At 74.1% G+C, this 55417-nt stretch carries 53 protein-coding genes and 1 pseudogene (1 of these 54 cut by a window edge); 24 read left to right on the forward strand and 30 right to left on the reverse strand.

Going from position 1 to position 55417, the window contains the following annotated elements:
- Positions 1 to 58: 58 nt before the first annotated feature.
- The 8 genes from ACYVPE_RS18310 to ACYVPE_RS18345 form a co-directional block, all read right to left on the reverse strand.
- The gene (locus ACYVPE_RS18310; RefSeq protein WP_461034695.1) at positions 59 to 883 is read right to left on the reverse strand and encodes a 2-keto-4-pentenoate hydratase; all 825 of its coding nucleotides are present in this window, start codon (positions 881 to 883) and stop codon (positions 59 to 61) included.
- Complete coding sequence (locus tag ACYVPE_RS18315) at positions 880 to 1215, reverse strand: indolepyruvate ferredoxin oxidoreductase subunit alpha (protein WP_461034696.1); 336 nt, start codon at positions 1213 to 1215, stop codon at positions 880 to 882. Before ACYVPE_RS18315 ends, ACYVPE_RS18310 begins: the two co-directional genes overlap by 4 nt.
- A gap of 1 nt (position 1216) precedes the next feature.
- Positions 1217 to 2239 carry an NAD(P)/FAD-dependent oxidoreductase gene (locus ACYVPE_RS18320; RefSeq protein WP_461034697.1) on the reverse strand — a complete coding sequence of 341 codons (1023 nt, stop codon included), beginning with the start codon at positions 2237 to 2239 and terminating at the stop codon, positions 1217 to 1219.
- An 82-nt stretch (positions 2240 to 2321) separates the two neighbouring features.
- The gene (locus tag ACYVPE_RS18325; protein ID WP_461034698.1) at positions 2322 to 3164 is read right to left on the reverse strand and encodes an IclR family transcriptional regulator; all 843 of its coding nucleotides are present in this window, start codon (positions 3162 to 3164) and stop codon (positions 2322 to 2324) included.
- Positions 3161 to 4111 (reverse strand): DODA-type extradiol aromatic ring-opening family dioxygenase, encoded by a 951-nt coding sequence (locus tag ACYVPE_RS18330; RefSeq protein ID WP_461034699.1) that lies wholly within the window; start codon positions 4109 to 4111, stop codon positions 3161 to 3163. The genes ACYVPE_RS18325 and ACYVPE_RS18330 overlap by 4 nt, the downstream gene beginning before the upstream one ends.
- Positions 4108 to 5484, reverse strand: coding sequence for a M20 family metallopeptidase (locus ACYVPE_RS18335; RefSeq protein WP_461034700.1), 1377 nt, complete (start codon positions 5482 to 5484; stop codon positions 4108 to 4110). The genes ACYVPE_RS18330 and ACYVPE_RS18335 overlap by 4 nt, the downstream gene beginning before the upstream one ends.
- Positions 5481 to 5603, reverse strand: coding sequence for a hypothetical protein (locus tag ACYVPE_RS18340; protein WP_461034701.1), 123 nt, complete (start codon positions 5601 to 5603; stop codon positions 5481 to 5483). The genes ACYVPE_RS18335 and ACYVPE_RS18340 overlap by 4 nt, the downstream gene beginning before the upstream one ends.
- A complete protein-coding gene (locus ACYVPE_RS18345) occupies positions 5600 to 6838 on the reverse strand; it encodes a Rieske 2Fe-2S domain-containing protein (RefSeq protein ID WP_461034702.1) in 1239 nt (412 codons plus the stop codon). The genes ACYVPE_RS18340 and ACYVPE_RS18345 overlap by 4 nt, the downstream gene beginning before the upstream one ends.
- A gap of 174 nt (positions 6839 to 7012) precedes the next feature.
- Here ACYVPE_RS18345 and ACYVPE_RS18350 point away from each other — a divergent pair, with 174 nt between their 5' ends.
- The gene (locus ACYVPE_RS18350) at positions 7013 to 8548 is read left to right on the forward strand and encodes an AMP-binding protein (RefSeq protein WP_461034703.1); all 1536 of its coding nucleotides are present in this window, start codon (positions 7013 to 7015) and stop codon (positions 8546 to 8548) included.
- Between the two features lie 4 nt (positions 8549 to 8552).
- Here ACYVPE_RS18350 and ACYVPE_RS18355 read toward each other — a convergent pair whose 3' ends face one another.
- The 6 genes from ACYVPE_RS18355 to ACYVPE_RS18380 all read right to left on the reverse strand — a co-directional run bounded on the left by ACYVPE_RS18355 (position 8553) and on the right by ACYVPE_RS18380 (position 15471).
- Positions 8553 to 9500, reverse strand: a complete 948-nt coding sequence (locus ACYVPE_RS18355) for a quinone oxidoreductase family protein (RefSeq protein ID WP_461034704.1) — start codon at positions 9498 to 9500, stop codon at positions 8553 to 8555.
- Entirely contained in the window at positions 9500 to 10357 is an 858-nt protein-coding gene (locus ACYVPE_RS18360) for an alpha/beta fold hydrolase (RefSeq protein ID WP_461034705.1), read from the reverse strand. The genes ACYVPE_RS18355 and ACYVPE_RS18360 overlap by 1 nt, the downstream gene beginning before the upstream one ends.
- The gene (locus ACYVPE_RS18365) at positions 10354 to 11229 is read right to left on the reverse strand and encodes an alpha/beta fold hydrolase (protein WP_461034706.1); all 876 of its coding nucleotides are present in this window, start codon (positions 11227 to 11229) and stop codon (positions 10354 to 10356) included. The genes ACYVPE_RS18360 and ACYVPE_RS18365 overlap by 4 nt, the downstream gene beginning before the upstream one ends.
- A gap of 107 nt (positions 11230 to 11336) precedes the next feature.
- Entirely contained in the window at positions 11337 to 12110 is a 774-nt protein-coding gene (locus tag ACYVPE_RS18370; protein WP_461034707.1) for an enoyl-CoA hydratase/isomerase family protein, read from the reverse strand.
- Positions 12111 to 12165: 55 nt separating this feature from the next.
- The gene (locus ACYVPE_RS18375; protein WP_461034708.1) at positions 12166 to 14457 is read right to left on the reverse strand and encodes a CaiB/BaiF CoA-transferase family protein; all 2292 of its coding nucleotides are present in this window, start codon (positions 14455 to 14457) and stop codon (positions 12166 to 12168) included.
- A gap of 147 nt (positions 14458 to 14604) precedes the next feature.
- A complete protein-coding gene (locus tag ACYVPE_RS18380) occupies positions 14605 to 15471 on the reverse strand; it encodes an IclR family transcriptional regulator (RefSeq protein WP_461034709.1) in 867 nt (288 codons plus the stop codon).
- A 278-nt stretch (positions 15472 to 15749) separates the two neighbouring features.
- Here ACYVPE_RS18380 and ACYVPE_RS18385 point away from each other — a divergent pair, with 278 nt between their 5' ends.
- Positions 15750 to 16724 carry an AraC-like ligand-binding domain-containing protein gene (locus tag ACYVPE_RS18385; protein WP_461034710.1) on the forward strand — a complete coding sequence of 325 codons (975 nt, stop codon included), beginning with the start codon at positions 15750 to 15752 and terminating at the stop codon, positions 16722 to 16724.
- A gap of 32 nt (positions 16725 to 16756) precedes the next feature.
- On the opposite strand, the gene ACYVPE_RS18390 is transcribed toward ACYVPE_RS18385, so the two are convergent.
- Positions 16757 to 17182, reverse strand: a complete 426-nt coding sequence (locus tag ACYVPE_RS18390) for a peptidase inhibitor family I36 protein (RefSeq protein WP_461034711.1) — start codon at positions 17180 to 17182, stop codon at positions 16757 to 16759.
- 347 nt (positions 17183 to 17529) lie between these two features.
- A complete protein-coding gene (locus tag ACYVPE_RS18395; RefSeq protein WP_461034712.1) occupies positions 17530 to 17862 on the reverse strand; it encodes a histone-like nucleoid-structuring protein Lsr2 in 333 nt (110 codons plus the stop codon).
- Between the two features lie 219 nt (positions 17863 to 18081).
- Between ACYVPE_RS18395 and ACYVPE_RS18400 the strand changes: the two genes are divergently transcribed.
- Entirely contained in the window at positions 18082 to 19257 is a 1176-nt protein-coding gene (locus ACYVPE_RS18400; RefSeq protein ID WP_461034713.1) for an acyl-CoA dehydrogenase family protein, read from the forward strand.
- Between the two features lie 83 nt (positions 19258 to 19340).
- Here ACYVPE_RS18400 and ACYVPE_RS18405 read toward each other — a convergent pair whose 3' ends face one another.
- Both ACYVPE_RS18405 and ACYVPE_RS18410 read right to left on the reverse strand, forming a co-directional pair.
- On the reverse strand, positions 19341 to 23948 hold the full coding sequence (locus ACYVPE_RS18405; RefSeq protein WP_461034714.1) for a thioester reductase domain-containing protein: 4608 nt from the start codon (positions 23946 to 23948) through the stop codon (positions 19341 to 19343).
- A 277-nt stretch (positions 23949 to 24225) separates the two neighbouring features.
- On the reverse strand, positions 24226 to 26826 hold the full coding sequence (locus tag ACYVPE_RS18410) for a LuxR C-terminal-related transcriptional regulator (protein WP_461034715.1): 2601 nt from the start codon (positions 26824 to 26826) through the stop codon (positions 24226 to 24228).
- A gap of 157 nt (positions 26827 to 26983) precedes the next feature.
- Between ACYVPE_RS18410 and ACYVPE_RS18415 the strand changes: the two are divergent.
- Positions 26984 to 27500: pseudogene (locus ACYVPE_RS18415) on the forward strand (MBL fold metallo-hydrolase); the annotation flags it as partial.
- A 30-nt stretch (positions 27501 to 27530) separates the two neighbouring features.
- Here ACYVPE_RS18415 and ACYVPE_RS18420 read toward each other — a convergent pair.
- Complete coding sequence (locus ACYVPE_RS18420; protein WP_461034716.1) at positions 27531 to 27818, reverse strand: metal-sensitive transcriptional regulator; 288 nt, start codon at positions 27816 to 27818, stop codon at positions 27531 to 27533.
- 82 nt (positions 27819 to 27900) lie between these two features.
- Here ACYVPE_RS18420 and ACYVPE_RS18425 point away from each other — a divergent pair, with 82 nt between their 5' ends.
- Positions 27901 to 28476, forward strand: coding sequence for a rhodanese-like domain-containing protein (locus ACYVPE_RS18425; RefSeq protein WP_461034717.1), 576 nt, complete (start codon positions 27901 to 27903; stop codon positions 28474 to 28476).
- 12 nt (positions 28477 to 28488) lie between these two features.
- On the opposite strand, the gene ACYVPE_RS18430 is transcribed toward ACYVPE_RS18425, so the two are convergent.
- Entirely contained in the window at positions 28489 to 29070 is a 582-nt protein-coding gene (locus ACYVPE_RS18430; RefSeq protein WP_461034718.1) for a TetR/AcrR family transcriptional regulator, read from the reverse strand.
- A gap of 109 nt (positions 29071 to 29179) precedes the next feature.
- On the opposite strand from ACYVPE_RS18430, the gene ACYVPE_RS18435 reads away from it, so the two are divergent.
- Both ACYVPE_RS18435 and ACYVPE_RS18440 read left to right on the forward strand, forming a co-directional pair.
- A complete protein-coding gene (locus ACYVPE_RS18435; RefSeq protein ID WP_461034719.1) occupies positions 29180 to 30439 on the forward strand; it encodes an MFS transporter in 1260 nt (419 codons plus the stop codon).
- Positions 30440 to 30688: 249 nt separating this feature from the next.
- The gene (locus tag ACYVPE_RS18440) at positions 30689 to 33553 is read left to right on the forward strand and encodes a family 78 glycoside hydrolase catalytic domain (RefSeq protein WP_461034720.1); all 2865 of its coding nucleotides are present in this window, start codon (positions 30689 to 30691) and stop codon (positions 33551 to 33553) included.
- Between the two features lie 58 nt (positions 33554 to 33611).
- Here ACYVPE_RS18440 and ACYVPE_RS18445 read toward each other — a convergent pair whose 3' ends face one another.
- Positions 33612 to 33893, reverse strand: coding sequence for a DUF6355 family natural product biosynthesis protein (locus ACYVPE_RS18445; RefSeq protein ID WP_461034721.1), 282 nt, complete (start codon positions 33891 to 33893; stop codon positions 33612 to 33614).
- Positions 33894 to 34164: 271 nt separating this feature from the next.
- On the opposite strand from ACYVPE_RS18445, the gene ACYVPE_RS18450 reads away from it, so the two are divergent.
- Positions 34165 to 34878 (forward strand): hypothetical protein, encoded by a 714-nt coding sequence (locus tag ACYVPE_RS18450; RefSeq protein WP_461034722.1) that lies wholly within the window; start codon positions 34165 to 34167, stop codon positions 34876 to 34878.
- Between the two features lie 148 nt (positions 34879 to 35026).
- Positions 35027 to 35161, forward strand: coding sequence for an NAD-dependent epimerase/dehydratase family protein (locus ACYVPE_RS18455; protein WP_461034723.1), 135 nt, complete (start codon positions 35027 to 35029; stop codon positions 35159 to 35161).
- Positions 35162 to 35336: 175 nt separating this feature from the next.
- On the opposite strand, the gene ACYVPE_RS18460 is transcribed toward ACYVPE_RS18455, so the two are convergent.
- Together ACYVPE_RS18460 and ACYVPE_RS18465 are read right to left on the reverse strand one after the other, a co-directional pair.
- Positions 35337 to 35693 carry a DUF427 domain-containing protein gene (locus ACYVPE_RS18460; RefSeq protein WP_461034724.1) on the reverse strand — a complete coding sequence of 119 codons (357 nt, stop codon included), beginning with the start codon at positions 35691 to 35693 and terminating at the stop codon, positions 35337 to 35339.
- A 78-nt stretch (positions 35694 to 35771) separates the two neighbouring features.
- Positions 35772 to 36242 carry an SRPBCC family protein gene (locus ACYVPE_RS18465; protein WP_461034725.1) on the reverse strand — a complete coding sequence of 157 codons (471 nt, stop codon included), beginning with the start codon at positions 36240 to 36242 and terminating at the stop codon, positions 35772 to 35774.
- 117 nt (positions 36243 to 36359) lie between these two features.
- Between ACYVPE_RS18465 and ACYVPE_RS18470 the strand changes: the two genes are divergently transcribed.
- On the forward strand, positions 36360 to 37373 hold the full coding sequence (locus ACYVPE_RS18470; RefSeq protein WP_461034726.1) for an alpha/beta fold hydrolase: 1014 nt from the start codon (positions 36360 to 36362) through the stop codon (positions 37371 to 37373).
- A 149-nt stretch (positions 37374 to 37522) separates the two neighbouring features.
- On the forward strand, positions 37523 to 38314 hold the full coding sequence (locus tag ACYVPE_RS18475; RefSeq protein WP_461034727.1) for an SDR family NAD(P)-dependent oxidoreductase: 792 nt from the start codon (positions 37523 to 37525) through the stop codon (positions 38312 to 38314).
- Positions 38315 to 38338: 24 nt separating this feature from the next.
- Here the strand turns inward: ACYVPE_RS18475 and ACYVPE_RS18480 are convergent, their stop codons facing one another.
- Both ACYVPE_RS18480 and ACYVPE_RS18485 read right to left on the reverse strand, forming a co-directional pair.
- Entirely contained in the window at positions 38339 to 38917 is a 579-nt protein-coding gene (locus ACYVPE_RS18480) for a hypothetical protein (RefSeq protein ID WP_461034728.1), read from the reverse strand.
- A 5-nt stretch (positions 38918 to 38922) separates the two neighbouring features.
- On the reverse strand, positions 38923 to 39684 hold the full coding sequence (locus tag ACYVPE_RS18485; RefSeq protein WP_461034729.1) for a sulfite exporter TauE/SafE family protein: 762 nt from the start codon (positions 39682 to 39684) through the stop codon (positions 38923 to 38925).
- A gap of 84 nt (positions 39685 to 39768) precedes the next feature.
- Here ACYVPE_RS18485 and ACYVPE_RS18490 point away from each other — a divergent pair, with 84 nt between their 5' ends.
- The 9 genes from ACYVPE_RS18490 to ACYVPE_RS18530 all read left to right on the forward strand — a co-directional run bounded on the left by ACYVPE_RS18490 (position 39769) and on the right by ACYVPE_RS18530 (position 47260).
- Complete coding sequence (locus tag ACYVPE_RS18490; RefSeq protein WP_461034730.1) at positions 39769 to 40683, forward strand: LysR family transcriptional regulator; 915 nt, start codon at positions 39769 to 39771, stop codon at positions 40681 to 40683.
- 94 nt (positions 40684 to 40777) lie between these two features.
- Complete coding sequence (locus tag ACYVPE_RS18495) at positions 40778 to 41971, forward strand: RtcB family protein (RefSeq protein ID WP_461034731.1); 1194 nt, start codon at positions 40778 to 40780, stop codon at positions 41969 to 41971.
- Positions 41972 to 42037: 66 nt separating this feature from the next.
- On the forward strand, positions 42038 to 42493 hold the full coding sequence (locus ACYVPE_RS18500; RefSeq protein ID WP_461034732.1) for a hypothetical protein: 456 nt from the start codon (positions 42038 to 42040) through the stop codon (positions 42491 to 42493).
- 175 nt (positions 42494 to 42668) lie between these two features.
- Positions 42669 to 43829: a S1 family peptidase gene (locus ACYVPE_RS18505; RefSeq protein WP_461034733.1), complete on the forward strand. Its 1161-nt coding sequence runs from the start codon at positions 42669 to 42671 to the stop codon at positions 43827 to 43829.
- A gap of 149 nt (positions 43830 to 43978) precedes the next feature.
- Positions 43979 to 44848 carry a UTP--glucose-1-phosphate uridylyltransferase gene (locus tag ACYVPE_RS18510; protein WP_461034734.1) on the forward strand — a complete coding sequence of 290 codons (870 nt, stop codon included), beginning with the start codon at positions 43979 to 43981 and terminating at the stop codon, positions 44846 to 44848.
- A 107-nt stretch (positions 44849 to 44955) separates the two neighbouring features.
- Entirely contained in the window at positions 44956 to 45123 is a 168-nt protein-coding gene (locus tag ACYVPE_RS18515) for a hypothetical protein (RefSeq protein WP_461034735.1), read from the forward strand.
- A 93-nt stretch (positions 45124 to 45216) separates the two neighbouring features.
- Positions 45217 to 45591 (forward strand): hypothetical protein, encoded by a 375-nt coding sequence (locus ACYVPE_RS18520; protein ID WP_461034736.1) that lies wholly within the window; start codon positions 45217 to 45219, stop codon positions 45589 to 45591.
- A gap of 19 nt (positions 45592 to 45610) precedes the next feature.
- Entirely contained in the window at positions 45611 to 46492 is an 882-nt protein-coding gene (locus tag ACYVPE_RS18525) for a hypothetical protein (RefSeq protein WP_461034737.1), read from the forward strand.
- A gap of 141 nt (positions 46493 to 46633) precedes the next feature.
- Positions 46634 to 47260: a histidine phosphatase family protein gene (locus tag ACYVPE_RS18530; protein ID WP_461034738.1), complete on the forward strand. Its 627-nt coding sequence runs from the start codon at positions 46634 to 46636 to the stop codon at positions 47258 to 47260.
- Positions 47261 to 47274: 14 nt separating this feature from the next.
- On the opposite strand, the gene ACYVPE_RS18535 is transcribed toward ACYVPE_RS18530, so the two are convergent.
- Genes ACYVPE_RS18535 through ACYVPE_RS18550 form a run of 4 tightly spaced genes read right to left on the reverse strand, consistent with a single transcriptional unit; the run spans position 47275 to position 50484 of the window.
- Positions 47275 to 47973, reverse strand: coding sequence for a lysophospholipid acyltransferase family protein (locus tag ACYVPE_RS18535; RefSeq protein ID WP_461034739.1), 699 nt, complete (start codon positions 47971 to 47973; stop codon positions 47275 to 47277).
- A 10-nt stretch (positions 47974 to 47983) separates the two neighbouring features.
- A complete protein-coding gene (locus ACYVPE_RS18540; RefSeq protein WP_461034740.1) occupies positions 47984 to 49207 on the reverse strand; it encodes a wax ester/triacylglycerol synthase domain-containing protein in 1224 nt (407 codons plus the stop codon).
- Between the two features lie 51 nt (positions 49208 to 49258).
- Entirely contained in the window at positions 49259 to 50251 is a 993-nt protein-coding gene (locus tag ACYVPE_RS18545; protein ID WP_461034741.1) for a beta-ketoacyl-ACP synthase 3, read from the reverse strand.
- Entirely contained in the window at positions 50248 to 50484 is a 237-nt protein-coding gene (locus ACYVPE_RS18550) for an acyl carrier protein (protein ID WP_132821897.1), read from the reverse strand. The genes ACYVPE_RS18545 and ACYVPE_RS18550 overlap by 4 nt, the downstream gene beginning before the upstream one ends.
- 248 nt (positions 50485 to 50732) lie before the next feature.
- On the opposite strand from ACYVPE_RS18550, the gene ACYVPE_RS18555 reads away from it, so the two are divergent.
- Complete coding sequence (locus tag ACYVPE_RS18555) at positions 50733 to 51443, forward strand: TetR/AcrR family transcriptional regulator (protein WP_461034754.1); 711 nt, start codon at positions 50733 to 50735, stop codon at positions 51441 to 51443.
- Positions 51444 to 51563: 120 nt separating this feature from the next.
- Complete coding sequence (locus tag ACYVPE_RS18560) at positions 51564 to 53123, forward strand: MDR family MFS transporter (RefSeq protein WP_461034742.1); 1560 nt, start codon at positions 51564 to 51566, stop codon at positions 53121 to 53123.
- Positions 53124 to 53156: 33 nt separating this feature from the next.
- Here the strand turns inward: ACYVPE_RS18560 and ACYVPE_RS18565 are convergent, their stop codons facing one another.
- Entirely contained in the window at positions 53157 to 54005 is an 849-nt protein-coding gene (locus ACYVPE_RS18565; RefSeq protein WP_461034743.1) for an MOSC domain-containing protein, read from the reverse strand.
- Positions 54006 to 54041: 36 nt separating this feature from the next.
- Between ACYVPE_RS18565 and ACYVPE_RS18570 the strand changes: the two genes are divergently transcribed.
- Together ACYVPE_RS18570 and purB are read left to right on the forward strand one after the other, a co-directional pair.
- Positions 54042 to 54842, forward strand: coding sequence for an SGNH/GDSL hydrolase family protein (locus ACYVPE_RS18570; protein WP_461034744.1), 801 nt, complete (start codon positions 54042 to 54044; stop codon positions 54840 to 54842).
- An 11-nt stretch (positions 54843 to 54853) separates the two neighbouring features.
- Positions 54854 to 55417: the start of an adenylosuccinate lyase gene (purB, locus tag ACYVPE_RS18575; protein WP_461034745.1), read on the forward strand. 867 nt of this gene lie beyond the right edge of the window; the window shows 564 of its 1431 coding nt (coding positions 1–564); the start codon lies at positions 54854 to 54856; its stop codon lies beyond the right edge, outside the window.

The following is a 55417-nucleotide window of genomic DNA, read 5'->3' on the forward strand; positions in this document are numbered from 1 at the left end:
CTTCGAGGCAACCATCCCCAGCGTCGGCTCCGCAACGACATGACGCCATCACGGGACGTCACCGACCCGGCTTGACAATGTCATTGGGAATCTCTCCCTTCGTGGCGAACTCCACAGAGACGCCGCCCAGTTGGCTGATGCGGGCCTCGAACCGGTCGCCGGGCGCGGCGGCCGCCATCGGCCCGAGCGCGCCGGTCAGCACGATGTCCCCGGCCCGCAGCGGGTCGCCCGCGGCGGCGAGCGTCGAGGCGAGCCAGGCGGCGGCGTTCAGCGGGCTGCCGAGGCAGTCGGCGCCCGACCCCTCGGAGACGGTCACGCCGCGCCTGGTCATCGTCATCCGGAGGCCCCGCGGGTCGAGCCGGGCCAGCGGGACGGGTGTGCCGCCGAGCACGAACAGTCCGCTCGACGCGTTGTCGGCGACGGTGTCGACGATGGTGATGTCCCAGTCGGCGTTGCGGCTGTCGACGATCTCCAGGGCGGGCAGCGCGAACTCCGTGGCCCGGATCACGTCGGCCACCGTGCAGTGCCGGTGCGGAAGTTCGGCGCCGAGGACGAGGGCAACCTCGGCCTCCACCTTGGGCTGGATCAGCCGCCCGGCCGCCACGACGCCTCCCTCGGGGACCGCCATGTCGGCGAAGAGCGCCCCGAAGTCCGGCTGGTCCACGCCCAGTTGGGCCTGGACGGCGGGCGAGGTGAGGCCGATCTTGCGTCCGGCGAGGCGCCGCCCGGTGGCCGTGCCGCGCTCGACGTTCAGCCGCTGCACCGCGTAGGCGGCGTCGACGTCACCCGGGGCGAGGAGCGTGCGGACCGGCGGGCACGGCGTGTTCGTGCGCGCGGCCTCCCACAGCGCGTCGGCCGCCTTCGTGACCTCGGCCGCGGTCATCGGACCCCGCTCGGCAGCGCGTCGGTGAACGGGGTGTCCACGCCCAGCGGCCCCAGCGGGCCGGCTCCGCCGGGAACGCCGAGCGGCGCCTCCCTGCCGGGCAGTGGCGCGTCGAAGAAGTCGCGGTTGTCGGCCCTGAACTCGGGGGCGGCCAGCCGGTCCACGGTGATGGCCTCCATGGGGCAGGCCACCTCGCAGGCGCCGCAGTCGATGCACTCCACCGGGTTGATGTAGAGCTTGCGCTCCCCCTCGTAGACGCAGTCGACGGGGCATTCCTCGACGCAGGACCGGTCCATGACGTCGACGCAGGCCGCGCCGATGACGTAGGCCATGTCAGTTCTCCTTCTCGGTGGAGTGCCCCGGGAACAGGGCGGCCTCCGGGTCGATGGCGGTGGCCGCGTTGTTGACGGCGGTGGCGACCTCGCCGAAGCCGACGGATATCAGGCGCACCTTGCCCGGGTAGTCGGTGATGTCGCCGGCGGCGAAGACGCGGGGGAGGCTGGTGGCCATCCGGGTGTCCACGGCGATCCGCCGGGCGTTGAGGGCGAGCCCCCAGTGCTGGATCGGGCCGAGGTCGGCGACGAAGCCGAGGGCCGCGACGACGGTGTGCGCCGGCAGCGCCCTACTGACTCCGGTGGCCCGGTGCGCGACCGTCACCCCGGCCAGCCGGGCGTCGCCGTGCAGGGCGCTCACCTCGGAGTCGGTGATGATCTCGACGCCGAGGCCGCGGACCTTCTCCACGGTGGCGCGATGGGCCCGGAAGCGCCCGGTGCGGTGGACCAGCGTGACGGAGCGGGCGATCGGGAACAGGGCGGCCGCCCAGTCGAAGGCGCTGTCGCCGCCGCCGACGACCACCACGTCCTCGTCGGCGTGGTCGGCGGGGTCCGGCACGAAGTAGACCTGGCCGCGGCCGAGGTACTCCTCGCCGGCGGGGAGCGGCCTCGGGGTGAACGTCCCGACGCCGCCGGTGATGACGACGGCCCCGGCCGTGACGGTGGCGCCCAGGTCGCCGCGGACCACCGGGCGGCCGTCGGCCGCGTGGGACAGCTCGACCGCCCGCTGGCCGAGGAGGTAGCGGGGTCGGTAGGGCTCGGCCTGGGCGACCAGGTTGTCGACGAGGTCACGGCCGCGCACCGCGGGGAACCCGGCGATGTCGAAGACGGGCTTCTCGGGGTACATCGCGCTGATCTGGCCGCCGAGTTGGGGCAGGGCGTCGATGACGGCCACGTCGAGGCCGCGGAAGCCCGCGCAGTAGGCGCCGTAGAGACCCGCGGGGCCGGCGCCCACGATCAGGATGTCCGTCTCGATCGCGCCCGACTCACCCGTGCTCGTCGGCACGTCGGAAGGAACACTCATGATTCCGGAGCGTAGGGACGGGCGGGCCAGGATCCCACCGGATCGGTCCGTTGAGCAGGACGTTCGTCCTCCCGGGGCCGGGTCACCGCAGTGCCCGGCCGATGCCCAGGGCCGCGGTGCGCAGGGCGGCGGCGTGCCCCGAGGTGTCCATCCGGTAGCTGGGCGCGGTGACCGACAGCGCGCCGACGAGGACGTTCTGGGCGCTGAAGACCGGGACGGCCATGCTGATGTAGCCGAGGCGGACCTCCTCGGCCTCGACGGCGAAGCCCTCGGCCCTGATCCGCTCCAACTGGGCGCGCAGCCGGCCAGGTGAGGTGACCGTGTGGCAGGTGACGCGTTTCAGGCCGTGGCCGACCACGGCGGCGAAGAGCGAGCCGGGCGAGTAGGCCAGGATCGCCTTGCCGGTGGCCGTGCAGTACAGCGGCAGGCGCCCGCCGTCCCGCGACTCCTCGTTGAGGCCGCGGTGCGGGTAGATCTTCTCCAGGTAGACGACGTCGAGGCCGTCGTGGATGGCGAAGTGGATGGTCTCGCGGGTGACGAGCAGCAGATCCTCCAGGTAGGTCTTGGCCGCCTCGCGCAGCACCCGCTGCCGGTGCACGCGCTGGCCGATCTCGAAGAGGCGCAGCCCGAGCCGGTAGCCGGAGCCGTCGCGTTCCAGCAGCCCCCAGAGGACCAGTTCCTGGGCGAGCCGGTACACGGTGGCCTTGGCCACGCCGGTGCGACGCACCAGTTCGGCGAGGGAGAGCGAGGGGTCGTCGGCGGTGAAGGCCTCCAGGATCGGCCGCACCTTGCCGAGGACCGAGTTCGTCGGGGCACCGGCCTCCGGCTCGGCGGGTGTCGGGGGCCCGGGGTGGGCGCGTTCGACCGCGGGGAGCCCGGTGACGGAGTTGACGGAGCTGACGGAGCCGACCGTGGTGACCGTCACGGTGTCCTCCCCTGGTCGGGGTCGACGACCGCGACGGCCATCCCGGTGAGCCACTCGGGCAGTTGCTCGTAGGCGAGCCGCCGGCCAGGGGCGTGGCCAAGCAGCGCGGCCATGAGCAGCCAGGACCGCACCTCCTGCGCGCCGTTGCCGGCCCTCGCGCCCAACTCCTCGGTGCCGAGCGCGGTGACGCGCCACAGCTCGCCGCGTTCGAGCCAGCTCAGGAACTCCTCGTCGAACTCGGGGGCGATCGCCGCCTCGGCGGCCCTGACGATCTCGCGGCGGCGGGCGTCGTACCGCGCCCAGTTCTCCCGGCCGTCGAGCCAGGCGCCGACCATGAACTCCTCGTCGTCGCCGTGCGGGTCGCGCCAGTCGGGCCAGGGCAGCCGGTGCGACAGGCCGCCGGAGCCGATCACCGCGACGCGGCGGTCGCCTGGGAAGACCAGCACGGCCTCCCTGATCGCCCGGCCGAGCCGGTCGCAGCGCTCCAGGGTCGGCAGCGGCGGGGCGAACATGTTCACCACCAACGGCACGATCTCCACGTCAAGGCCTTCGAGCAGGTACTGGATGGCGTGCGACTGACCGTGGTCGATCCGCAGCCTGGCCGAGAACGCGACGTCGAAGCGGCCGCCGCCGACCAGGGAGTCGGCGAGGTGCCTGGCCAGCGGCACGTCCACCGGCTGCGGGCCCTTGGGGGTGCCCGACTCGCCATTGGCGACGCACTCCCCGACCCCGAGCGTGAAGCTGGGGATCAGGTCGAGCCAGAAGCCTCTGAAGTGGTTGGAGCCGACCAGGATCACGGTGTCGGGGCGGGCCGCGGCCAGCGCGTCGCGCGCCGCCCCGAGGGCGTCGCGGAACCGCTCGGCGCGGTCCTTGTGGAAGGTCTCCTCCCAGTGGGTGTTCATCAGGGTGCTGTGGGAGGCGCCCACGCCCAGGACGATCTCGGTCATGCCGCTGCCCCTTCCAGTTCGGTGCGGGACCGGGTGACGGTGTCGACGGCCGTGCGGACCAGGTGGCGGGTGAGCTTCGCCATCGCCGGGACGGAGACGGTGTTCATCCCCCTGGCGAAGTCGATCTCGAAGGGAGCCGCGGACACCTTCGGCATGCCGACCCGCACGGTCGGGATGCCGCGCCCACGCAGGATGTTGGCGTCGGTGGCGCCGCTGTTCCCGAGGACGACCTCGTGCGGACGCCCCTCGAGACCCTCCCAACCGGCCACCGCGCTGCGGAAGATCCAGCTGTCCCGGCCGGTGCGCGTGCCGGGGACGGCCAGCACCAGCTCGGCGGTCACGTCGAGCCCCGGCCTTCCGGCGCGGAGCGCGGCGAGGGCCGCGGCGAACTCCCGTTTGGCCGCCATCGGGGACGTGTCGGGGCCGATCCGCAGGTCCACCAGGAGGGTGCAGGCGGCCGGGGTGACGGCCCCGAGCCGCGGCCAGCCGCCGCGCACCGAGGAGACGACGCCCTGCGGGGCGACCGTGCCCGCGGTGTGCCGGGCGGCGTAGTCGACGAACCACTCCTCGAGGAAGCCGGCGACCTCGCCGGCCCCGGCGACGGCGTTGGCGTAGGGCAGCCGGTGGCGTGAGCCGACGTAGGTGTGGGTGCCGCGGACGGTGACCTCGAACCAGACCAGGCCGACCTCCTCCCAGGAGACCGTCCAGCCGGGCTTGGCGATGACCGCGTAGTCGGTCCACACCCCCTGTTCCAGCAGGAACGAGCAGCCGACTCCCTGGCCCGTGTTGCGCCTGGCGCCGCCGGGGCGGGCGTTGGTCGGCATGCCGCCCGCGCCGAACGCGGCGACCAGGTCGCCGGTGAGCGGGACGCCCGCCCTGGCGATCGCCTCGGCGGCCATCATCACGCAGGCGGCGTGGCCCTTCGGGTTGGAGGCGCCGAGGCCCGTCACCAGGTCGTCGTCGACGACGGTGGCGCGCGGGCGCATGTCCTCGCGCAGCTCGGGGCCGATCCAGGGCAGGTCCTCGTTCTCCTCGCCCACGGTCAGGGTGTCGATGGGCGCGTAGAGCATCAGGTCGGGCCCCGTGCCGTCGCCTTCGAGCCTGGCCCAGGCGTTGGCCTGCCGGTCGTCGAGCGGCTGGGTGACGGCGCGGAGCCCGCCGGCGGCGAGTGTGGCGGCGATGTGCTCGGCGAGGGGGGCCTCGTCGCCGGTCGGGCTCGGCACGTCGACGAGGCCGACGATCAGCTCGCGCAGCCGGTCGGCGGTGACGTGCCGCCAGGCGTCGGCGACCCAGGCGCGCCGCCGGTCGTCGAGGCCGCCGAGTCCGTCGGGTCCTCCGGGGCCTTCCGGTCCTTCCGGTCCTTCGGCGGTCACTGGTTGATCCTGTGGACCTGGGTCATGGTGGTACGCGCGAAGCGGCGCTTGGCCAGCGGGAGCCCGATGGCGATCGCGGCCCCGGCCAGCAGGGTGAGCAGGGTGCGGACCATGGTCATACCTTCTTGTCGGTGGGGGTTTTCCCGGCGTCGGAGGGGCGCGCACCGACGGCCGCCAGCTTCCTGCCGTACTCCTCCTCGCTGAGGTTCCGCCAGGCGGTCAGCGAGATGTCGGGGCGGTAGAGCTTCTCCGGGGGCGCGTCGGTGACGTCGACCATCCACGCGTCCTGGCCGGAGAACTGGCCGTGGAACAGCCAGCGGATCGCGCCGAGGTACTTGGCGTAGAAGCGGAGGGTCTCCCACCCCTCGGTGAAGTTGACCATCACGCCGACGTAGCGGTGGTTGTCCTCGTCGACCGGGACGTAGAACTCGTAGTGGATGAACTTGGGGTAGGCGATGCGCAGCACGCCGGGCATGGACAGGGACGCGAAGCCGGGGAACTCCTGGGCCTCGATCGTCGGGTCGACGGTGTCGGCCTTCCCGGTGTTGCCGATGTTGAAGGTCTCCTTGGGCGGCTGGATCTTCCACCAGCGCTTGTTGCTCCAGCGGCCAACGCCGGGGAAGTCGGCGTCCCAGTGGACCTCGTCCTGCACCCGGAAGATCCACCGGCCGCGGGGCACGATCCGGGTGACGTTCCAGGTCGGCATGGGTTTGAACAGCCGCCACAGGGCGGTGCGGTGGAGGTACTTGGCGTGGCCCTCGTCGAAGCCGTTCTCGCAGGCGAAGCGCCAGTTGCCGCCGCGCGACTCGATCCGCCCGCCCATCACGAACGCGTTGTCGACGAGTTCCTCGGGGAGCTGCGAGTCGATGGGGTGCGGCCGCTCGTCGGCGAGCGGGATGTACACCCACACCATGCCGAGGCGTTCCTCGACGGCGTAGGTGCGCACCGCGACCTTGCCGACCAGGCGGCAGCCGGGACCGTCGGTGATGACCGCGGCCAGCTTGCCGGTGGGCAGATCGAAGGTCCAGCCGTGGTACGGGCAGCTGACGGTTCCCGGGAACTGCTGGTTCCCCTCGGACAACGGCACGCCCCGGTGCGGGCAGCGGTCGTGCAGCGCGTAGGCGGTGCCGCCGTCGCGGATCAGGGTGATCTTCTCACCGCAGATCGTGAACGGCCGCGGTGTGCCCGTGACATGGCTCGACCAGGTCACCGGATACCAGTAGCCGCGGAAGCCGGCGGCGGCTCCGTCGTAGTGGGGCCACGACGCCCAGTCCTGCCGCCCGGGTGCCTCCGCCTGAGCGCGCCCCGCGCGGGCCCGGCCGGTGGGGGCCGGTGGCCGTTCACCCGTCGTCATCGTGCGAGCCCTTCTGCCGCTGTCGGTTCATGGCGTCGAGCATCGGGCGCGGCGTCGCGTTCGCCTACGTGCCTGTTCCGTTCAACAGACCGGGGCGGGTACGGATGCCGGGGAGCGTGCCGTTCAGCGGACCCGACGCTTGATCAGCTCCGCGGCACGGGGCACCATCCGCTCATGGGATCTGTCGCGGGCACCGTGCCGGAGCTGGTCGACGCGGCGGCCGAGCGCTTCGGCGAGCGGACCTTCCTGCGTATCGGCGGGGTGACGCGTGGCTACGCGGAGACCAGGGAGGCCGCGGCCACGATGGCCGGGGCGCTGGCGGCCAGGGGCTGCCGGCCAGGCGACCGGGTCGCGGCCCTGATGTCCAACCGGATCGAGCTCGTCGATCTGATCCTGGGCTGCGCCTGGCTCGGTGCCGTCGCGGTGCCGCTCAACACGGCGCTGCTCGGCGGCTCGCTGCGGCACGTGCTGCGCGAGGCCGAGCCGGCGTTCCTCCACGGCGAGGAGACGCTGGTGGAGCGCGCCGTCGCCGCCGGCCACCGGGGCACCACCTGGGTGGTGGGCGCGCCGGACGCCCCCAGGGCCGGCGCGGGCCCGGCGCTCCGGCCCGCCAGGGTGCGTCCCGCCGACACCGCGGCGATCCTCTTCACCTCGGGCACCACCGGGCCGACGCGCGGTGTGCGCTGCCCGCAGGGGCAGTTCGTCTGGTGGGGCCGCACGGTCTCCGACGCGCTGCGCCTCACGCCCGACGACGTGCTGTACTCCTGCCTGCCGCTGTTCCACACCAACGCGATCAACATGCTGGCGCAGGCCATGACGGTCGGCGCCGGCGTCGTCCTCGACGGGCGGTTCTCCGCCTCGCGGTACTGGTCACGGGCGGCGGAGAGCGGCGCCACGGTGGTCTATCTGCTGGGCGCGATGGTGCCGATGCTGCTGTCGCGGCCGCCAGGACCCGAGGACCGGGCGCACCGGGTGCGGCGGGGTCTGGCGCCGGCGACCCCCGGGGCGGCGTGGGGGCCGTTCCGCGAACGCTACGGCGTGACCCTGGTCGACGGGTTCGGCTCGACGGAGACGAACCTCGTCATCGGCTCCACGCCCGAGGAGTGCCGCCCGGGGCTGATGGGCACCGTGCGGGAGGGCTTCGCCGCGCGGGTGGTGGACGAGCACCTCGACCCGGTGGCCGACGGCACGCCGGGTGAGCTCCTGGTGCGCAGCCACCTGGAACACGCCTTCTCCACCGGCTATCTGGGAGGCCCGACGGAACCCCCCGGCTCCTGGCGCCGCACCGGCGACCGGGTGGTGCGGGGGCCCGACGGCTGGTTCCGCTTCCTGGACCGCGTCAAGGACGTCATCCGACGCCGCGGCGAGAACATCTCCTCCTCCGAGGTGGAGTCGGTGGTCAGGTCGCACCCGGCGGTGGTCGAGGCGGCGGCGTTCCCGGTGGCCTCCGAGCTGGCCGAGGACGAGGTGATGGTCGCGGTGGTGGTCCGGCCAGGCGGCGTGTTCGACCCGGAGGACCTGGCGCGGCACTGCGCGCGTGACCTCCCCGCGTTCGCCGTGCCCCGGTTCGTCGAGGCGGTGCCCGCGCTGCCGCTGACCGAGACCGGCAAGGTCCGCAAGGCGGTGCTGCGGGAGCGCGGGGTCACCGCGGGCACCTGGGACCGGACGGCCGTCGGTGCGGCCCGGGGCGCGTCCGGTCCCTCGGCCTGAGCCGTCAGGCGGGGACGACGACCGCCCTGCCCCGGACGCGACCTGCCCGCAGCGCCTCGAGCGCCGCGGCCGTGTCGGCCAGGTCGAACCGCTCCACGGCGAGCCGCAGTTCGCCGGAGGCCAGCCGGCGGACGAGTTCCCCCGACACCTCCCGCGCCCGGCGCTCCTGCCTGATCATGTTCACCGGGAGCAGCGCGACGTCGTCCAGCAGCCAGGAGGGCAGGTCGAGTTCGACCTTCGCTCCGGCGACGTAGCCGATCACGACGGCGCGCCCGCCCTGGCGGACCCATCGGCTGCGGCCGACCAGCCCCGCGCCGCCGAGCGTGTCGACCAGCAGGGTCGCCGAGCGTGCCTCCGCGAGGCGTTCGGCCGCGCCCAGGTCGACGGCCTCGACGCCCCGCGGCACCTGGGCCAGCTGGTCGGCCCGGCCCACGACCCCGATCACCTTCGCGCCGGCGGCCAGCGCCTGCTGCGCCACCATCGAGCCCACGGCGCCGGCCGCGCCCACCACGACGACCTCCTCGCCCTTCCGGATCCCGGCGACGTCGTGCAGGGCCACGTGGGCGGTGGTGGCGGGGACGAAGAAGCTGGCGGCCACCTCGGGGGCCAGTGGCGCGTCAAGCGGCGTGACGGCCTTGCGGGGCACGCTGACCCGCTCGGTCCAGGTGCCGTCCCGCAGCAGGCCGAGGCCGGCGCCGCGCAGCAGGACCTGGGTGCCGGGCGCGAGCCCTGAGTCCGCGTCGGCGTCGAGGACCAGGCCCGCGCCCTCGACGCCGCCGGTGTACGGCAGGTTCGGCTTCATCCCGAAGTCGCCGGAGGCGACACTGACGTCGAGGTGCGCGACGCCGGCGGCCTGGACCTCGACCAGCACCTGGCCCGCCTCGCGCACGGGCTCCGGCACCTCGTCGAGCACGGGCGCGGTGCCCCAGGCGTGGAACCTGGCGGCCCGCATCACGCCGCCACCGCCCCGCGCAGGAAGGCCAGGCTCAGCGGGTTGTACCGCTCGGCCTGCTCGTGTTGCGGCCAGTGCCCGCAGGCGTCGAACAGTTCCAGCTGGGAACCCGGGATCGCCTTGTGCATCGCGGCGGCCTCCGGCACCTCGCCGAACGGGTTCTGCCTGCCCCACACGATGAGAGTGGGCTGGGTGATCCTGGCCAGGTCCTCGGGTCGCAGCAGGTTGCGCTGGCGGCGCTCCATGTCCTGGAGGGACAGCAGGTTGTCGACGTTGGCCACGAAGTCCGGCTGGTGGTAGATCGCGTGCCTGACCTCGACCAACTCCTCCGTCGCGTCGGCGTCGTCGGCCATCAGCAGCCGCAGCCGCTGGCGGGTGAGGTCGACGTCGTCGCTGGCCACGGCCTTCCTGGTGCTGGTGCGGATGCGGTCCATGACGGCGGGGTTGGCCACGGTGCCGCCCGCGCACAGCAGTTGCAGGCTCAGCACCCGCTCCGGGTGGTCGATGGCGACCCGCGCGCCCACCCAGCCGCCCAGGGACTCCCCCACGATGTGGGCCGACTCGACGCCGACGGCGTCGAGGTAGGCCAGCAGGTGCGCCGCGTAGTCGGCGATCTCGTAGGGCTTGGCCGGCTTGCCCGTGTAGCCGTGGCCCAGCATGTCGATGGCGTGCAGGTCGTAGGCGGCGTGGGCGGTGATGTTCCGCGCGAACGCCTCCAGGTGGCCGCTGGTGCCGTGCAGGAAGACGACGGCCGGCGCCTGCGGGTCGCCGGCGCGCAGCGTGCGGGTGGCCACGCCGGCCGCGTCGACGTGCTCGACGCGGAACGGGGTGGGGCTGATCTCGGTCCAGATGCTCACGGTCGGTTCTCCGGGGTGTGACGGTGGGGATGCGAGTCGAGGAAGCCGGTGACCACCGCGTGGTACGCCTCAGGGCGCTCCTCCTGGAGGTGGTGCGAGGCGTGGTCCATCACGTGCAGGCTGCCGCTCGGCACCATGCGGGCGAGCATCAACGGGTAGTCGGGGGTGAGGAACGCGTCCTGCATGCCCCAGACGAACAGGGTCGGGGCCTGGATCCGGCCGAGTTCCTCGGTGAGGTCCTGCCACTCGCCGCGCGGCGAGTCGGACATCGCGGCCAGGGCGCGCTCGCCCTCGTCGAGGCTCTGCTCGTACCGCGTGTCGAGCGTCTCCTCGGGCAGTCGCCGCCCGTCGTACCACTCGAGGCGGGTGATGAGCTCGCGCATCTTCTCGCGGGTCGGGCCCTCGCCGCCGTAGTAGACGTCCCTAGCGTTGCGGCCACGGCGGCCGCCCTCCGGCAGTGGCGCCAGCGGGCCGTGGAACACGGGCATGCTGCCGGTGATCACCAGCGACCCGACCCGGTCCGGGTACCTGGCGGCCAGGTTGAGGGCGATGGTGCCGCCCCAGGAGTTGCAGACGAAGTCGGCGCGCGCCACGCCCAGGGTGTCCAGGAGATCGACGGTCCTGGCCGCGTGGTGGTCCCACATGGGTCCCTCGATGCGGGACTTCTCCGATCGGCCGTACTGGTGGATGTCGACCAGCAGGCAGCGGCGGTCGGCCGCGAACAGCGGTGCCACGGGACCGAAGTCGCTCCACGCCGTGCAGCCGGGACCGCCGCCGTGCAGGAACACGGTGTCGGGTCCGGTTCCGAGGTCGTGGTAGTGGTAGCGGACCCCGCCGCCGTCGGCGTAGTGACTCTCCGGTGGTGCTGTCATGCCGGTCCTTCCATCCCTTCGACGTGCTGCGAGGCAGAGCCCACCATCGGCCGTGGCCCGGGCCAAGGTTCGAGGTCCGCTGGGCGGAATCACGGGCGACGGGGTGCTCAGCGGCCGGTGAACTCCGGCGCGCGCCTGTCGAGGAACGCCTGAAGTCCCTCGGCCGCGTCGGCGGTTCCGGTGAGTTCCCCGACCGCCTTCTCCTCGCGCCGCAGGGCGTCCTCGACGGGCAGCCCGAAGCCCTCGTCCACGACCCGCTTGAGCAGGCCGATGGCCGCCGTGGGCTTCGCGGCGAGCCGGTGGGCGTGCTCGGCGACCACGGCGTCGAACTCGGCGGCCTCGGCGACGACGTCGACCAGGCCGAGCTCCAGGGCCCGCCGCGGGGCGATCCTCTCGCCCTCGATCATGAGTCGCTTGGCGAGGTGCGGTCCGACCAGCCGTGGCAGCCGTTGGCTGCCGCCCGCGCCGGGGAAGAGGCCGAGGGCGATCTCGGGGAAGCCGAAGGTGGCGTCGGCGTGCAGGATCCGCAGGTCGCAGGCGAGGGAGAGTTCGGCGCCGCCGCCCAGGGCGTGCCCGTTCATGGCGGCGACGACGGGTTTCGGCGCGAGTTCGAGAACCCGCTGCACGTCGATCCAGCGACGCATCCTGGCCTGGTTCTCCGCCGACAGGTCCCGCATCACGGCGATGTCGGCGCCGGCGACGAAGAACCGGCCGGTGCCGGTGATCACCAGGCAGCGCACCGTGGCGTCGGCCACCAGGGGCGGCAGCACCGCGAGGAACTCCTCGATCATCGCCGGGTCGACCGCGTTCGCCTTGGGGCGGTCGATCCGGATCGTGGCCACCGCGCCGTCACGGGTCACGTCGAGCACCGACGCCGTCATGGGGACTCCTCCTCGTTCTCGGTCCATCTGCTCATCGGTTCATGGGTTCATGGGTTCACTCGAGCACGCCCGCGGCGGTGAGCTCCGCGCACCGCTCGTCGCTCAGCCCGAGCAGCTCCCGCAGCACGGTCCCGGTGTGCTGCCCGAGCAGCGGCGCCGGGCCGGTGAGCGCGCCGGGGGTCGCCGCCAGCCCGGCGACCACGCCCTCGTGCGCGACGGGGCCGGTCAGGGGATGGTCGAGCCGCTGGTAGAAGCCGCGCGCGGCGAGCTGTTCGTCGGCCTCGACCAGGTCGCGTCCGGTCGCCACCACCGCCGCGGCGACGCCCTCGGCCTGGAGTCCGGCGGCCAGCGCCGCGGCGTCCTGGCCGCTGGTCCAGGCGGCGAGCGCGGCGTCGATGGCGTCCTCGTGGGCCAGGCGGGTCGCCAGGTCGCCGTCGCCCGGCAGGTCGACGAGCTTGTTGAGGGCACGCCACTGCGCGTCGCTCCGCACCGCGATCGCCACCCATCGGTCGTTCCCGGCCGCCGGGTACACGCCGTGCGGCACGGCGACCGGCGAACGGTTCGGGTGCTCGGCGGTCCGCCGGTCGGGCCCCGGCCGGCCGAGGACCGGTTCGAGGACGGCCGGCCCCATGGCCGCCGCCATGGCCTCCAGCTGCGACAGGTCCACGTGTCCGCCCCGGCCCTCGGCGAGCAGGTCGAGGGTGGCGAGCACGGCGGCGTTGGCCGCGACCATGTCGCCGAGGCCGAACGTCAGGCCCTGCGGCGGCCCGCCGGGCTCGCGGGTCTCGCTGGAGAGGCCCGACATCGCGGCGAGCGTGTCGGCGAAGGTCACGGCGTCGCGCCAGGGTCCGGTCCCGCCGACGCCGGCCATCGACACGAGGATCACGCCGGGGTTGAGCTCCCGCAGCGCCGGATAGTCCATCCCCCAGCGGGCGAGCACGCCGGGGCTGAAGTTCTCCACCACGACGTCGCAGTGCGGCACGAGGTCGCGCAGCAGGCGCTGTCCCTCGGGGGTGCGCAGGTTGAGCGCGACGCTCCGCTTGTTCCGGTTGAAGTTGAGGAAGTACCCGCTGTCGTCGTGGCCGGCGCCGGGGCGCAGCCGCATCGACGGGGCGAACCGGGTGGGGTCCTGTCGGTGCCGCGACTCGATCTTGACGACGTCCGCGCCGTGTTCGGCGAGCTGCTTGGTCGCGTAGGGGCCGGCGAGCACCCAGGTCAGGTCGAGCACCCGCACCCCGCTCAGCGCGCGCTCGCCGCGCCGTGCCGGGAGTCCGCGCGGCCCGGCGTGCCGCCACGGCGCCCGCCGCGGTGCCTCGTGCACGGCGTCGAGCGTGCGTGGCCCGGGGCGCGCCGCCCAGGGGAAGCCGACGTCCTCGACGCCGCCGGCCGGCAGCCCTTCGCCGACGACCCTGAAGAAGAACTCGCGGTTCCGCAGCTGGGGGTTGTCCGGCAGCCGCTCGGCCGGCACGACCTCCGCCCACGGCAGGGCGCGGGCGCGGGCCTGCTCGGCGATGTCGGCGGCCGTGCGCCGGGCCGCGAAGCGGCCGACGATCTCGTCGACGTGCGGGCGGCCGCGCCAGCGGAGCACGGCGTCGCTCCAGCGTTCGTCGACGAGGTCGCCCGCTTCGCCCTCCTCGACCAGCCAGGCCAACAGGTCGGTCCACATCCGGCCGCTGCCCGAGTAGCCGCCGGCGACCCACCCGTCGGCGGCGGCGAAGATCCGGTGCGCCACGTGCTCGTACACGCCGCCGTTGCGCACCGGGAAGCGCCCGGCATGGATCCACGCGATGGCGGCGGTCTCCAGGGTGGCCGCGACCGCCTCCTGGGCGGACACGTCGACCAGTTGCCCGGTGCCCGAGAGCACGCCGAGCAGCGCCCCGATCGCGGCGTGGGCGCCGGCCACCTGCGCGGCCTGTTCGCGGGGCGGCGGCTTCGGCTGCCCGTCGGCCCGCCCGCCGAGCCAGGTCATCCCGCCCGCCGACGCCAGGACGAGATCGTCGGCCACCCAGTCCCGCCGGGGGCCGGTCAGTCCGAACGGCGTCACCACCACGTGCACCGCGTGCGGCCACCGGGAGGTGCCGTCGGCGCGCACCCCGCGCAGCGTGGCGACGGGGCCGCTCTCCAGCACGATGTCGACGCCGGCGGCCAGTTCGTCGAGGTCCGCGGCGTCCGGCACCCGCGTCCAGCGCTTCCCCGCATGCCAGTGTGCCCTGGCCGCCGGTTCCGCCTCGGGGTCCGGGTCGACCCGCAGGACGTCGGCGCCGAGGCCCACCAACGACCGCGCGCCCTGGAAGCCCAGTTCGTCGGTGAGATCGAGCACGCGGAACGGAAACGGCCGCCCTGTCACCACGGTTCCTCCTCGGACATCTCGCGCCGCCCCACGATCACCCCGGTGCGGGCCGCCAGGCCAGCGGGGTGTTCCGTTCATCAGACCGAGGCGAGACGTCGCGCGGGCAGGCGGGCGCCGGGAACCGGACGCCGCAGGTCGGTACGCCTAGGCCGGGCTCATCCCGGCGGTCCGCCTGGTGCCCGGCCGCCGGGCGGACCGCGTCGCGGGCTTCGGGGACACGTGTCCCTCGGCCCTCGTGGGCGTGTGCCGGTCCATCGCCCTGGCGATGCTCTCCGCCGTCGCCCGCAGCTCGGGCAACAGGCGCTGCGCCGTCACCTGGGCCGCCGGTCCGGTGGCCGACACGGCGGCGTGCACGGTGCCGCTCTCCCCCGTCACGGGCACGGCGAGGCTGCCGTATCCGGACAGGGTCTCCCCCACCTCCAGGGCGAAGCCACGCTCGGCGACGACGGCGAGTTGGCGCCTGAGGACGTCGACGGACACCACGGTCCGCTCGGTGAGCGACGGCAGGCCGGTTTCGGCGAGGCGCTCGACCTGCTCCCGGCCGGAGGGGGACACCGCGAGGAGCACCTTCCCGGTGGCGGTGCACCACGCCGGCAGCCGCCCGCCGACCTGCGAGTGGCTGTGGACGTTGGCCCGGCCGGCGATCTTCTCCAGATAGAGGACGTGCGCCCCGTCGAGCACGGCGAGGTGGATGGTGGCGCGGGTGCTGGTGTACAGGTCCGTGAGCAGGGGGCGGGCGACGCTCCGCAGCGAGGCGGAGGCGAGCACCCGCTCGCCGAGCTCGAACATCCGCATGCCGAGCTGGTAGGAATCCCCATGGCGCTCCAGCAGCCCCCACCGCACCAGCTCCTGTGCCAGCCGGTACGCGGACGCCTTCGGCACCCCGGAACGCCTGCTCAGCTCGGTCAGCCGGAGTTGGAACGCGCCGGACTCGAAGGCGGCCAGCAGCAGCTGCGCCTTCCCCAGGACGGAGTTGGGCGGTGCGGCCTCGTCGTCGGCGGGTGCCCCCATCGCTGTTCTCCTCACTCCGCTGCCCGGCCATCCGTTCGGTTGTCCGAACATCCGGATGTCACCCGCAGTGAATCAGGGACAAAGGCTCACGAACAGCCCCTGATCACGGTGACTTCCCGGCACGGCCAGTGAAACAGCGGAACGTTACGCGGAGGGATCCCCGGGTAACACCCGCGGGTCGTCGGCTGGCCGGAGGATCGCCCACCGCGGCTTCCCGTACCTCTCCGACGCTCTCGTCGTTGAGGTAACGGGTGGCGGTTGGTCGGGTTCCGGGGGCTGTGGTGGTCGCGACGGTGATCAGGGGCGAGGACTTCGAGGCCAGGGAGCGGTTCGACGCCTGGTGCGAGGTCACCAGCCGGATGCCCTGCCGGCACCGGATCCGCACCGACCACCCCGACGACTATCGCTTCACCCTGCGCATGGCCGCCCTCGGGGTCGTGTCCATCGCGCAGACAGCCGTCCCCTCGCTGCACGCCACGCGGACACCACGGCTGATCAGGCAGTGCACCAGCGACCTCTACCAGCTGGAGCTGTGCACCGGTGGCCGGGTCGGGGCCGAGCAGTCCGGCCGAGAGGTCGTGGCCACCAGCGGGCAGTGGATCCTCCACGACTCCGCGCGGCCCTACTCGCTGTGGAACCTCGCCGACGGGCAGCCCGTGCAGTCGGCGATGGCCCTCCAGGTCCCCAAGCACCTTCTCGGCATCAACCGCGACGCGGTGGCCCCGCTGCTGACCCGTCCGCTGCCCGGAACCGTCGGCTTCGGCCGGCTGCTGAGCGACCTGCTGGCCCGCGTGCTGCACGAGCCGCAGCACTTCCTTCCGGCCGACGCACCCCGCCTGGGCGACATGGCCAGGGACCTGGTGTCCGCGCTGCTCGCCCACGAACTCGACGCCGACCGCCTCCTGCCCGAACCCACCCACCACCAGGCGCTACAGCTACGCATCCGCGCCTACGTCCTCGACCACCTGGGCGACCCCGATCTCACCCCCGGCAGGATCGCGGCGGCCCACCACATCTCCGTCCGCTACCTCCACCGCCTCTTCCGCCCCGACGGCCAGTCCCCCGCCGCCTGGATCCGGGAACAGCGCCTGCGACGCGCCTGTCGCGATCTCGCCGCTCCCGGCCAGCGCCACACTCCCGTGTACGTCATCGGAGCACGCTGGGGGTTCACCAGTGCCGCCGACTTCAGCCGGACCTTCCGCCGCGCCTACGGCATGCCGCCCACCGACTACCGGAAGGCGAACGAACGTTGACGGCCGCGCACCGGCTCAACCCCTGGCGTGGGCTACGGGCACCTCACGTCCACGGAGCTGAGCCGGTCGTTGTGCTCCGCGCGGAGGTTGCCCTGCCACCCCTGCGAGGTGGTGCCCAGATATCCGCCGGAGTTCGTGTCGGCGAACAGGTCCACGGGACCGCCGCCCTTGTTCCACACGGAACTCGCCAGGTCGTTGAACGAGGTGGGCACGTTGTTCCGCCAGCACGTGGGAACGACCCACAGGACGCCCCCGCCGTTGGTGTGCTCGAAGAAACACGTCTGCCCGTCCTTGCAGTTGCTCCACGCCAGGGTCTCGGCGTCGGGGCCGCTGACCTCGTAGAGTCCCTCCTCACCGGCGACCGCGGCGATACGGCTCTCCGCCTGCACGCTGGGCGTGCTCCCCAAGGCCGCGACCACCGCGCCGAGAACCGCCAGGACGGCCATCTTCCTTCCCATACCCACTTCCCCTTTCGACTGGCGGGAGAGCTTCCCCCCGCGGGTGCACCGTGCTGTGCCAGTCACCACCCTGGGGCACCGGTACCGCCCCGGCGTTGGCATACGGTGCCGGCCCCTTCACATCCAGTGCACTGATGCCGACGTACGGCGGGACCGGGAGGGGAATGGCGGCCGCCACCGGGCGATATCTCTGGAACAGGAAATCCCGGTTGTCGTCGTGGCCGGTGTATATGTGGCAGAGGTCCGGGTGGGTCCGGCCGGACGGCCGGGATAGGCGACGGCCCCGCCACACACAGGAAATCGCCGGCCTCTCCGTCGAGGAGAGGCCGGCGATCACGCCAATGACGTCAGTGCGCCTTCTCGTAAGCCTCGCGGACGCTCGCCGGCACGCGCCCGCGATCGTTGACCTCGAAACCGTTCTCCTTGGCCCACTCGCGCACGGCCGCGGAGTCCACGCTCGACGCGGAGTGCTTGGCGACCGACGGTGTCCTCTTGCTCCGCCCCAACTTGCGCCCCTTCTCCATGAATGGCCCAAGGGCATCCAGAAACTTGTCGAAGGAATCGGGAGTGAGGTCGATCTCGTACTCTACGCCGTCCAAGCTGAAACGGTGCGAGTCGATCTCGGTCGACTCCTCCCCCGTCAGGTCATCGGAGTAGATGGTGACAACTTTCTGAGCCATGGCGCGGAGTATATGCCCGCCCTCCGCTTCGCCGATACCGCCCGCCTTCCTTCCGCGGCCCTCCCATATGGGCGACCGGTGTCGAACTCGGGCCGCGGCGCGCTCCGGAGTGGGGAAAGACCGCTCAGTGACCCCGCGATGGCCGTGCGGTGCGCGGCGCTGGCTAGTTTCCGAGGGAAAGCCCGGATATCCACGGGCTCAACCGGTTCGGAGGGACGCATGACTGGTCGTCAGGAGACGGCGGAGGTTCTGGACCTGGTCCGCGCGGCTGTTCCCGTGATCGCGGCGCACGGCGCGGAGGCCGAGGAACGCGGCCAGGTGCCGCGGGAGACGGTCAGGCTTCTCGACCAGGCCGGGGTGTTCCGCATGGCGGTGCCCGAGCGGTTCGGCGGCCTCGGTCGTCCGCTCGCCGAGCACGCCGAGGTGGTGGGCGAGGTGGCCAGCGCCTGCCCGTCGTCCGGCTGGAACATGACCATCTGGCTCACCGGCGCCGTCATGGCCGGCCTGTACCCGGACGAGACGCAGAAGGAGGTGTTCGACGGGGGCTCGGTCCGGGTGTCGCTCGGGTTCGCGCTCACCGGCCGGCTGACGCCCGTCGACGGCGGCTACGTGCTCAACGGCCGCTGGAGCTACAACTCGGGCTGCCACCACGCCGACTGGAACTGCCTGGCCTCCGTCGTCGAGCACGCGGACGGCACCGAGGAGGAGGTCTTCGCGCTCGTCCCGATGCGGGAGCTGTCCATCGTCGACGACTGGGACGTGTCGGCCGGCCGGGGGACGGGCAGCGCCACCACCGTCGCCGACGGGGTCTTCGTCCCGGTCCAGCGGACGGTCTCGTACGGCGGGGCCACGGTGGGCGAGACCGGTGAGCGGTGGAACGCGGGGCTGCCGGGGCGCGAGTACGGGCTGGTCTCGTTCATCATGGCGCTGTACGCCTCGATGGCCACGGGCATCGCGCGCGGCGCCTACCAGCACTTCCTGGAGCGGATTCCGGGGCGCGGCATCACCTACACGTCATGGGAGGACCAGCGGCAACACCCGTTGACGCAGCAGCAGGTGGCGGCGGCGGCCAACCGCATCGAGGCGGGGGCCGCGCTCAACGGGCGGGTCATCTCGCTCATCCAGGAGCGCACCGACGCCGGGGGCCGGCCGACCGACGCGGAGAAGGCGCAGGTCCGCGGGCAGACCGCGTTCGCCGCCGAGTTGGCGAAGGAGGCGGTGGAGCTGCTGTACGCGCTCAGCGGCGCGTCCGTGATCAAGCGGAGCGTGCCGTTCCAGCGGTACCACCGCGACATCCTCGGCTTCACGCTGCACGCGCTGGCCCAGGTGCACACCAACCTGGAGGTCCAGGGCCGGGTGCTGCTCGGCCTCGACCCGGGCACCGAGATCCTCTGATCCGGCCGAGCCGCCCGGCAGGCCGTTGAAAACGGGCCGCCGGCCGCCCCCGAGGGGGCGGCCGGCGGCCCGTTCGTGTCGCCTCACTCCCGCGCGGCCTCGGGGGCGGGCGGGAAGTGGCCCTCCTGGACGAAGAACTCGACGTACCTGGCGAAGAGTTCACCGGTCAGGGGCGGGCAGCTGATGCCGGTGCCGTCGAGCGCCGCCTCCGTGTCGCCGGTGTCGAGCACGGGGTAGAACGCGTCGGTGTCCTTGGTCATCAGCTCGAACGCGTGCAGCAGCGGCAGCAGGGCGTTGTCCCGGTCGGCCCGCACCGCCTCGCGCCAGCGCACGGGATCCGCCTCGCCGAGCCGGTAGCCGAGCCGCCGCAGCTGGGCCACGCAGTCGGCGAGGCTCAACGAGCTCTGGTTGAACAGGTGGTAGGTGCCGCCCGCGCCGGCCGGGCGGGTGGAGATGCCCAGGATCGCGGCGCTGACGTAGTCCACCGGCAGCAGGTGGAACCGGCCGCCGGGGGCCGAGGGGACCAACTCGGCCTGGATCAGGCCCTTGAGGCTGAGCCAGACGAAGTCGCGGGTCTGGCAGGCGCCGTTCTCCCGGTCGCCTGAGATGACGTCGACCCGGTAGACGGAGACCGGCAGGCCGCGTTCCCTGGCCAGGTCGATCACCTGCTCGGCGACCCACTTGCTGCGCAGGTAGCCGCTGGGCAGCGCCTCGGCGGGGCCTGTCGGGTCGGTCACCCTCAGCGGCACGCCCGGGGTCACGGGGCCGTCGAAGACGCCGACGGTGGAGACGTGGTGGACCGGGACGGTGCGGTGCCTGGCCGCGAGCCGCAGGATCTCGCGGGTGCCGCGCACGTTGGCGTCGCGCAGCGCCTGGTAGGGCTTGAGCCAGTGGACGGCGGCGCCGGCGTGGTAGACCACGTCGACGGCGCGGGCCAGGTCGTCGAACCGCTCCTCGGCCAGCCCGAGGCGCTCCTCGGCGAGGTCGCCGACCACGACGGTGAGCCGGCTCTCGTCGACGGCGTCCCAGACGCGGTACCACTCCAGGCTGTCGCGCAGCCGCGCGCGGGCGGCGGCCTCGTCGGCGCCGCGCACCAGGCAGTGGACCCGGGCGGTGGTGGTGCGCATCAGGTCGCGCAGCAGGAAGGCGCCGAGGAAGCCGCTGGCGCCGGTGAGCAGGATCTCCCGGGGGTCGTCGACGGTGCGGACCACCTGGGCGGCCGGCCGGATGTCGTCGTCGAGGCGGATGTCGGCCGCGTGGTCGACGGTGTCGGCGGCCGGTGCCGCGGTGTCGGCGGGGGCCAGTTCGGCGAGCAGGTGGGTGGCGAGGTCGTGGGGGCTCGGGTGGTCGAAGACCAGGGTGGCGGGCAGGGTGAGGCCGGTGAGTGCCGAGACCCGGTTGTGGAGTTCGACCGAGGTGAGCGAGTCGAGGCCGAGCTCGGGGAAGAGCCGGTCGGGGGCGATCCCCTCGGGGCCCGAGCGGCCGAGCACCCGGGCGGTCTCCGCCAGCAGGGCGGCCAGGATCACGGCGTGCCGTTCCTGGCCGTCGTCCGAGGCGGCCAACCGGTCGGCGAGCGAGGGCCCTTCGCCGGCCGAGCCGTGGGCGGTGCCCCTGGCCGGGACGCGGACGAGGGCGGCGAGCAGGGCGGGGACGCGGGGCTGGGCGCGGAGCGCGGCCAGGTCGAGCGGGGTGGCGACCGCGTCCGGCCGGCCGCCGCGCAGGGCGAGGTCGAAGAGGGCCAGGCCCTGTGCGGTGGCGACCGGGGGGAAGCCGCCGCGGGCCATCCGCGCGAGGTCGGCCTCGGTGAGGTTGCCGGTGAGTTCGGAGGCCTGCGCCCACAGGCCCCAGGCGAGGGAGGTGGCGGCCGAGGAACGGGCCGCCCGGTGCCTGGCCAGCGCGTCGAGGAAGGCGTTGGCCGCGGCGTAGGTCGACTGGCCCGGGCCGCCCACCGCGGCGGCGACCGAGGAGAACACCACGAACGCCGTCAGGTCGAGCGCGCGGGTCAGGTCGTGCAGGTGCCAGGCCGCGTCGGCCTTGGGCCGCAGCACCCGGGCCAGCCGTTCCGGGGTCTGGGCGGGGATCACGCCGTCGTCGAGGGTGCCGGCGGTGTGCACCACGCCGCGCAGCGGGTGCGCTTCCGGCACCGCGGCCAGCACGCCGGCTAGGGCGTCCCGGTCGGAGACGTCGCAGGCGGCGACGGTCACCGAGGCGCCAAGGACGGCCAGTTCGGCGACCAGCTCGGCGGCGCCCGGGGCCTCGGGGCCGCGCCGGCTGACCAGCAGCAGGTGCCGCACGCCGTGCGCGGTCACCAGGTGCCGGGCGAACAGCCCGCCGAGGGTGCCCGTGCCGCCGGTGATCAGCACGGTGCCCTCCGGGTCCCAGGCGGGGGCAGCAGCGGCGGCCGGCCGCGCCTGGCGCACCAGCCGGGGCACCAGCACCCGCCCGTCCGCCGACTCCCGTAGGGCGCCCTGGGGTTCGCCGGAGGCGACCAGGGCCGACAGGGCGGCTTCCAGGCCGGGCGCCGCCGGGTCGGGGGCGTCGGCCAGGACGATGCGGCCCGGCGCCTCGGACTGCGCCGAGCGCAGCAGGCCCCAGGCCGCGGCGGCGCCCAGGTCGTCGACGTCCTCGCCGTCGGCGGTCGACACGGCGCCGCTGGTGAGCACGGCCAACGGGACGCCGTTCAGCGCGTCCTCGGCGAGCCAGCGCTTGGCCAGCTCCAGGGCGCGGCCCACGGTGGCGTGCACGGACTCGGGGGGCGCGGCGCCGGCCGGTGAGGCGAGGCGGACCCGCACGGCGTCGATCTCGGCGCCGCCGGCGAGGGCGGCGGTGAGGGCCGCCAGTCCGGCCTCGACGTCGTCCGGGGCGAGTTCGGCCCAGCGCAGCGTCGCGGGCGCGAGCGGCCTCGGGGTCCAGGCGACGCGGAAGAGCGCGTCGTGGTCGCGGGTCCGAGCGGCGGTGAGCGTGTCGGGCGCGAGCGGGGCGAGGGTCACGGCCTCGACGTCGGCGACCGGCTGGCCGGCCGGGTCGGTCAGCCGCAGCGTGTAGGTCGCGGGCTCGGGGCCCGGGGTGAGCGTGGCGCGCACCTGCCGCGCGCCGGTGGCGTGCAGGCGCACGCCGCGCCAGTGCGTGGCGGCGGGCAGCGGGCCGAGCACCGGGCGCAGGGCGGCGTCGAGGAGGGCGGGGTGGATGCCGAACGCGTCGGCCCGCTCGGTCGCCTCGTCCGTCAGCCGCGCCTCGACGGAGAGCCCGTCAGGGTGGCGCCAGACCCCGGTCAGCACGGCCGCTCCCCGGTCGTGCGTCGTCCCTTCGGCGGCCGGCCGTTCCCGCGGCTCGTCCAGGTCGACCGGCTCCGCCTCGGCGGGCGGCCAGTCGCGGGTGGCGGGCGGCACGGCGGGGGTGAGCCGGCCGGCGCCGAGCCGGCCGTGGGCGTGGCGCAGCCACGAGGCCCCGGCGTCGCCGAGCCGGGAGTGCACGGTCAGCGCGCGCCGGCCTTCGGCGTCGGCGGCGCCGACCCTGACCTGGAGGGTCAGCGGTCCTTCGGCGGGGAGCACCAGCGGCTCGTCGAGGGCCAACTCCTCAAGCACGGCACAGCCCGTCTCGTCGCCGGCACGGATGGCCAGTTCGGCGAGGACCGCGCCTGGCACGACGGGCTCGCCGCCCACCGGGTGCGCGGCGAGCCAGGGGTGGGCGCGGGTGGACAGGGTGCCGGTGAAGACCGTCTCGTCGCTGTCGCCGAGTGGCAACGCCGTGCCGAGCAGCGGGTGTTCGACGCGGTCGAGGCCGAGCCCGGTGGCGTCGGCGGTCGCGGTGGACGCCTCCACCCAGTACCGCCGGTGCTGGAAGGCGTAGGCGGGCAGCGGGATCCGGCGGGCACCGGTGCCGGCGTAGAACGCCTCCCAGTCCACGGTCGCGCCGCTCAGGTGCAGTTCGGCGAGGCCCTCGACCAGGGCTCGCTCCTCGGGGCGGTTGCCTCGTTGCAGGGTGACGGCGTGCGTCAGGATGTTCTGCTGCAACACCTTGAGTTCGTGGGAGGGTTCGAGCCCGTGCTCCTCGACCAGGGCGCGGCGCACCCGGCTGAACACGTTCAGCGCCTGGGCCTGCCTGCCGCAGCGGTACAGGGCCAGCATCAGCTGGCCGCAGAGCCGTTCACGCAGCGGTTCCTCCTCGGCGAGGGCCACCAGTTCGCCGAGCACCGCGAGGTCGTTGCCGCTGCGCAGTTCGGCTTCGAAACGGTCCTCCATGACGTCCAGGCGCAGCCGGCTCAACGCGATCAGCTCCGGCCAGTCGGTGCCGGCCTCGACGAGGTCGGCCAGCGCCGGTCCCTGCCACTCCGCGAGCCCGGCGCTCAGCAGCCGGGCGGCCTCCTCGGGGCGCCCGGACGTCAGCGCGGCCCTGCCCTCGGCGACCCCGCGGTTGAAGCGGTGCAGGTCGACCTGGTCGGGCGCGATCCGCAGCACGTACCCGGGCGCCTTGGTGACGAGTTCCGGGCCGGCGCCCCCGTGGTCGGCGGTCGCCTCCGCGAACAGGGCGCGCAGAGACCACACCGCGTTCTGCACGATCTTGCGGGCCGTCGTCGGCCGGTTCTCGTCGGGCCACAGCGCGCCCAGCAGTTCGCTGGTCGCCACCACCCGGTTCGCCCGCAACAGCAACAGACCCAGGACGGCCCGCTGTTTGTGTCCTCCCAGCGTCAACCTGCGCTCCCCCACGGACGCTTCCAATGGTCCAAGTACCCGGAATTCCACTGCCTCTTCCCGTCTGTGGGTTCGAGCGGTCGGCGATGGCGTTCTGTGTGTGCGTTGCCCCTGTGCGGTCTGGACGACCGGCGCACCGACGGTGACGGCCAGTGGCTCTTTGCGACCATGATCCGACTATCGACCGGCCCGGTGTCCCGTCGCATCAGCACATGTTGCCTATTCGACGGCGCCGGCGCGGTAGGCACCCGCCCGCTGGCGAAAGGCGCGGCGGCGCTCACGAGCCGCTGGACCGGTCCTGGATGCGGAGGTCGGGGTGGTTTCTGAGCTGTCTGCGCAAGGTGATGCCGAGCTTGCGGAAGATGTTGCGCAGGTGGGCGTCGACGGTGCGTTTGCTGATGTAGAGGTGGACGGCGACCTCCTTCGAGGTGGCGCCCGAGGCCACGAGGCGGGCGACGGCGACCTCCTGCATGGTCAGCTTCTCGTAGGTCCGCTCTGGCCGGGCCTTGACCTGTTCGCCGATGGCGCGCAGCTCGTCGGCGGCCCGCCGGGCGAAGGCCTCGGCACCGGCCCTGGACAGCAGCTCGTGGGCGGTGTGCAGGTGCTCGCGGCCCTCGTGCTGGCGGCGCCGGCGCCGCAGCCATTCGCCGTACAGGAGGTGCGCCCTGGCCAGGTAGGGAACGAGCGGGCCTTCGGTGAGCAGGTCGACGGCCTCCCGGTAGTGGTCCTCGTCGCCGGTGACGAGTCCTCGGGCGTAGGCCAGGACGCCGCGGCCGGTGGTGGTTTCGGCGGCCCGGGTTCGCTCGGCGAGGGAGTCCAGGGCCCGCGCCGCGGTGCCGTGGTCGCCGCAGCGGACCGCGGCCTCGATCAGTTCCGGGAGGGCCACTCCGGTGAGGAACAGATCGCCGTGCTCCGTGGCCTTGCGGGCCGCGACCAGCGCGGCCGGGTAGTCGCCGAGACCGTTGTTGAGGATCGCGGACGTCCAGTGCAGGTTGGTGACCTGCCCCGAACCGTTGGCCGGTGCCGCGGCGACCGCCGCGTACAGCTTGCGGGCCTCGTCGCGGCGGCCGCGCAGCGCGGCGAGGTGCAGCCGGTGGTGGAGCAACGGAGGGGCGCCGGTAGCGTCGGCGATCGCCGCCTCCTCCGCGGTGGTGGCGATCGCTTGCCCGATGTCGCCGATCAGGGTGGCCTCGACCGCCTTCTGCGCGAGGCCGAGCCTGAGCAGCATCGGCGAGCCCGAGGCGCGGCCCGCCTTCACCAGCCAGGCGGCGATGGCCGCCTGGGTGTCCAGGTCCCAGAGCTCGACGGCGATCATGGTGGCGAGCGCGGGGCGCCGCGTCCATAACGGGTCGACCATGTCGTAGAGGGCCCGGCGGAGCAACGGGACCGCGGCCTCGTACCCGTCGGTGGCCAGCACGTTCAGGGCGTCGAGGGCGTCGGGCGAGCTCGATTCCGGCGCCGTGGACCGGGCCGCGGTGAGGACTCCGTCGATGACGACGCCGCCGCGGCCGACGGCCAGGCTCATCTCGATGGCGTCGAGGAAACAGTCCCTTGCCCGGTCCGGATCCAGGCTCGCGAGGCGTTGGGCGGCACGCCCGATCAGCCTCGGTCCCGAGCCGTCGCCGCACCGGGTGAAGGCGATCCGGCCGCGTAACAGGTCGACCTCGGCGTGCTGGAACACGTCGAGCGTGGTGGTCCCGAGAGTCGCGAGCAGGCCGGCCGCCTTGCCGGACTGTCCCGCGTCGAAGTTGGCCTGGGCGGCGCGCAGCGTGCGTTCGATCCGGCGTGCGGGATCCAGGGACAGCGCCACGGAGCGTTCGAGGAAGGCCGCCTCGGCCGCCACGCCGCCTCGCGCGTGGGCCCGCGTCGCGCACCGCTCCAGTTCGTCGGCGACGTCCTCGTCGGGGCCCGGGCTGGCCTGGGCGCGGTGCCAGGCCCGGCGGTCGGGTGCCGTGGTCGGGTCGGTGACCGCCGCCAGCGCCTGGTGCGCCGCCCGGCGTTCGCGTACGTCCGCGACGCGGTAGACCGCCGACCTGGCGAGCGGATGGCAGAAGCGGATACGGGCCCCGAACTCGACGAGTCCCGTCGCGTCCGCCTCCGCGCTGGCCGGTGTCACGTCGAGGTCGAGTTGACGCACGGCCGGCCACAACAGGCCGGGGTCGCCGGTCGGGTCGGCGCTCGCCACGATCAGCAGAAGCCTGGCCTCGGTGGAGTGACCGGCCAGCCTGGCTCGGAAGCCGTGCTCGATCCGGGTCGGCACCGATGAGGTGGCGGGCAGGACGAAGCCACCGGCGCAGGGCAGTTCGAGCAGGGCCAACGGGCTCCCGTGCGCCTCGGCGACGAGCCGGTCCCGGACCTGATCGTCGAGGGGGAACGGGCTTCGTGCCGCCAGCAGCGCCTTGGCGTCCTCGTCGCTCAGTCCGCGGACGGGCAGCCGCGGCAACTCGCCGAGCCCGTTGGCCGCGTACGTCGACCGCACCGCGAAGATCATCGCCACCGGGTCGGCGGCGACCCGGCGGGCGAGGAAGGCCATCGCCCTCGCGGACGCGGTGTCGACCCACTGCGCGTCGTCGATCAGGCACAACAGCGGCCGTTTCCGGGCCGCCGTCGTCACCAGGCCCAGCGTGGCCAGGCCGACACGGAACGGGTCGGGTGTGCCCTCGGCCAGCCCGAAGGCCATCCGCAGGGCGTCCCGATGCCGGTCCGGCAGTTCGCCGAGGTGCTTCAGCATCGGCACACACAGTTGGTGCAGCGCGGAGTACGGCAGTTCCTGCTCGAACTCCGCCCCCGACGTCCGAACCACCCGGAACCCGGACGCCGCCTGCTGGGCGTATGCCAGCAGGGCGCTCTTCCCGATGCCCGCCTCGCCCTCCAGCACCAGCGCGCCGCCAAGTCCCCCACGGGCGGCTGATCGGCTCCCGTACGCGACGGCCCGGTGACTCCACGCGACTCCACAATATACCCCCGGGGGTAAGCGTGCTGCGGTGAGATCAGAATACCCCCCGGGGTACTTTTCCACGCGAAGGGAGAATCGGGTGTTCTTCGTCGAGGTGATCGAGGTCGAGGGCCTGGGCAACCGCGGCTACCTCGCCGGTGGGGAACACGCGGGGGTGGCGGTGGACCCGCCCCGTGACGTCGACCGGGTGCTGGCCGCCGCCGCCCGCCGAGGAGTGCGCATCTCCCATGTGGTGGAGACGCATGTCCACAACGACTACGTCTCCGGCGGCCTGGAGCTCGCACGCGTCACCGGGGCCGCCTACCTGGTGCCGGCCGACGCGCGGGTCTCCTTCCCCCGGACGCCGGTCGCCGACGGCGACTCCGTGGCCGTGGGCGCGGACCTCACCCTGACGGCCGTCGCCACGCCCGGGCACACCCCCGCACCACACCGCGTACGTCCTCGGCGAGGCGGGGCGCCCGGTCGCCGCGTTCACCGGCGGCTCGCCGCTCATCGGCACGGTAGGTCGTCCGGATCTCGTCGAACCGCGCATGACCGAGCGACTGGCCCGCGCCCAACACGCCTCGGCCCACCGCCTCGCCGACGCCCTGCCCGACGTGATCGTCCGAGCCCCGCGAGCGGACCGCTCAGGCCAGGGAGAGGAAGAGCTTCTCCAGTCGGCCGCGCATCTCGTCCCGGTCCTCGTCGGAGCGACCGCCGTCCTTCGTGTCGGTCAGGCACTGCTGCAGCCCGGTGGCGATGATCGCGAACCCGGCCCGGTCGAGCGCGCGGGACGCGGCCGCCAGCTGGGTGATGACCTCCTCGCAGTCCCGGCCCTCCTCGATCATCCGGATCACCCCGGCGATCTGGCCCTGCGCCCGGCGCAGCCGGTTCAGGACCGCCTTCAGCTCAGCACCCGCCAGATCAAGCTCCACCACCACTCCTCACTACATACCCCCAGGGGTAATATACTCCCGCCCCTCGGGGCACCGTCGAGAAACAAGGATGACGCCTGCCATGACCACGCCCAACGTCCTCGACGCCGGCGAAGCCCGCACCCGGCTGCACGAACTGACCGTCATCGACGTCCGCACCCCGGGAGAGTACGCCGGCGGCCACCTGCCCGGCGCGTTGAACGTCCCCCTCGACCAGATCCGGCGGGCCCTGCCCGACATCCGCCACGCGGCCGGCCGCGGCGACGTACTGATCGTGTGCGCCTCGGGCGCCCGGTCCGAGAACGTCTGCCGGACCCTCGCCGAGAACGGCGTCGAGGCGGCCACCCTCGCCGGCGGCACCGGCGCCTGGGCCGCCGACGGCAACGATCTGCACCGCCCCCGGGCCGCCACCCGCGGCGTGTGGGGCATGGAACGACAGGTCCGCCTCACCGCCGGCGCCCTCGTCCTCCTCGGCCTCCTCCTCGGCCTGCTGATCCACCCGGCCTTCCAGATCCTCTCCGCGGGCATCGCCGCCGGGCTCGTCTTCTCCGCCCTCACCGACACCTGCGGCATGGCGGCCGTACTCGCCAAGCTCCCCCACAACCGCCCCCGCGCCGCCGACCTCGACGACACCCTGACCGAACTCCGGGGCCGCTGAGCGCCACGGGGCTCAGCGCCGATCACCCGCGCCGAGCCCCGTCGCCTCGCCGGTGATCGCCTCGACGATCGCCGTGACGTCCCGGCGGTCCATCGGGTCGACGTCCATGGAGTCGTGGATGCTCAGGCCCTCCACCAGGGCGTCGAGCGCCCGGGCGGTGCGGGCGTCGAAGTGTCGGGAGAGGGCGGCGCGGCTGGCCCGCATCCAGGCCCGCGTCACCTCCTTGACCGGCGGGTTGCGCTGGGCGAAGGCGTACAGCTCGTAGATCAGCAGCAGTTCGCGCGGGGTGCCGTACTCGGGTCCGCAGATGATCTCCACGACCGCGACGCGGGCCTGCCGCGGCGTCTCGGCGGCGTCGAGGAGGGCGCGGTAGCGGGCGGACATGGACTCGGCGAGGCGGGTGAAGGCCGCCACCAGCAGGTCCCGCATCCCGTCGAAGTAGTAGGTCATCGACCCGAGCGGCACGCCGGCCGCCTCCGCGACCCGGCGGTGGGTGGTCCCGACGACGCCGTGCTCCGCGATCACCGTGAGCGTGGCGTCGATGATGCGGTCCCGACGCGTGGGGTCGTTGGGGGTACCCGTGGTTCTCGTCACTGACGTATCCCTCTTTCCGCGCGCCCCCGAACTATGTACGTTTGTACATGGAAGTTCGGTGGGCAGCCCGCGTGCTTCCGTCCTGTCGTCGATCGCGAAAGCATCATCCATGGACCTCGCCACGCGGCGCCGCCAGCGGTCGTTGTTCGTCTTCTTCCTGCTGCCCGGCATCGCGATCTCCTCGTGGGTGACCCGGACGCCGGACATCCGCGACCAGCTGGGGGCGTCGACGGCCCAGATGGGTCTCGTGCTGTTCGGCCTCTCGGTGGGTTCGATGATCGGCATCCTCAGCTCCGGGGCGCTGGTCTCCCGGCTCGGCACCCGGCCGGTGATCGGCATCGGGACGACGCTGGTCGTGGTCAGCATGGCCGTCATCGGGTGCGGGGCCCTGCTCCCCTCGGCGCCCTTGGTCACGGCCGGCCTGGCGCTGTTCGGCGCGGGCATGGGGTCGGGCGAGGTCGCGGTCAACATCGACGGCGCGCGGGTGGAGTCCCTCACCGGCCGCACCGTCCTGCCCACCCTGCACGGCTTCTTCAGCCTCGGCACGGTGGCCGGGGCGTCGCTCGGGATCCTCTGCACCGCCGTGGAGTTCCCCGTCCACTGGCACCTGCTGGCCGTCGCGGTGCTGGCCGCCCTGCTCTTCGCCGCCGCCTACGGCGCCATCCCCGCCGGCGTCGGCAAGCGCGCCGGCGACGCCCGGGACGCCGGGGACGCCGGGGACGGAGCCGAGCCAGGGGACGGGGACGGCCCGAGCGAGGCGGGCCCCGTCTGGCGGGACACCCGGCTGCTGCTGATCGGCGTCATCGTGCTGTCGATGGCCCTGGCCGAGGGCGCGGCCAACGACTGGCTGCCGCTGCTGATGGTCGACGGCCACGACCTCGACCCCACCATGGGCTCGGCCGTCTACGCGGCGTTCGCCGCCGCCATGGCCATCGGCCGGTTCGGCGGCGGGTTCGTCATCGACCGCCTCGGCCGCGCCGGCACGGTCAGGGCCAGCGCGGTCTCGGGCGCCGCCGGCCTGGCGCTCGTCATCTTCGCCGACCATCCCGTACTCGCCGGCGCCGCGGTGTTCTTCTGGGGCCTGGGGGCCGCGCTCGGCTTCCCCATCGCGCTCTCCGCCGCCGGCGACTCGGGGCCGAACGCGACGGCCCGGGTCAGCCTCGTGGCGATGATCGGCTACCTCGCCTTTCTCGTCGGGCCGCCCAGCCTGGGCTTCCTCGGCGACCACTACGGCCTGCGGTCGGCCATGATCGCGGTCCTCGTGTTCGTCGCCGCGGCGGCCTTCCTCGCCCCCGCCGTCGGCCGCCGTCCGGCCCGCCCCGATGCGGAACACCGGGCCGAGACCGGGCGGTTGGAGGAGACCGCCTGAGGTCGGGGCCCGGTCGGCGCGGCGCGGACCGCCACAGGTGCCGGTGAGTGTCGACGGATCCGGGGAACGGCAGCGCCCCTTCGGCCTCGACGTTCGTCCAACACCACCGGCGCCAGGGGGGCTGGATACACGTCGGCTGTCGGGCTCGCCGGCTGTCCGCGGGTCTCCGCGCGCCGAAGACTTGTCGAAGCGGCGCCGGGCCGGCCCCGGTCGGCCGCGGCGACACCGGACAGGACGACGGGAGCCGACATGACCACCTCCACCACGACCTCCGCCATGGACCCGGGAGGACCGGGCAGAACAACCGGTTGGCGGGCCACCCGGCTCCGCTGTCAGCGGCTCGCCGAACCACTCGGCATCGATCGGCCCCGACCGACCTTCGCCTGGACGCCGGCCGGCCACGGGGACGGCGAACCGTCGGCCCACCAGATCCTGGTGGCCGGTGACCCCGCCCCGCTCGCCGGCGGCGCCGGCGACATGTGGGACTCCGGCCGGGTCGCGTCCACCGAGGTCACCGGCGTGCGCTACGCCGGGGCCCCGTTGGCCGCCGGCCGCCGCTACTGGTGGACGGTCCGCCTCTGGGGCCGCGACGGCAGGCCGGGGCCCTACGCGCCGCCCACCACCTTCGAGACCGGGCCGCTGGGCCCGGGCGACTGGCTCGGCACCTGGATCGGGGGCGGCGCCGGCGTCTCGTCGCCGCTGCTGCGCACCCAGTTCGCGATCCCCGCCGGGGTGCGGCGGGCCCGGGCCCACGTCGCCGCCCTCGGCTACTACGAGTTACGCGTCAACGGTGCCCGAGTCGGCGACCGGGTGCTCGACCCCGCCACGACCAGCTATGTCCACGATCCCGACCTGCGGGACGCGGCGGGCCAGCCGGCCCGGATCCCCCGCGCCAGCGTGCTGTACTCCACCTACGACGTCACCGACCGGCTCGTGGCCGGGGAGAACGCGGTCGGCCTGATGCTCGGTCACGGCTGGTACAGCGCCGAGCCGGAGAACGGGCCGGGCCCCATGCCCCGCACGCCGTACGGCGACCGGCCGGCCGCCCTGCTCCAGCTCGAGATCGAGACCGAGGACGGCGAGCACCTCACCGTCACCTCCCACGAGGGCTGGCGCACCGCGCCGGGGCCCGTCAGGTACAACGACTACGCGCACGGCGAGCGGTACGACGCCCGGCGCGAGTCCCCCGGCTGGGACGCCCCGGGCCACCAGGCCGAGGGCTGGACGCCGGTCACCGCGATCAGCCCGCCCGACACCGTCCCGCGGAGCCAGCCCGGCCAGCCGATCCGGGTGATCGAGACCCTGCGACCGGTCGCCACCCGCACCACCGAGGACGGCCGCCGGTTGGTGGACTTCGGCCAGCACTTCTCCGGCTGGACCAGGATCCGGGTGTCGGGGCCCGCCGGGGCCGAGGTGACGCTGCGGCACGCCGGCGAGGTCACGGCCGACGGCGAGTTGGACGACGACGCCAACATGGGGGCGTGGCTCACCGCCCGGCAGACGGACACCTATGTGCTGCGGGGCGAGGGCGAGGAGCTCTGGGAACCCCGCTTCACCCTGCACGGCTTCCGGCACCTGGAGGTGACGACGTCCGACCCCGCGGTGCGGGTGCGCGAGTTGGCTGGCCGGGTGGTCCACTCCGACCTGGCGCGGGTCGGCGAGTTCGGCTGCTCCGACGACCTGCTCAACCGGATCCACCGCAACGTGCTGTGGAGCTTCCGCGCCAGCTTCCAGGGCTTTCCGCAGGACGCCGCCGACCGGGGCGAACGGGTCGGCTGGGTGGGCGATCCCGGCTGGTCCGTCGAGGACTACCTGTACGACTTCGACGCCTCGGCCTTCTGGCTCAAATGGCTCGACGACCTCGCCGACACCCAGCTGCCGGACGGCCGGTTCCCCACCATCTGCCCCATCCACTGGCGCGGCATGGTGGACCCGGACGACTGGGAGGTGCCGGACGACCAGGAGATTCCGCCGCTGCCGACCTGGCCCTACACCGACCTGACCGACTTCGCGATGACGTCGTTCGCGAGCATCGTCTGGAACCTCTACCGGTTCCACGGGGACCGGGCCATCCTGGAGGACCACTATCCGGCGATGCGGCGCGGCCTCGAACACCTGCGGTCGCGAGCCGACGGCCTCATCCTCCGCGAGGGCCTCGGTGACCACATGGAGCCGCAGCCCGACGGCACGTGCAGCGTCTCCCCGAAGCGCACCCCGGTGGCGCTGACCTCCACCGCCTGGTTCCACGCGGTCACCACCATGGTCGCCGACGCGGCCGAGACGATCGGGCGGGGCGTCGACGCGCGCGAGTACCGCGCGTTGGCCGCCGCGATCAGGACGGCGTTCAACGACGCCTTCCTCGACCCGCGCACCGGCCGCTACGCCACCGGCTCCCAGACCGCGCAGGCGATGGCGCTGTGGCACGGCCTGGTGCCCGACGAGCACCGCGAACGGGTGGTCGAGGCCCTGGTCGATCGGATCACCGAACAGGACGACGGGCACCTGGAGACCGGCACCATGGGCACCGCCGCGCTCCAACACGTGCTGCCCGAGGTCGGCGCGGCCGACGTCATGTACCGGATCGCCACCCGGACCACCTTCCCCAGCTGGGGCCACCAGGTGGTGAACGGCGCCAGCACCGTGTGGGAGACCTGGGGCGGCGACCGGACCTTCAGCCGGAACATGAAGCTGCTGGCGCTGATCAGCACGTTCCTCTACAACGACGTCGCCGGCCTGGCCCCGGCGGCGCCCGGCTGGCGGGTGGTCCGGATGCGGCCGCGCCTGACCGAACAGTTGACGCACGCCCACGCCAGGGTCCGCACCGTGCGGGGCGACGCCGCCGTCGACTGGCGGACCGAGTACGACGCCCTCGTGCTGACCGCCCAGGTGCCCGCCGCGAGCACCGCCGAGATCTGGCTGCCCACCGACCGGTTCGGCGACGACGACGCCCGACTCGCCCTCACCGTCGACGGGGTGCCCCTCCCGCCGGGCGGCCACGCCCCGGGCGTTCGCCGGGTCACCCGCCGGAGGGGCCACCTCGTGGTCGAGACGACGGGCGGCACCCACCGCCTCCGGCTGTGCGCCGCGAGCCGGGACGAGCCGCGGTGCGGCTGAGCGCCCGACCATCCGGTCGGCGGCGGTGACGGCGGGCGACCGCCGTCACCGCCTGCCGTCAGCAGGTGCGGCCGACGTACCAGGCGCCGCGCACGTCGCTGGTGCTCCCCAGATGGGTGTCGCCAGGGCCGACGCACTTCTCGTAGTCGGACGCCCAGATGGTGTCGACGTTGATGACGACGCGGCTGCCGCTCCCGTTGTCGCAGTGCGTGTAGTAGGCGTCGGCCGAGGTCTGCCAGTAGCCGCAGGCCTGGGCTGCGGCGGCGCTGCTCGGGCTGATCGGCAGTGTGCAGGCGGCGACCGCCGCGGTGATGAGCAGGCTCCGAATCGCGTATCGCATGATTCCTCCCGTTTCACGTTTTCGGATGCGATGTAAGGACATCTCCTGTTGATCATGCGAGGTGCCACCGGGCGCCGCCAAGGGAGTGACCGACGGTGCCCGAGGCACGCGAGGGGCGCGCGTGCAATGTTCGAGCGCCATCCGCCGTGTGAGGCACCGTCAGTGCCATCAGCTCCACCGCCGAGGCGGCCACGATCCGCTGTCAGCGGGCCCGGGTAGCCTCGAACGCGGCCGGGATCGCGGGCGGGTGACGGGTGGGGAGCGTTCGAACATGGGCAGCGGCGAGGGGTTCACGGAGATCACGCTCGCGCCCCTGGGCCAGAAGCCCCGCAGGCCGCTGATCACGCCGGCGTGGCGGTATCTGCGCGGGGCGCACGGCAGCGTCCAGGGAATCTTCGACGGCCTGTCCGTGGTCCGTCGGGCCAGGGCCGAGGCCAGGGAGGAGTTCCGCGGCCGGCTGGGGCAGGACCAGGAGGATCTGCTGCGTGCCGCCCTCGTCTTCACCTCCAGCGGGCTCGACGCGTGCTGCAAGCGCCTCGTCCGCGACGTCACGCCGGCGCTGATCGAGTGCAACGCGGACGCGGCCCGGAAGTTCGACCACTACCTGCGGGGGCAACTCGCCGGCGCCTCGAAGGAGTTCGCGGTGGCCGTGCGCAGCAGGGCGCCACGCCCGGCGATGATCGAGCTCTACGTGGCGGCGCGCACCAGCGCCAGCATGCAGGGCAGCGGCGACCTCCGCGGCCGGGTCAGGGACACCCTGGGCATACCGAACAGCGCCGTCTCCGGGCAGCGGTTGGCGGAGCTCGACCCGTTCTTCACCGCGCGGAACGAGATCGTGCACGCCATGGACTACGAGAGTCCGAACGGGATGGGCGCCAAGCGGCACGCCCGGCAGATGGACTGGGTACGCGCCCAGTGCGACCTCGTGTTCACCGTCGCCCAGGAACTCATCGTCGGCGCCGCGGCGAACCTGCCAAGGCACTGAAGCCCCCACGGCCGCCGGCCACCGGCCCCGCGTCACGGATCCGGCACGTCCGCTCGTCTCCCTGGCGCAACCGGTGAATCGTGAACCGAACGACCGATGAGCCGATGAGCCGATGAGCTGATGAGCCGTTGAACGGAAGGCGGGCGCCATGCGAGTTCTGGTGACGGGGGCGGCGGGCAGGCTGGGTCGGGCGCTGCTGCCCGGGCTGGTCGCGGCCGGGCACGACGTGCGGGCGATGAGTCGCCGGCCGACCCCGGGATCACGGCGCGGCCGGTCGACGTGACGGAGGTGGCGCGCGGCCCGGGCGCTGCGGCGGCCGGTGGTGCGGCTGCGGGTGCCGGGGCGCCAGGGCCGGGAGCTCAGGGCCGGGCACCTCACCGGCACCGCAGGTGAGACGGGGCGGATCACCTGGGACGCCTACCTGGCCACCCGCTGCGGGTGAGCCGGCGGCCGGCCCGTCAGTCGGTCACGACCTCGATGTCCGCGTGGGTGTCGTAGAAGCAGAGGTGGCCCGCGATCGACGCCACCTCGGGCAGCGGCTCGGGGTAGGCCCAGGCGACGTCGGTGACCGGGCCGTCCTCGCCGAGGAAGGTCCAGTAGGACGCGGTCCCCTTGAACGGGCAGACGGTGTGCGTCTCGGTCGGCGCGAACAGCGACATGTCGACATCGTCGTGCGGCACGTAGTAGCGCACCGGCAGGCCCGTCTCGTGGAGCAACGCCGGCCGGTCGGTCTCGGCGACCACCCGGCCCCCGATCAGAACGCGGATCCGTTGGTCGCCCCGGGTCACGGTGACCGTGTGCCGAGCGGTGGACATCGACGCTCCCTTCCGTCCCGGGCGCCTGGCCCGGAATCCCTGCCGTCGAGGATGCCACGCCGGCCGGGTGACCGGCAGTCACCCGCGAGGCTGGCTCCCCCGGTCGCCCGTCGGCGGGTCGGCGAGCAGGGCGTCGACCAGGCGGCCGAAGAGCGGGCGCCCGAGCCACCTGGCCGGGGCGTCGAACAGCCGGGGCGGCCTGTTGATCCGCGCCTCCTCGCGCCAGGCGACCTCGGATCCGCCGTCCCGGCGCCGCACCTCGATCTCGGCCCACCCGGTGACGACCGAGCCGCGCTTCTCCAGGCGGCAGTGGCCCCGGCCGTCGTCCGCCGGCGGGCGCCAACCCACCACCTCCATCGGGTCGTCGAAGCCGAGCCGGCCGATCCCGGTGCGCGCCACGAGCAGGGTGCCTGGCCCGGTCGGCGCCGGCGGCTCGACGGTGACCCGGGTCAGCGGCAGGTGGGCGCCGTGGCGCGGCCAGTCGGTGAGCCGGCGCCACGCCTCGTCGGCGGGGAGCGTCGAGCGGCGGACGACGCGGAAGGGAGCCACGCTCGGATGGTAGTCCGGCCCCGCCCCCACGCCCGGTTTGCCGGAGCGGCAACAACCTTCGCCGCGTCGCGTCCGCCGCCACATGATCGGAACGAGTCACCCCCACTGGAGGAAGAGATGCCACCGCGTTCCACCGTCGCGACTCACCGCCTCGTCCCCTCGCCCGCCGGGCGGATCCACCTGGTCGAGCAGGGCGAGGGGCCGCTGGTGCTGCTCGTCCACGGCTTCCCCGAGTCGTGGTACTCGTGGCGCCACCAGCTGCCGGCGCTGGCCGCCGCCGGCTACCGGGCGGTAGCCGTCGACGTCCGCGGCTACGGCCGGTCCTCCCGGCCGCGCGCCCCCGAGGCGTACCGGATGCTCGATCTGGTGACGGACAACGTCGCGGTGGTGGTGGCGCTCGGCGAGCGGACCGCGACGATCGTCGGCCACGACTGGGGCGCGACGATCGCCGCGAACTCGGCGCTGGTCAGGCCGGACGTCTTCACCGCGGTGGGGCTGTTGAGCGTGCCCTACACGCCGCGCGGCGGCCCCCGGCCCAGCGAGATCTTCGCCCGGATGGGGGGCGAAGAGGAGTTCTACGTCGCGTACTTCCAGGAGCCCGGGCGGGCCGAGGCGGAGATCGAGCCGGACGTGCGGGGCTGGCTGGCCGGTTTCTACGCCGCGCTGTCCGCCGACACCATGCCGGCGCCCGGCGCGCCCGACCCGCACTTCGTCTCCCGAGGTGGGGCGCTCCGCGACCGGTTCCCGACCGGGGTGCTCCCCGGCTGGTTGAGCGAGGACGATCTCGACGTCTACGCCGGGGAGTTCGAGCGGACCGGGCTGACCGGGGCGTTGAACCGCTACCGGAACATGGACCGGGACTGGGAGGATCTCGCCGAGTTCGACGGCGCCCCCGTCGCCCAGCCCTCGCTGTTCGTCGGCGGCGCCCTGGACGCCTCGACCACCTGGCTCTCCGACGCCCTCGACGCGTATCCGGTGACCCTGCCGGGGCTGGTCTCCTCCCACCTCCTGGCGGACTGCGGCCACTGGCTCCAGCAGGAGCGCCCCGCCGAGACCAACCAGCTGCTGCTCGACTGGCTCGCCTCGCCCGCCGTCCTGGGCCGGGGAGCCGCGCGGGCGGGCGAGGGCTGAGCGGTGTCACCCAGCCGCACCCGGTAACTACGCTGTGTAGACAGCGAGTTGGCCGCTCGCTATCGTCGCGGGAGGAGCCCGGCCGCGACCGGGGCACGGCACGACCGCACCACGACCGGACACGTGAACGCCGAGTGGGAGGCACCGTCATGCGCATCGCCGGAGCGACCGTGCTGGTGACCGGGGCGGCGGGCGGCATCGGCGGCGCCGTCGCCCGCCGACTCGCCGCCGAGGGAGCCGCGTTGGTGGTGTCGGGCCGCCGGCCGGAAGCGGTCGAGCCGCTGGCCGCCGAGCTCGGCGCCCGGGTCGTCGCCGCCGACCTGGCCGACCGCGAGCAGCTCGAGCACCTGGCGCGGGAGTGCCGGGACGTCGACATCCTGGTCGCCAACGCGGCGCTGCCCGGCACCGGCGACCTCCTCGACTACACCCCGGAGCAGATCGACCGTGCCCTGGACGTGAACCTGCGCGCGCCGGTGATGCTCGCCAGGCTGCTGGCCCCGCGGCTGCGGGAGGCGGGGCGCGGCCATCTCGTCTTCGTGGGCTCGATGTCGGGGAAGGCGGCCACCCAGCTCTCCACCCTCTACACCGGGACCAAGTTCGGGCTGCGCGGCTTCTCGCACAGCCTGCGGCTCGACCTGCGGGCCTCCGGCGTGGGCGTCTCGCTCGTGCAGCCCGGCTACGTCCGGGACGCGGGCATGTTCGCGGCGGCCGGCGAGCCGGTGCCGGGCGGCGCGCCGACGGTCACCCCCGAGCAGGTGGCGGCGGCCGTGGTCCGCGCCGTGGAGCGGGACCTCGGCGAGGTCAACGTGGCGCCGCTGCGGCTGCGGCTGCTCTGCGCCCTGGCCGGTCAGTTCCCAAGCCTGGCGGAGCGCGGCGGTCGGCCGGCCCGCACCCAGGACGTCGTGCGGCGCATCGCGGAGGCGCAGCGCGAGCGGCGTTGAGCCTGGGGGCGGGGCGAAGGACCGTCAGGTCGGCCGGCGGCCGCCGGGTCCGGGTCGCCCGCCGAGCAGGGCCCGGGAGACCGGCGCGGGGCCGAGGTCGCCCTCGCCGTCGGCGTGGCGCAGCACCCAGTCGTCGAGGTCGAGCGCCGCCTCGAGTGGCTCCCCGACCAGGTGGGACCGCCACCAGTCGGCCTCGCCGAGGGGTTCCGCGGAGCGGAGTTCGGCCAGGAAGCCGGCCTCGTCGGGCGCGAAGTGCTCGCGCGCCGTCCGCGGCGGCAGGCCGAGGGCGTCACCGACGAGCTGCCAGCCGGCGCCGCCGAGCCGTTCGAACACGACGGCGGCCGCGACGAACCGCCGCGCGGCGGCGAGCACCAGGGCGGCGTCCGCGAGCGCGGCGCCGGGGACCCGGGCGGTGCCGTCGGGGTTCAGCTCACGCTCGCCGACCGGCACGGCGGCCCGTGCGGACTCGGCGAGCCGGCACGCCTCGTAGGCCATGACCAGCCTGGCCCGCGCCGCGTCCGGGCAGCCGTCGGCGGCCGGCGCGGGGTCGGTCGTGTGGTCCGTGGCGTGGTCGGTGGTGTGGTCGGTGGTGTGGTCGGCCATCGCGGTCAGCCGCGCAGGAAGTAGAGGATGGTCATGGTCACGGCGATGGTCAGGATGACGGCCCGCAGCGCTCCGGACGGGAGCCGGCGGGCCACGTGGGCGCCGGCGAAGCCGCCGGCCACCGCGCCGGCGAGCATGGGGATGAGCAACGCCGGGGTGCGCAACGCGTCGGAGGCGACGAGGAAGAGCGCGGTCGCGGTGAGATAGACGGCCGCGACCTGGGCGACCCGCATCGGATTGCCGGCCGCCGGATCGAGGCCGACGCCGATGCTCCACAGGGCGAACATCATGATGCCTACGGCGCCGCCGAAGTATCCGCCGTACACGGCGAGGAAGAACTGGCTGATCAGCACGGCCCGCGGGCTCATCCCGAGCGGGCGTCCGAGCCGCGCGCTCAACGCGGCCGAGACCCGCCGCCCGAAGGCGAGGATCACGGTGGCGAAGGCCAGCAGCCACGGCACCGCGGCGTCGAAGGAGGCGGCCGGCAGGGCCAGCAGCAGGCCGGCGCCCAGCCCTCCGCCGACCATGCTGACCGCCGTCAGCCTCCCGGTCGGGGTCTCCCCCACCGGCGCCAGCTCGCGCCGGTAGACCCAGGCGCTGGTCACCGATCCCGGCACCAGGGCGATGGTCGAGGAGGCGTTCGCCGTCACCGGCGACAGGCCGGCCGCGACCAGCGCGGGCAGCGCCACGAAGGTGCCCCCGCCGCCGACGGCGTTCAGCGATCCGGCGACGACGCCGGCCAGGAGGACGAGCAGGATCTCGGGCACCCACCGAGGATCACCCGGCGGACGGCGGACGCACAATGCGTCATCCACATACTCAGCCTCAGTCCCTGCCATAGGCTCGGGCTCATGCGCTACGACCTGGACGACCTTCGGCTGTTCGTCGCCATCGTCGCGGAGGGCTCGATCACGGCCGGCGCCCACCGGTCGCATCTGAGCCTGCCCTCGGCCAGCGCCCGGGTGCGCGCGCTCGAACACCACGCCGGCGTCGAGCTGTTGATCCGCGGCCGGCGCGGGGTGCGCCCCACCCCCGCCGGGCTGGCGCTCGCCCGCCACGCGCGCGACGTGCTGGCCAGGACCGCCCGGCTGGACAGCGCGGTCGCCAGCTACACCCGGTCCCCGGCCGCCTCGCTCACCCTGCTCGGCGGCGGCTCCTCCATGCACCGGCTGGTGCCGCGGGCGCTGGTCTCGTTCCTCGGCGCCCACCCGAACGTCGACGTCACGGTCGCCGAGAGCCGCACCCCGGAGACCGTACGGCGGCTCGCCGACGGCGAGGCCGACCTGGGGGTGGTGCTGGACGACGAGGCCCACGACTGCGGCCTGCGTCTCGAGCCGCTGGCCGAGGACTCGCTGGTGGTGATCGGCCAGGCCGGCGGGGTGCTCGCCGGCCGCACCGCACTCTCCTACGGCGAGGTCGCCGAGCACCCGCTGGTCGGGCTCGACGCCGGCTCCTCGCTGCGGCGGTGGATCGAGCGGCACCTCGGGCCGCACGCTCCCCTGGTGCGGTACCGCACCACCGTCGCCGACCTCGACGTGCTGGTCACCCTGGTGGCCGCCGGCGTCGGGCTCGCGGTGGTGCCGCGCCGCGTGGTCGACGGCGCGGAGCGGCTCGACGTGTGCGGTCTTCGGGATCCCTGGGCACGCCGGCACCACCTGCTGGCCTGGGGCGCGACGAGCCCCACCGCGTCGCCTGCGACCGAGGCGCTCGCCGAGCACCTGCGCGCGGCGGCGGCGGCCGAGCCGACCACCCACGGCGCGCGCTGAGACCCACCGTGGTGGGGAAAACCGGTTGCCGTGGGTCCTGGTCGATCGGCCACAATGGGTGACGGAGAGTCACCGATCTGGGGGAGAGAAGGCCATGGGATTCACGGAGCTGCCGGGCGCCCGGGTGCCGATCCGCATGTGGGCGGATCCGGCCGGCGTCGAGGACGGCGCGATGCGGCAGTTGCGGAACGTCGCGACGTTGCCGTGGATCCGCGGCCTGGCCGTCATGCCCGACGTGCACTACGGCAAGGGCGCGACGGTCGGCTCGGTGATCGCCATGAAGGGCGCGGTGTGCCCGGCCGCGGTCGGGGTGGACATCGGCTGCGGGATGTCGGCGGTGCGCACCTCGCTCACCGCCAACGACCTGCCGGGCGACCTGTCCCGGCTCAGGTCGAGGATCGAGGAGGCCGTCCCGGTCGGGCGGGCCATGCACGACGAGGCGGTGTCCTCGGCGCGGCTGCACGGCGTGAGCACGGCGCGGCTCGACGACCTCTGGTCGCGGTTCGACCGGGTCGCGGAGGCCGTGGCCTTCCGCCGCGACCGGGCGACGAAGCAGCTCGGCACCCTGGGCGGCGGGAACCACTTCGTCGAGGTGTGCCTCGACACCGAGGGCGGCGTCTGGCTGATGCTGCACTCCGGCTCGCGGAACATCGGCAAGGAGCTCGCCGAGTTCCACATCGGGGAGGCCCAGCGGCTGCCGCACAACCAGAACCTGGTCGACCGGGATCTCGCGGTCTTCGTCGCCGACACCCCGCAGATGGCGGCCTACCGGCACGACCTGTTCTGGGCCCAGGAGTACGCGGCGCACAACCGGGCGCTGATGATGGCCCTCGTGCAGGACGTGGTGCGGCGCGAGTTCCGGAAGGCCGGTCCGCGGTTCGACGAGGTCATCTCGTGTCACCACAACTATGTCGCCGAGGAGCGGTACGACGGCGTCGACCTGCTCGTCACCCGCAAGGGCGCGATCCGCGCCGGCGCGGGCGAGCTGGGGATCATCCCCGGCTCGATGGGCACCGGCTCGTACATCGTGCGGGGCCTGGGCAACGCGGCGTCGTTCCAGTCCGCCTCGCACGGCGCGGGCCGGCGGATGAGCCGGACGGCGGCCAAGCGGCGGTTCACCACCCGCGACCTCGCCGAGCAGACCAACGGCGTGGAGTGCCGGAAGGACAGCGGCGTGGTGGACGAGATACCCGCCGCCTACAAGCCGATCGAGCAGGTGATCGAGCGGCAGCGGGACCTGGTGGAGGTGGTGGCCCAGCTCAAGCAGGTGGTCTGCGTCAAGGGGTGACGGCGGGGGCGGTCAGGGCCTCGTGTTCTACTGGCCGCCCGCCCGATCCCCAGCGGAGGTCGCCCCATGTCCCGGCTCATCGTCCGCACCGGCGCCGACCCGGACGAACCCAGGACGCCCGTCGTGATGCTGGTCGTCGACCCCGAGGGTTCCCCCGGCGAGCGGGCCGTCGCCCGGCTCGGCGGCTACGGCTACGAGGGGGACGGCGCGTTCTACCTGCCGCGGACCGACGGCTGGGCCGAGCGCGCGCTCGACGGCGGCCGCCTGGTGGTCGACGTGGCGGTGTGGCCGTCCCTGCTGCGGCGGATCGGCGTCGACCCGGCGCAGTTCGGCCGGCGTTCGGCGGTCGATCCGGAGGCGGCGCTGGTGCTGCGCGCGGAGGCCGAGGTCGATCCGGCGGCCTACGCGGGGGCGGGGGCGGCCACGGCCGTGTTCACGGCCGGGGCCGGGCGCGCGCTCGACGACGGGTTCCCCGCCGTGGACGACTGGCCGCTGCTGCTCGCGCCACCGCCCGAGCCGTAGCCCGCCTCGGCGGGGGTGCCGCACCACCGGGACCCGACGGCCCGTCAACCCGTCACCACGACCGGAACATTGGTCTAGTCATGACAACCGGCTCGGTCTAGTCTGATGACGCGAGTCGAATGAGAGCGCTCTCAATCTCCCTGTTCCCAACGAGCGACACAAGGAGAACCCCCACATGAGACGCACGTCAGGACTGCGGCTTGGGCTGTCCGCACTGCTGCTGCTCGGCGCCCTGAGCGGGACGGGCGCGGTCGCGGCCGACCGGTCCGCGGCGGACGAGAGCGAGGGCGCGAGCGAGGCGATCGTGGAGGCGATGAGCCGCGACCTCGGTCTGACGGAGGCGCAGGCGCGCGAGCGGCTGCGGGTCGAGACCGCCGCGGCCGGCGTCGAGGAGGACGCCAGGCAGCTCGCCGGCGCGTCCTTCGGCGGCGCCTGGTTCGACGCGGAGGCCGGCGAGCTGGTCGTCGCGGTGACGGACCGGGACCTGGTCGGGGCCGTGCGTGCGACGGGCGCGGAGGCCGAGGTCGTCCGGCACAGCGAGGCGGAGCTCACCGCCACGATGGAGGCGGTCGACGGGCTGGCGGAGCGTTCCGGCGCCCCCGCCGGGGTGGCCAGCTGGCGGGTCGACCCGCGGGCCAACGGCGTGGTGGTGAGCGTCGTCGAGGGCGAGGCACGGACCCCGGAGGTCGCCGCGTTCCTGGCCGACGCCCGGGCGCGCGGGCCGGTCACCGTCGAGGAGACCGCCGACCGGGCCCCGGAGACCTTCGCCGCGGGCACCGTGGGCGGGGACCCGTTCTACACGGGCAACGTCCGCTGTTCCATCGGCTTCTCGGTGCACGGCGGCTTCGTCACCGCCGGGCACTGCGGTCGCGCCGGGCAGGCGGTCTACGGCTGGGACCGCTCCCTGGTCGGTTACATCCAGGGCTCCTCCTTCCCGAACAACGACTACGCCTGGGTCAGCGTCGGGAACGGCTGGTGGACGGTGCCGGTCGTGCTCGGCTGGGGCACGGTCTCCGACGCCCTGGTGCGCGGCTCGTCCGAGGCGCCGATCGGCGCCTCGATCTGCCGCTCCGGCTCGACCACGGGCTGGCACTGCGGCGTGGTGCGCGGCAAGAACGAGACCGTCAACTACTCGTCCGGCGAGGTGGTCCACCAGCTGACCAGGACGAGCGTCTGCGCAGAGCCCGGCGACTCGGGCGGCTCGTACATCAGCGGTGACCAGGCCCAGGGCGTGACCTCGGGCGGCTACGGCAACTGCTCGAGCGGCGGCGAGACCTGGTACCAGCCGATCAACGAGATCCTGTCGACCTACGGGCTGACGCTGCACACCGCGTGAGCCGGGCGGCCGTCGCCGCGCCCCAGCGGGCGCGGCGACGGCCCACGCCCACCGGGTCTTTCACGCCAACGGCGCCTCCCGCTTGGAGAACCGGGGCCGACCTCGTAGCGTCTGCCACCGGACTCCATTCCGGAAGGAAGTCATCGCTCATGATCCGAAAGGCCGTCATCCCCGTGGCGGGGCTCGGCACTCGGTTGCTGCCGCTCACCAAGGCACTGCCCAAGGAAATGCTGCCCATCCTCGACAAGCCCGTGCTCCAGCACACCATCGAGGAGTTGGTGGCCTCCGGGATCGACGACGTCACCATCGTCGTCTCCACCCGCAAGACCCTGGTGCAGCAGCACTTCGCCCCGGACGAGGACCTCGACCTGCGGCTGCGGGCGGACGGCAAGGTGGCCGCCGCCGACGCGCTGCTCGGGGTCACGAGCATGGCGCGGATCACCTACCTCTACCAGGACGGGCCCTACGGCAACGGCACCCCGGTGCTGAACGCGGCCCGGGTGGTGGGGAACGAACCCTTCATGGTGCTGTGGCCGGACGACGTCTTCACCTCCGAGGTGCCCCGCGCCCAGCAGCTGCTCGACGCCTACGAGCGCACCCGGGCACCGGTGCTGAGCCTGATGCCGATGGAGCCCGCGGAGTCCCACCGGTACGGCGTGCCCGTCGTGCGCGAGGAGTTGGGCGGCGGGCTGATCCGGATCGACGGCCTGGTGGAGAAGCCCAAACCCCAGGACGCCCCCTCGGCCTACGCGGCGATCGGCGGCTATGTGATCACCCCCGGGATCGTGGCGGAGCTCGAACGTCTCACCGACCGGCACAGGTCGCGTCCCGACGGGGAGATCGGGCTGTCCGACGCGATCCACCGGCACGCCGCCGAGCACCCGGTCTTCGGGCAGGTCGTGGACGGCACCTGGTGGGACACCGGCAACGCGCTCGGCTATCTGCGCGCGCAGTTCGCGGCGGCGCTCGCCCACCCGGAGTACGGCCCGGAGCTGCGCAAGCTGGCACTCGGCGAATAGCGCCACGAGCCGGCGCACGCCGCCCGGGTGACGTCCCCGGGTTTGAAACGTTAGCTCACTCCGTCGGCGCACTTCCGGCCTCGCGCGCCATCGTTGATGGGGGCGTGATGATGGAGATGCTGTACCGGATCGACGAAGGCGGCGCCGAGATCCTCGACGGGGTCATCGCGTGCTGTGCCGACCTGTTGGAGGAGTTCACGGCCTCCATGGACGAGATCGAGGCGAATTTCGCCAGCCACTGGGTCAACACCCCCATGCCGTCGCCCGATCGGTGACGGCGGTGCCCGTTCCCGGCCCCGCCCCGGCCGGGAACGGTCCTCGGCACTGAACCCTCGCGGCGCGCCTGGTGGGCCCGGCATCATGGGGGCGTGAGTGAAGAGGGGGAGCCCGAAGCGGCGGAACTGGCCCAGCTCTGCCGTGAGTTGAGGGCACTGCGAGCGATGGCCGAGCGGGCCGGCCTGGGCGTGGGGTTCGCGGCGCTGGTGGCAGCCGCCAGGCGTGGCGAGCCGCTGCGGGAGCATCTGGCGGCGCTCGGTCCCGTGGGGGCCACGCACCGCGGGGAGCCGCCGGCCGAACTGCCGCCCGACACCGGCCCCGTGGAGCTGTTCGGCACCGGCCCGGGACACGTCGCGGTGGGCGCCTACCGGTGCCCGGTGGGTCGGTGCGCCCGCCGGGAGCGGCCAGGCCCCGAGGACGACCTGCCGCAGTGCGCGCTGCACGGCCGGCCCCTGCGGTTCGAGTGAGGGCCGGGGTGGGTCGCGGGTGAGCGCGGTGGTGACGGAGCTGGGGCAGCGGGTGCTCGACCGGTGGGCGGCGCTGCTCGCGCTGCCCGGGCTGCTGTTCGTGGCGGCGGTGTGGGCGGCCCGCGAGCTGGGCCACCGGGGGTTCGCGGATCCTGGGCGGTTGCGGGCCGCGGTCTCCTCGCTGGCCGACTCGGTCGCGGAGGATCCGGTGCGGCTGGCGTTCTGGGTGGCGCTCCTGCCACTGCTCTCGGCGGCGGCCGGCCTGGCGGCCGGGGTGTGCGCGGGGGCGCTGCGGCGGCTGTGGTTCGGCCCCTGGCCGGCTCGGCCCTCCGGGCCTGGGCGGCGGCTGACGGCGGGGCGGGCGCGGCGTTGGCGGCTGCGGGCGGCGGCCTACCGGGCGGCGGAGGAAGCCGAGGCGGGGCAGCGGGAGTTGGACGTGCTGGCGGCTCGGCGGAACGCGGTGGGGTTGCGGCCGCCGGAGCGGCCGACCTGGATGGCCGACCGGATGACGGCGCTGGCCGCCCGGGTGTGGGCCTGGTACCGGGTGGACGTGAGCTTCGCCTGGCCGCGTCTCTGGCTGCTGCTCACCCCTGAGGAGCAGGACGCGCTGCGGGCGGCGCGCGGCCGGGTGGACGCGGCGGTGGTGCTGGCCGGTTGGGGGGTGCTGGTGTGCGGCCTCGCAGTGTGGTGGTGGCCTGGCACGGTGGTCGGCGCGGCGATGCTGGGCGAGGCGGTGCGCCGGGGGCGGGCGGCGGTGGACGCGTTCGCGCATCTGGTGGAGGCCGCGTTCGACCTGCGGGTGGCGGCGCTCGCCGAGTCGCTGCGGCTCGAACTGCCCGAGGGGCCTTTCCCGCCGGAGGTCGGGCTGCGGGTGACGGCGCTGCTGCGCAAGCAGGCGTGAGGGACGGGCCTCACTCGATCGGGTGAGTGGGTGGTTCTCGGCGCGTGTCGGGGTGGTGGTGGGCGGGGGTCGGCATGACGATGCACCGCGATCAGGCGGTCCGCGAGCGGGCCGCGGCCGACTCGGAAGGTGTGGTGCGCGATGCGGCTGCTGTTGATCCGGCACGGTCGGACGCCGGCCAATGTCGCCGGGCTGCTGGACACGGCGGCGCCGGGCGCCGAGTTGACGCCCGAGGGGCTGCGGCAGGCGGAGGCGCTGCCCGCGGCGCTGGCCGGGGAGCGGATCGACGCGCTCTACGCGTCCACGCTGGTGCGGGCGGTGGCGACGGCCGCGCCGCTGGCCCGGGAGCGGGGTCTCGCGGTGCGGTTGCGGGACGGTCTGCGGGAGTTGGCGGCCGGCGATCTGGAGGGGCGGGGGGACGCGGAGTCGGTCGGCGTCTATCTGCGGGTGGCGTGTGACTGGGCCGCGGGTCGGACCGAGGTGCGGATGCCGGGCGCGGAGAGCGGGGCCGAGGCGCTCGGCCGGTTCGACGCGGTGGTGGCGGAGGCGGCCTCGGCCGGCGCCGCGGTGGCGCTGGTCGGCCATGGCTCGATGATCCGGGTGTGGACGGCGGCGCGGGTGGCCAACGTGTCGGTGGAGTTCGTGGTGGCGCACGAGGTGCCCAACGGTGGCGTGGTGACGTTGGAGGGCGCGCCGGGGCGGGGCTGGCGCGCGCTCGGCTGGACGGGCGCGCGGCTCGGGGACGCGCCGGCCGTCGCCGCCGGCTGACGGGGGGGGCGGGGTCAGCCGGGCACGGCGAGCGGCGGGGTGGCGAGGGTGTCGACGTAGGGCTGTTCGGAGAGTTCGGCGATGCGCCCCATCAGCAGGGTGGTCAGCTCGCGGAGCGTCGCGGTGGCGGGGGCGCCGTCCGGCCGGGGGGCGCGCCGCCGCAGCGCGGTGTGGTCGATGGGGTGGCCGAAGCGGATGCGGACGCGGTGCGGCCTGAGCAGCGTGGTGCCGATGGGCTGTACCCGGTCGGTGCCCGTGATGCCGAAGGGCACCAGCGGGGCGCCCGAGGTCAGGGCGATGGAGGCGGTGCCCGGCCGGCCGCGGTGCAGGCGGCCGTCAGGCGATCTGGTGCCCTCGGGGTAGATGGCGAGGGCGGCTCCGGCGGTGAGCAGGGCGGAGCCGGTGGCGACGAACCTGCGCGCGGCGGCGGGGCCGCCGCGGCGGTCGACGGGCTGGAAGCCGAGTCGCGTGCAGTAGGCGGCGAGCGCGCGGCCGCGGAGCCCGGGCGCGGTGAAGTACTCGCGCTTGCCGAAGAAGACCAGTGGCCGGGGGACGGCGGCCATCAGGAAGAAGGTGTCGCAGGCGGCGAGGTGGTTGCCGGCGAGCAGCACGGGGCCGGTGCGCGGCAGGTGTTCGACGCCCTCGACGGTGGTGGGGCAGGCGGTGGCGGCGGCCAGCCGCATCAGGGCCCGGGTGGCGTGGTAGGCGGGCATGGCGGGTGGCTCACCGGTCCCCGTCCCGCTGGGCCGGTAGGGGGGCCAGGGCGTCGAGCGCCACCCGCCAGTGCTCGGCGAGGTCGCGGGCCTCGGGGAGCGCGGCGTCCGCGGTGAAGGCGCAGGTGGCCTGGTCGCGCCAGACGGCGAGTGCGGGGAGGCAGGGGAGGTGGGTGGGGAGGCAGCTGATCGGGGTGACGCGGAGCGGTGGGCGGTCGTCGTGTCCGAGGTCGGGCGCGGCGGTGAGCACGGTGGTCTGGAGGCCGGCGCGGGCGAAGACCCGGCCGGAGACGGCGTCGACGCCGCGTGGTCCGAGCCGGCCGATGGTGGCGCTCTGGGCCCAGCGGGTGGAGCGGGGCTTGAGCCTGGCGGTGTGTCTGGCGATGAGCTGGGCGCGGCGGCCGAGGTCGGGTTCCTGCCAGGGCACGGGGATCAGCGCCATGGTGAAGCGGTTGCCGAGGTAGGGCTGGCCCGGGTCGTGGCCGAGCGCGACGGGCAGCCCGAAGCCCCGGGCGCGGCGGCCCTCGGCCGTCCAGCCGGTGGCGTCGAAGCGTTCGGCGGCGCGGGAGAGGGCGGCGAGGTGGACGTCGAGCACCGAGCAGCCGAGGCGGCCCGCGGCGGCGCGGAGTCGGCCGACCGGCACGGTGGCGGCGGAGAGCAGCCGTTCGTTCTTGCGGGGCAGGTCGAGCAGCGGGCGGCGGGGAGCGGGCCGCAGCAGCTGGGTGGAGTCGGCGGTGACGCGGGCGAGTCCCGCGATGCGGGCGCCGAGCGGCGGCCTGGGCGCCGGTGGGCGGGGCACGGCGGGGGCGGTGGGCGCGGCGCCGAAGAGCAGGCGGCCGATCCTGGCGACGGTCAGGCCGTCGTGCAGGGCGTGGTGGGCGCGGTAGCAGAGCAGGTGGCGGTCGGGCTGGAAGCCGTGGACCAACCAGACGTCCCAGGGTTCCTCGGGGCGGGGCAGCGGCCGGTTGACCAGCTCGTCGTGGGCGGCGGCCGCGGCGTGCGGCCCGGGGGTGACCCGGAGTTCCTGGACGTGCCGCTCGACGGGCGCGTCCGACGAAGTGGGGAGCAGCGGCAGCCGGTCGCGGACGTGGTCGCGCAGCGCGCCGATGCCGGGGGCGGGTCCCGCCATCTCCAGGATGACGCCGCTGAGGAGGAAGTGTCCGCTGTCCGCCTGGGCCATGCGGCGGAGATGGCGGTCCAGGGCCGGGAAGGCGGTGTCGGGCGTGGTCGGCATGGGTGGGTTCCTTGGGTGGGGTGGACGGGGGTGCGGGCCGGGGCCCGGCCGTCAGTCCCCGGCGGCGAGTGTGGGCCAGGTGACGCTGGTACCGCCCCAGGTGAGCCCGGCGCCGAAGGCCGCCAGGACGACGCGCTGCCCGGGGCGGAGGGCGCCGTGCCGGTTGGCGTGGTCGAGGAGGAGGGGCACGGAGGCGGCGGTGGTGTTCCCGGCGTGTTCGATGTTGCTGATCCAGCGGGCGGGGTCGACGCCGAGGTCGGCGGCGAGGGCGCGGGAGATCCGGGCGTTGGCCTGGTGGACGGCGAACCTGTCGACCTCGTGGAGCGACCAGCCGGCCAGCTCGGCGGCGTCGGCCACCGCGCCGCCCATCCGGTGCAGGGCGTGGCGGAACACCGATCGGCCGTCCATGGCGAGCGAGATGCGGCTGCGCCGGTCCAGGGCTCCGCCGCCCGCGATGTGGATGAGGTCGCCGTGGTCGCCGTCGCTGCCGAGGGCGAACGGGCCGAGGGCGCCGGGTTCCTCGGGGTCTCCGGCGCGCAGGACGACGGCACCCGCGGCGTCGCCGAAGATGGCGGCGGTGGTGCGGTCCTCCGGGTCGACGACCGAGGACATGGTGTCGGCGCCGACCAGCAGGACGCGGTGGAACGTTCCGGCGGCGAGGAGGCCGCCGGCGACGGCCAGGCCGTAGAGGAATCCCGAACAGGCGCCTGACACGTCGAGGGCGGCGACGCCGCAGAGGCCGAGCCTGGCGGCGAGGGTGGGGGCGCTCGACGGGCAGAGCCGGTCGGGCGTGCCGGTGGCCAGCAGCACGGCGTCGACCTGGCCCGCGCCGTCCGACTTCAGGGCGCGGGTGCCGGCCTCGACCGCCATCTCGACGGTCGCGGTGCCCGGTTCGACGCGGCGCCTGGTGCGCACCCCGGTGCGCTGGAGGATCCATTCCTCGCTGACGCCGAGTCGAGCGGCCACGACGTCGTTGCCGACCACCGTGGGGGGCTGCCAGGAGCCGAGGCCGCTCAGCACGGCGGCGGGCCGGCCGGCGGTCACGAGGCGACGGGCTCGGTCCGGCGGCGCAGGAACTCGGCGACCTCCGCCACGGTCCGCAGGCCGTAGAGCTCGTCCTCGTCGAGTTCGAGGCCGAGTTCCTGTCGGGCGATGAGCACCAGCTCGGTCACGGCGAGCGAGTCGAGGCCGGCCTCCTCGGGGGTGGCCTCTGGCCGGACTCCGGCGGCGGGGAGTTGGAGTCTGCCCACCATGGTGTCGCGCAGCCATTCGTACATGGTTCTCCCTCGTCCACCCGACACGCCGTGCGGCGCGGTCGGTTCGTGCGGTGCGGTCGCCGTGTGGCGGGGGCACACGTTTCCACACCGGGACGGGGGCTCCGGACCGGCTGTCAGCCTCCCGGACGACGTTGGCGGGCAGAAACACCCGGAGGGGTGACGGGGGTCGGCCGGCATGTGACGGGCGTCTTCCGGCCCACCGCCGGGCGTTGAAAATTAGTTTTGCATATCCTGAATTTTTTCATACCCTGCAATGTGTGGTGGAGAGATCGGTGCCCTCGGGGTTGCGCGAGCGCAAGAAGCAGGCGACCCGGGCGGCGTTGGCGGAGGCGGCGGTGCGGCTCGCCGTGGCGCGGGGGGTGGAGAACGTGACCGTGGAGGCGATCAGCGCCGAGGTCGGCGTCTCGCCGCGCACCTTCTTCAACTACTTCGACCAGCGCGACGACGCCTTCGTGATGATCGACGACGAGCTGAGCGAGCGGGTCAGGCAGGCCGTGCTGGCCGCCCCCGCCGACCGCACCCCGCTCGCGGCCGTCCGCGACGCCTTGATCGCCGAGTTGGTCGACGTCGAGGCGCAGCACGGTCTTTGGCAGCTCCGCGCCGAGGTGCTCAGGCAGGCGCCGCACCTGCTGGTCCGCAGCCTGGGCGCGCACACGGCCGACGAGCTCGGCCTGGCCACCGCTGTCGCCCGCCGGCTCAGCTCGGCGACCGGCGATCCCGCGGACCCGGCGTCCGGGCCCGGCGCCGAAGCCGCGGACGCCCTGGACACGGACCCGGCGGCGGTCGGGCTCTACCCGCGCCTGGTGGCGGCCATGGCCGGCACCGCAGTCCGGGTGGCCATCGAGCACTGGAGCACGCACTCGGCCGAGGCGTTCCAGCCGATCTTCCACAGCGCCTTCACCCAGCTTGCCGCCGGGCTGCCGGCTCCCACCGCGGAGGACCGCGGCCCGACCGGCTGATCACCGGCGGCGAGACCGGCGCGGTGCCCACCGCCGCCGGTCTCGCCGTGTCCCTTTCACCGAGTACCGAGAAGGAAGACCGTGAGTTCTCCAGAGGCGCCGGCACACAGTCCGGCCGCCATGAACCAGCGCCAGATACTCCAGGCGATGACCGGCCTGATGGCCGGCATGTTCGTGGCCATCCTGGCCGGCACCGTGGTGGCCAACGCGCTGCCCCGGATCATCGCCGACCTGGGCGCCACCCAGTCCTCCTACACCTGGGTCGTCACCTCGGAGCTGCTGGCGATGACCGCCACCGTCCCGCTCTGGGGGAAGCTCTCCGACCTCTACAACAAGAAGCTGCTGCTCCAGCTGTCGCTCGCGATGTTCGTCGTCGGCTCGCTGCTGGCCGGCTTCTCGCAGGGCGTCGGGCTGCTGATCTTCAGCCGGGTCGTGCAGGGCATCGGCGCCGGCGGCCTCACCGCCCTCGTCCAGGTCGTGATGGCGGCCATCATCCCGCCGCGTCAACTCGGCAAGTACGCGGGCATCTTCGGCGCCGTGTTCGCCGTGGGCACCGTCGCGGGGCCGCTGGTGGGCGGCGTGCTGGTGGACACCTCCTGGCTCGGCTGGCGCTGGTGCTTCTTCATCGGCGTGCCGTTCGCGCTGGCCGCGATCCTCATCCTCCAGCGCACCCTGTCCATCCCGACCAGCCGGCGCGAGATCAAGATCGACTACCTGGGCGCCTTCCTGATCGTCTCGGGCGTCTGCTCGCTGCTGATCTGGGTCACCCTGGCCGGCAACGAGTTCGACTGGCTGTCCTGGCAGACCGGTGCCTTCACGGTGGGCGGCGCGGTGCTGCTCGGCGCCGCCGTCCTGGTGGAGTCCAGGGTGCCCGAGCCGGTCATCCCGCTGGACATCTTCCGGAACCGCACGGTCACGCTCACCACGGTCGCCAGCCTCCTGGTGGGGCTCGCGATGTTCGGCGGCACCGTCTTCCTCTCCCAGTACTTCCAGATCTCGCTGGGCAACTCCCCCACCGTCGCGGGCCTGATGGGCCTGCCGATGATCATGGGCCTGTTGGTGTCCTCCACCGTCGCCGGGCAGATCATCACCCGCACCGGCGTCTGGAAGATCCACCTGGTGATCGGCGGCGCCGTGATGACGGTCGGCCTCGCGTTGCTGGCCACCATCGACCGGGACACCAGCTTCCTGTTGCTGAGCGTCTACATGGCGCTGCTGGGCATCGGCGTCGGCATGCTGATGCAGAACCTGGTGCTGGCCGCGCAGAACGACGTGCCGGCCAGGGAGTTGGGCGCCGCGACCTCCGTGCTGTCCTTCTTCCGCAGCATGGGCGGCACCATCGGCACCAGCGTGCTGGGCGCGATCCTGGCCAACCGGGTGGCGGACGAGCTGGCCAGCCAGCTGCCCACGTCGGGCGAGGAGGGGGCCGCCGGCGGCGGCGCCCACTCGGTGCCCGACATCTCGCTGCTGCCCGATCCGATCAGGGAGATCGTGCAGGACGCCTACGGCGTGGCGACCGCGGAGCTGTTCCTGGTCGCCACCCCGTTCGCCGCGCTCGCGCTGCTGGTGGTCCTCTTCATCAAGGAGAAGCCGCTGAAGACCGCGAGCGGCAACGAGCGGCTCGCGAGCGAGGAGGGCGAGGCCGCCGGGGAGCAGGCGCCGGCGGCGCCGGTGCACTGAGCGCCGAGCGCCGAGCACCGGGCATCGGCCGGGTCAGGCCGGGAGCGGGGCGCGTCCGAGTTCGGACGCGCCCCGCTCCGTCGTGCGCACCCGGTCCCCGACAGCCAGCGCGCCGGGGCCGGCCACCGCGAACTTGGCGCCGAACGCCACCCCGCCGGCGGCGGCCCGGCGGTAGGTGGCCAGGGTGCGCAGCGGCTCGGGTCCCGCGCGGTCGCCGGTCGTCTGGTCGACGAGGGTGACCGCGCAGCGGATGGCGAGCTTGGCGTATCCGAGGGTGGCGTCGCCGATCTCCAGCGTGCGGGAGCGGTCCTCGGTGTGCGGCGCCGGCCAGCCGTCTACCACCACGTTGGCGCGGAACCGGTCGACCGGCACCGGACGGCCGCCGCGCGCGGTGATCCGGGCGTTGAGCTGGTCGAGGGAGGCGAGCGAGAGCAGGTGCACCGCGCAGCTGTCGGCGAACCCCGAGGTGCCGGGGGCGAGGCCGTCGGTGACCCGGTCGTGCTCGGGCGGCACCCGGACCAGCCGGCTGGGCGCACCCAGGGCGGTGGAGAGCCAGTCGGCCGCCGCCTGGCCCTGGTCGACGCCGTGGAACGGACTGCCGAACAGGGTGACCAGGCGGCGGGGCCCGGTGGTGTCGATCGTGACCGCGAGCGCGGGCAGCCCGTCCGCGCGCAGCGTGAGGCGCGTGCCGTCGGCGCTCGGGGTGGGCTGGATCCGGGCGAGCCCGGGGTCCCGGCGCTGGCTGCGGAACCGTCCTTCGGCGTCGACGACCATGAAGGCGCGGTCGTGGGCGAGACCCGCGGGCGTCAGCGCGGCGCGGTCGAGGGGCACCCCGGCGCAGCCCTTGACCGGATACGTCGTCAACCGTACGACCCTCGCCATGTGTCGTCTCCTTCGTCGGCCTACCATGATGCCGTCATGGACAGCGCTGACTTCCGTAGTTTCGTGGCCCTCGGGGACTCGTTCACCGAGGGGATGTCGGATGCCCTGCCGGACGGCTCGTACCGGGGCTGGGCGGACCTGCTCGCACTGCGGCTCGCCGGGCGGCGGGCCGGGTTCAGGTACGCGAACCTGGCGGTGCGCGGGAAGTTGATCGACCAGATCGCGCGGGACCAGGTGCCGGCGGCCGAGGCGATGGGCGCCGACCTGGTGACGCTGGTCGGCGGGCTGAACGACGTGCTGCGGCCGCGGTGCGACATGGCCGCGGTGTGCGACGCGCTCGAACGGTCCGTCGCGACGCTGGCGCCGGCCTGCGGGACGCTGGTGCTGATGCGCAGCCCCGGGCGGCGCGGCCCCTGGCTCCAGCGTTACCGGGGCCGGATGGAGGAGTTGTTCTCCTTCGTCGACGGGCTCGCCGAGCGGCACGGCGCGGTGGTGGTCGACCTCTACGCCTCGCGGGCGCTCGGCGATCCTCGGCTGTGGGCCGACGACCGGCTGCACCTGACCCAGGAGGGCCACCGGCGGGTGGCCGAGGCCGTCTGGCAGGGGCTCGGCCACCCGCCGTCCTTCGACTGGGACGAGCCGCTGCCCGCCCTGTTGCCGCCCGGCTGGGCGGCGCGGCGGAGCGCCGACCTCCGCTTCACCCGGGTGCATCTGCTGCCCTGGGTCGGGCGCCGGCTGACGGGCCGCTCCTCGGGGGACGGGCGGGCGCCCAAGCGCCCCGAGCTGACGCCGCTGGCCTGGGAGGACCAGCCGACCGAGCCGGCGAGCGGCCCGTAGAATCCGGTGGCGTGACTGACAAGCCCCGCATTCCGAACGTCCTGGCCACCCGCTACGCCTCCGCAGATCTGGCGCGGCTGTGGTCCCCCGAGCACAAGGTGGTGTTGGAGCGCCGGCTGTGGCTGGCGGTGCTCCGGGCGCTCGAGGAGCTCGGCGTCCCGGTGGCGCCCGGGGCGGTGGCCGACTACGAGCGGGTGGTCGAGTCCGTGGACCTGGCCTCGATCGCGGCGCGGGAGCGGGTCACCCGGCACGACGTGAAGGCGCGGATCGAGGAGTTCAACGCGCTGGCCGGGCACGAGCAGGTGCACAAGGGCATGACGTCACGGGACCTGACGGAGAACGTCGAGCAGTTGCAGATCCGGCTCTCGCTGGAACTGGTGCGGGACCGCTCGGTGGCGCTGCTGGCGCGGCTCGGGCGGCTCGCCGGCGAGTACGCCGAGCTGGTGATGGCCGGGCGTTCGCACAACGTGCCGGCGCAGGCGACGACGTTGGGGAAGCGTTTCGCCACCGCGGCCGACGAGGCGCTGGTGGCCTTCGGGCGTCTCGAGGAGCTGCTGGCCAGGTATCCGCTGCGC

The organism is Streptomyces mayteni, assembly GCF_054783955.1.

Bases quoted from the DNA above. Each gene is read 5' to 3' on its own strand.
- ACYVPE_RS18310 (WP_461034695.1), bottom strand. From the start codon at position 883: ATGACCGCGGCCGAGGTCACGAAGGCGGCCGACGCGCTGTGGGAGGCC.
- ACYVPE_RS18315 (WP_461034696.1), bottom strand. From the start codon at position 1,215: ATGGCCTACGTCATCGGCGCGGCCTGCGTCGACGTCATGGACCGGTCC.
- ACYVPE_RS18320 (WP_461034697.1), bottom strand. From the start codon at position 2,239: ATGAGTGTTCCTTCCGACGTGCCGACGAGCACGGGTGAGTCGGGCGCG.
- ACYVPE_RS18330 (WP_461034699.1), bottom strand. From the start codon at position 4,111: ATGACCGAGATCGTCCTGGGCGTGGGCGCCTCCCACAGCACCCTGATG.
- ACYVPE_RS18340 (WP_461034701.1), bottom strand. From the start codon at position 5,603: ATGACCATGGTCCGCACCCTGCTCACCCTGCTGGCCGGGGCCGCGATC.
- ACYVPE_RS18345 (WP_461034702.1), bottom strand. From the start codon at position 6,838: ATGACGACGGGTGAACGGCCACCGGCCCCCACCGGCCGGGCCCGCGCG.
- ACYVPE_RS18350 (WP_461034703.1), top strand. From the start codon at position 7,013: ATGGGATCTGTCGCGGGCACCGTGCCGGAGCTGGTCGACGCGGCGGCC.
- ACYVPE_RS18355 (WP_461034704.1), bottom strand. From the start codon at position 9,500: ATGCGGGCCGCCAGGTTCCACGCCTGGGGCACCGCGCCCGTGCTCGAC.
- ACYVPE_RS18365 (WP_461034706.1), bottom strand. From the start codon at position 11,229: ATGACAGCACCACCGGAGAGTCACTACGCCGACGGCGGCGGGGTCCGC.
- ACYVPE_RS18370 (WP_461034707.1), bottom strand. From the start codon at position 12,110: ATGACGGCGTCGGTGCTCGACGTGACCCGTGACGGCGCGGTGGCCACG.
- ACYVPE_RS18380 (WP_461034709.1), bottom strand. From the start codon at position 15,471: ATGGGGGCACCCGCCGACGACGAGGCCGCACCGCCCAACTCCGTCCTG.
- ACYVPE_RS18390 (WP_461034711.1), bottom strand. From the start codon at position 17,182: ATGGGAAGGAAGATGGCCGTCCTGGCGGTTCTCGGCGCGGTGGTCGCG.
- ACYVPE_RS18395 (WP_461034712.1), bottom strand. From the start codon at position 17,862: ATGGCTCAGAAAGTTGTCACCATCTACTCCGATGACCTGACGGGGGAG.
- ACYVPE_RS18400 (WP_461034713.1), top strand. From the start codon at position 18,082: ATGACTGGTCGTCAGGAGACGGCGGAGGTTCTGGACCTGGTCCGCGCG.
- ACYVPE_RS18425 (WP_461034717.1), top strand. From the start codon at position 27,901: ATGACCACGCCCAACGTCCTCGACGCCGGCGAAGCCCGCACCCGGCTG.
- ACYVPE_RS18435 (WP_461034719.1), top strand. From the start codon at position 29,180: ATGGACCTCGCCACGCGGCGCCGCCAGCGGTCGTTGTTCGTCTTCTTC.
- ACYVPE_RS18440 (WP_461034720.1), top strand. From the start codon at position 30,689: ATGACCACCTCCACCACGACCTCCGCCATGGACCCGGGAGGACCGGGC.
- ACYVPE_RS18445 (WP_461034721.1), bottom strand. From the start codon at position 33,893: ATGCGATACGCGATTCGGAGCCTGCTCATCACCGCGGCGGTCGCCGCC.
- ACYVPE_RS18450 (WP_461034722.1), top strand. From the start codon at position 34,165: ATGGGCAGCGGCGAGGGGTTCACGGAGATCACGCTCGCGCCCCTGGGC.
- ACYVPE_RS18455 (WP_461034723.1), top strand. From the start codon at position 35,027: ATGCGAGTTCTGGTGACGGGGGCGGCGGGCAGGCTGGGTCGGGCGCTG.
- ACYVPE_RS18460 (WP_461034724.1), bottom strand. From the start codon at position 35,693: ATGTCCACCGCTCGGCACACGGTCACCGTGACCCGGGGCGACCAACGG.
- ACYVPE_RS18470 (WP_461034726.1), top strand. From the start codon at position 36,360: ATGCCACCGCGTTCCACCGTCGCGACTCACCGCCTCGTCCCCTCGCCC.
- ACYVPE_RS18475 (WP_461034727.1), top strand. From the start codon at position 37,523: ATGCGCATCGCCGGAGCGACCGTGCTGGTGACCGGGGCGGCGGGCGGC.
- ACYVPE_RS18480 (WP_461034728.1), bottom strand. From the start codon at position 38,917: ATGGCCGACCACACCACCGACCACACCACCGACCACGCCACGGACCAC.
- ACYVPE_RS18490 (WP_461034730.1), top strand. From the start codon at position 39,769: ATGCGCTACGACCTGGACGACCTTCGGCTGTTCGTCGCCATCGTCGCG.
- ACYVPE_RS18495 (WP_461034731.1), top strand. From the start codon at position 40,778: ATGGGATTCACGGAGCTGCCGGGCGCCCGGGTGCCGATCCGCATGTGG.
- ACYVPE_RS18500 (WP_461034732.1), top strand. From the start codon at position 42,038: ATGTCCCGGCTCATCGTCCGCACCGGCGCCGACCCGGACGAACCCAGG.
- ACYVPE_RS18505 (WP_461034733.1), top strand. From the start codon at position 42,669: ATGAGACGCACGTCAGGACTGCGGCTTGGGCTGTCCGCACTGCTGCTG.
- ACYVPE_RS18510 (WP_461034734.1), top strand. From the start codon at position 43,979: ATGATCCGAAAGGCCGTCATCCCCGTGGCGGGGCTCGGCACTCGGTTG.
- ACYVPE_RS18515 (WP_461034735.1), top strand. From the start codon at position 44,956: ATGATGGAGATGCTGTACCGGATCGACGAAGGCGGCGCCGAGATCCTC.
- ACYVPE_RS18530 (WP_461034738.1), top strand. From the start codon at position 46,634: ATGCGGCTGCTGTTGATCCGGCACGGTCGGACGCCGGCCAATGTCGCC.
- ACYVPE_RS18535 (WP_461034739.1), bottom strand. From the start codon at position 47,973: ATGCCCGCCTACCACGCCACCCGGGCCCTGATGCGGCTGGCCGCCGCC.
- ACYVPE_RS18540 (WP_461034740.1), bottom strand. From the start codon at position 49,207: ATGCCGACCACGCCCGACACCGCCTTCCCGGCCCTGGACCGCCATCTC.
- ACYVPE_RS18550 (WP_132821897.1), bottom strand. From the start codon at position 50,484: ATGTACGAATGGCTGCGCGACACCATGGTGGGCAGACTCCAACTCCCC.
- ACYVPE_RS18560 (WP_461034742.1), top strand. From the start codon at position 51,564: ATGAACCAGCGCCAGATACTCCAGGCGATGACCGGCCTGATGGCCGGC.
- ACYVPE_RS18565 (WP_461034743.1), bottom strand. From the start codon at position 54,005: ATGGCGAGGGTCGTACGGTTGACGACGTATCCGGTCAAGGGCTGCGCC.
- ACYVPE_RS18570 (WP_461034744.1), top strand. From the start codon at position 54,042: ATGGACAGCGCTGACTTCCGTAGTTTCGTGGCCCTCGGGGACTCGTTC.